This window comes from Nonomuraea longicatena, assembly GCF_039525605.1.
GTDB lineage: Bacteria > Actinomycetota > Actinomycetes > Streptosporangiales > Streptosporangiaceae > Nonomuraea > Nonomuraea longicatena.
On record NZ_BAAAHQ010000014.1, the window covers coordinates 1 to 49,627 of the forward strand.

The following is a 49,627-nucleotide window of genomic DNA, read 5'->3' on the forward strand; positions in this document are numbered from 1 at the left end:
CCCGCACCCCGCACCCCGCACCCCGCACCCCGCACCCCGCACCCACGAGGGTCGCTGGCGAGCGGGCCGTGTCAAGTCAGGTCTTCGCTCGTGGATCGGGGCACAGTTAGACCATGCCAACCGGTAAGTCCCGCCCCCGTACGCTGGCGGCACAGGCCGCCGATGCTCTGAGCCCTGACACCACTGCGGTGCTCTCCGCCTTCGAGCATCATCTGCGCTTCGAGCGAGACCTGTCCCCGCACACCATCCGCGCTTACATGTCCGACGCGATGTCGCTAATGCTGCATCTGGACCTTCACCTCAGCCCTCCGGCACCCTCCCATGGTGCCTCAGGAGCCTCTGGAGAGCCCGGGTCGACAGGTTCGGCCGGTTCCGTTGCCGACGCCGCCCTCTGTCCTCGCGTAGCCTCGGGAAACCCCCAGGACCTCGTCGGCCCCGCCGACGACGCTCGTTCTGTCACGCGCTCCGCCGATCGAACGACAGCCCTTGACCACGACCGTGGCGAGGAAGTCGTTTCCCCCGGTGATCGGTTGAACGGGTTGGATGTCGGTGGGCTCCGCTCGTGGCTGGCCGGGCAGCATGCGGAGGGGCGGTCGCGGGCCACGCTCGCGCGTCGTACGGCCTGCGCCCGCGCGTTCACCGCCTTCTGCCACCGCAACGGCTGGCTCGCACAGGATCCCGGGCTTCTCCTCGCCGGTGCCAGGTCCCCGCGCACGTTGCCCGCCGTACTAGACCATTCGCAAGCCCAGGCCGCTCTCGACGCGGGCGAGGGTTCCGACCCCAGGTCGCTCAGAGACCAGGCGATCCTTGAACTCCTGTACGCCACAGGCATCCGGGTCAGCGAACTCTGTTCCCTCGATGTCGATGACGTGGACCGGGAACGCGATGTCCTCCGGGTCCTCGGCAAGGGCCGCAAAGAACGTACGGTCCCCTTCGGCAAACCCGCGTTGCGGGCGCTGGACCGCTGGTGCATCCATGGGCGCCCGCTGTGGATCACCGGACGTTCCGGCGCAGCCCTCTTCCTGGGCACGCGCGGCGGACGTCTGGACACGGGAACCGTACGCCGCGTCGTCCACGCGCGGCTGAGCCAGCTCGAAGGCGCCCCCGACCTCGGCCCGCACGGTCTCCGTCACAGCGCCGCCACTCACCTGCTGGAAGGCGGCGCCGATCTGCGCAGTGTGCAGGAACTCCTCGGACACGCCTCCCTCAACTCCACGCAGATCTACACCCACGTCTCCATCGACCGTCTCCGCACCGCCTACCGGCAGGCCCACCCCCGAGCCTGAGCGCGGACACCGCATCACCGCGCCACCCGAAGCGGGCGCGTCCACAAGCGACTGCCCTCACCGCAGCTCACCAGGCAATCCTCACCAGGTCACCCACCGATCCTCAGCAGCGCCGAGGATCCGCAGGACACCCCAGCGACCCCAGCGACCCCAGCGACCCCAGCGACCCCAGCGACCCCAGCGACCCCAGCGACCCCAGCGACCCCAGCGACCCCAGCGACCCCAGCGACCCCAGCGACGGGGAGGATACTCGGCCTGAGGTCGTTTGGTTGCTTTACCACGACAATGTCGCCTTTATGTAGGGAAACAGGCATCGCCGGGGTGTGCCGCCGCAGGTGTCGGCCGCCGACGCCCTGCTCGGCGTCGCCGCCGAGCCCTGGCCCTATCCGCCCGGCGACCCGCCTGTTGGCAGGAACTGGCAGGTCGCCCATCGCCACCAGAGAACGATGGGATGCCGTCGAAGTGCCCACAGCGTCGCAGCGGTCATGAACGGGACTTGGCCCATCACTAACAGCCTTCGTGCCTGTGACCTGGGTGGGCGGAGGGAAGGGCGCGGGCTGGAAGCCAGGAAACGCGTGGGCACGAGGGCGTCGGCCACGCCGCGATGTGCATCGGCCGCCGCCATGGAGATTCGAGGTCCGTCATGGTGGCGAGGGGTCGCGTCGGCCATCATCCTGGGCGACGGGTTGATGGCGGCGATCGGGACGAAGGCGCCAGCCCTTGGGGGTGCGGTCGATGAAGCCTGCCGCCGCCAGGGCGCCCAAGGCGCTCACCGCTGTGGCCAGGTCCACGCCCGCCGCCACGGCGATGGTCGCGGGACCGGCCCCCTGGCGCGAGGGAACGGCGTCGAGGACGGACCTCGCGGTCGGCGACAGCGTGTCCCTGGGAAGGACCGGGCCACGCGGAGCGGGTGCCAGGTCGTCGCCGATCAGGCCCACCAGGTCGATGAGTTCGTCCGGTGTGGTGACGCAGACGGCCTTGCGCTCACGCAGGAGCCGGTGACAGCCCGCCGAGGTCTCCGAGGTGACCGGTCCGGGTATCGCGGCCAGATGACGCCGCAGGGCCACCGCGTGGCCTGCGGTGTTCAGTGCCCCGCTGCGCAAGGCCGCCTCCACCACCAGCGTTCCGCGTGAGAGGGCGGCGATCAGACGGTTGCGGATCAGGAAGCGGGCCCGCGTCGGGTGAACGCCGGGCGGACACTCGCTGATCAGGACGCCCTGTGAGCGGATGAGGGCGAAAAGGTCCTCGTGGGCGCTCGGATAACAGACATCGACTCCACAGGCCAGTACGGCCACCGTCGGGGAGTCGGCCGCCAGGGCGCCTCTGTGGGCGGCCGCGTCGATGCCGTAGGCGCCGCCGGACACGACGGTCCAGCCCGCTTCGCTGAGTCCTGCGCCGAACTCGCCCGCCACGTGAGTTCCGTAGGCCGTCGCGGCCCTGGAGCCCACCACACCGACCGAGCGCAGGCAGGCGTTGCGGAGGTCGGCGTCGCCGCAGGCCCAGAGGCCGATCGGGGCGCTGTAGCCGAGTTGGTCGAGCTGGGTCGGCCATTCGGTGACGCCCGGGACGAGCAGGCGGACGCCGAGCCTTGCCGCCGCCTCCAGATCGGCCTCCGGCCGGACTGCCCCGATGCGCGCCTGCCAGGCGGCCAGACGCTTGCCCACCTTGGCCAGAGCCTGTTCGTAACCGGCAGACCACGCTCGTGAAGAACCGCCGACGCCCATGTCGACAGCCCTCGGATCACCCGACCCCGCCCCGGCAACGCTCAGATCCGCGCCCCGCCGACCGGCAGCCCTCGAATCAGCCGAACCGGTGGCGTCGGAGTCGGCAACCGGACCAGCGACCACGCTCGAACCGGCGGCCACCTCAGCGCCCGTACTGCGCGACCCGCCTGAACCACGATCTCCGGAACTCAACCCGTCGGATCCCCGCCGATCAGGTCCAGAGCAGCCAGGAGCAGCGGCATCGCAGGCACAACCCGCGCCGTCGCGACAGCCTGCGCCACCACCCCCATGACCGGCACCGGCGCGGCGGGCACCGCCGGGCCGAGCCTCACCGACGCCGTCATTCCCCTCACAACCCTCAGCACCCTCACAGTGGACACCGCCAAGCGCAGACCGGGCGCTCTCCCGGCCGCCACCGGTGAGCGCGACGGCCGAAGAGACCACAGCACCCGTTACGACACCCGCGTTCGGGCGCCCGACGGTCTCGGCCAGGGCGGCGGCCACCGGATGCGGGGTCGTGGAGCCGACGATCAGCCGTAGCGCCTCCAGCGGGCCGTAATGCGCCACCAACCGGCCCAGCAGCCGATCGCCCGCCGCGAACGCGGCGCGCATCAGCAGTGTGCGGGCCACCAACTCCTCGGCGGACGGCATCAGCCCACCCCCAGCCACAGGGCGAGCGCGGTGCTGGTGTCGTCCTGGTCGGGGCGCGGCTTGTCGGCCAGATCGGCGAGGGTCCAGGCGACCCGGACGATGCGATCGAGCCCCCGGGCGCTGAGCGTGCCGGTGTCGAGCCCGGTCGAGACCGGTTTCATGGCCTCCGCCGACGGCCGGAACTCCGCGTGCAGCGCGGGCGGGGGCACCTCGGCGTTGGTGCGCCACGGTGTGTGGGCCAGGCGCCTGGCCGCGCGCTGCCGGGCGGCCAGCACCCGGGCGGCGACCGTCTTGCTGCTCTCGACGAACCGGCGGTCGGCCATGAGTTCGCGCCTGCTGGAGCGGGCCACGGTCACCTTCATGTCGATGCGGTCGAGCAGCGGCCCGGACAGCTTGCCGATGTAGCGCCGTTTGACCACGGAGGTGCACTGGCACGCCTCCTTGTCCGTCGGCCGGGCGCACGGGCACGGGTTGGCCGCGAGCACCAGCATGAAGCGGGCCGGGAAGGTCACCGACCCCGCCGCCCTGGAGACCGTGACGATGCCGGATTCGAGCGGCTGGCGCAGCGAGTCGAGGACGGGGCGCTGGAACTCGGGCGCCTCGTCGAGGAACAGCACCCCTCGGTGGGCGAGCGACACCGCGCCGGGGCGCACGACCGTGCCGCCGCCGACGATCGCGGCGGCCGTCGCGGTGTGGTGGGGGCTCACGAACGGCGGCCGGCTCATCATGGGGCTGTCGGGTGGCAGCACGCCGGCGACCGAGTGTATGGCGGTCACCTCAAGGGCGTGGTCCTGCTCCAGGTCGGGCAGGAGCGTGGGCAGGCGTTCGGCCAGCAGAGTCTTGCCGGTGCCCGGCGGGCCGATCAGCCACAGGTTGTGGCCGCCCGCCGCGCACACTTCGAGAGCGCGTCTGCCCAGCGGCTGGCCCACGACGTCGGCGAGATCGACCATGGGGCGCAGGGGCGACACCTCGGGCTGCTCCGGGGTCTCGTGGACGAGCGGTTCAGGGGGCTCGCCGCCGACGCGCAGCCATTCGACGAGCTGGCGCAGGTCACGGACGGGCACGACCCGCACGCCCGGCACGAGCGCGGCCTCCGCCGCGTTGGCGGCGGGGACCACGACGGTGATCTCGCCGTCCTTGGCCGCGCCCAGCACGGACGGCAGCACGCCGCGCACCGGCCGCAGCCGCCCGTCGAGGCCGAGTTCACCGAGGAAGTAGAGCGCGGACAGCCGCTCGGCGGGGACGGTGCCCGCCGCGCCGAGGATCGCCACCGCGATGGCCAGGTCGAACTGGCTGCCCCTTTTGGGGAGGCTCGCCGGGAAGAGACTGACGGTGATGCGGGCGTCCGGCCAGCCGTAGCGGCTGTTGACCATGGCGGATCTGACCCGCTCACGGGCCTCGCTCAGCGCGGTGTCCGGCAGGCCGATCAGGCTGATGGCCGCCAGACCGGCGCCGACGTCGGCCTCGACCTCGACGCACCGGCCGGTGACCCCGACGAGCGCGACGCTTCTCGTGCTGGCGACGGTCATTCAGCTCGCCCCCCTCACGTGCTGGAGGGAGAAGTCGCCCGCGAAGCGCTCGATGGCGACGACGTCGACGCGGACGGTCGCGAACGAGGACTGCTGGGCCGACAGCCAGGCGGCCGCCAGCATGCGCAGCCGCCTGAGCTTGGCGGGCCGTACGGACTCGAGGGCGGTGCCGTGGGAGCGGCCGGATCGGGTCTTGACCTCGACGATCACCAGGCCGGGCCCGTCGCGCGCGACGATGTCGAGTTCGCCGTGGCGGCACCGCCAGTTGCGCGCGAGGATCTCCATGCCCTCGGCCTCAAGATAGGCCGCCGCCAGTTGCTCGCCGTGTCTGCCAAGGTTGTTCATGGGACGACCTTGGCGGAGGGGCGGGAGGCGGATGGAAGCCGAACGACGTTCTGTGGATAACGGGAGGCGCGGCGAGGAGCCTGTGGAAAGGGCTAGCCGGAGAAGCCTTCCTTGGGCATTTCGAGGTCGGCCTTGGCGAGCTCTTCGACGTTCACATCCTTGAACGTCACAACTCGGACATTCTTAACAAAACGGGCGGGGCGATACATGTCCCAAACCCAGGCGTCCTGCATCTTCACATCGAAGAACACATCACCGTTGCCAGCCGTCTTCACGTCGAGATCGACCGAATTGGTGAGGTAGAAGCGCCGCTCGGTCTCGACGACGTAGGTGAACAGGCCGACGACATCCCGGTACTCGCGGTAAAGCTGCAGCTCCATCTCGGTTTCGTACTTTTCGAGATCCTCTGCGCTCATCGCGTCCCTCCTGTCGTTCCGAGGTCAGGCAACCCCGGCCCCCATCTCATTGTCGCCCATCTCCCTGGCCACCGTGACGAAGGAGAAGCGATGATGCGGGCAGGGCCCGTGCGTCTCCAGCGCCAGCCGATGTCCTGGAGTGACATACCCCTTGTGTACGGCGAAGCCATACGCCGGAAACTCCGCGTCCAGCGAAACCATCATCCGGTCACGCGTCACCTTGGCCACGATCGACGCCGCCGCCATACAGGCCGCCACCTGGTCCCCCTTCCAGACGGCCAGCGACGGCGCCGGCAACCCCGGCACCGGGAACCCATCGGTCAGGATGTATTCCGGGACCACCGTCAACCGCGCCACCGCCCGCCGCATTCCCAGAACGTTGCACCGGTGCAGCCCCACCTCGTCGATCTCGCCGGGCGGGATCACGACCACGCCCACGTCGGCGCTCGCCATGATCTGCTCGTACAGCTTCTCCCTGGTGGAGGCCGTCAGCAGCTTGGAATCGCCGAGCCCCGGGATCGCTTTGCCGAGTACGACGGCCGCCACCACGAGCGGACCGGCGCAGGCCCCCCGGCCGGCCTCGTCGACACCGGCGATCGGCGTGAGGCCCCGGCGGGCCAGCGCCCGCTCATAGGCGTAAAGCCCCGAATCTCGCCGGACGACACTCGGTCGGGGGCGGAACGCAACTGTCATGACACAGGCAGAGTACGCCCCAATAGCGGCAAACCGCGACCGATAGCAGGACTGGCCTACTTGACCTTCGCGAACGTCTCGGGCTTCTGGAAGATCTCGGCCCGCGACAGCGGCCAGAACCGCACGAACGCCTTGCCGATGACGTCCTTCTCGTCGATCCAACCGGCGTCGCCCTTGTTGGCCACGTGGTCGCGGGAGTCCTGCGACATCGTCCGGTGGTCGCCCATCAGCCACAGTTTGCCCGGCGGCACCGTGTGGTCGAACTGGTTACCCGAGGGGAAGTCGTCGGGGTGCAGGTAGGAGCGCTCGTCGAGCGGCACCCCGTTGACGGTGATGCGGCGCTTGCTGTCGCAGCAGACCACCTTGTCGCCGGCGACCCCGATGACCCGTTTGATGGTGTCCTGCCCCTCCCACCCCTTGAAGACCACGACGTCGCCCCGCTCAGGCTTGCCCGCGAGCTTGTTGACGAACACCCGGTCGTTGATCTGCAGGGTGTTCTGCATCGACTCGGAGGGGATGTAGAACGATCCCACCACGAACGCCTGCAGCAGCAGCGCGATGCCCACACCGAGCATCAGCAGAAGGACGGTCTCCCGGACCCCGCCCTTCTTCTTCGCCGTGCCGGCCTCCGCCTTCTTGGTGTCGGCCATCAGCGCTTCCTCCTCAGCACCCAGCGCCGGCGCACGAGAACCAGCGGCACGGCGAACGCGAACCCCGCCACCAGCGGCACCGCTCCGCCGAGCGCGTTGAGCGCCGGCTGGGCGAAGGTGTCGGGAATGGGCATGGTGGCCGCCCTGGAGAACGGCCAGACGATCACGAACGCCCGCCCGATGACCTGGCCCTCGGGAATCGAACCGCCACCGGGGTCACCCTGGTGCGCGCGCGAGTCGAGCGAGACCCCCCGGTGGTCGCCCATCACCCACAGGCGCCCCTCCGGCACTTTCACGTCGAAGCCGTCTTTCGAGGGCTTGTCGCCGGGATACAGGTAGCTCTCCTCGTCGATCCCCACCCCGTTGACCGTCACACGGCCTTTGGCGTCACAACATTTGACGTGGTCGCCGCCGACGCCGATGACCCGCTTGATGTAGTCCTTCTCGCCGGGGACGACGCCGAAGGCCGTACCGACCCAGCGGAAGAAGCCCGCGACCGGGTTGGACGGTTCCTCAAGCTGGAACTCACCGTCCCAGGAGTCGACACCGGAGAAGACCACGACGTCGCCGCGCTCGATGTCGCGCGTGTGGTAGACGAGCTTGTTGACCAGGACCCGGTCATTGGTGAGCAGGGTGTTCTCCATCGACTCCGAGGGGATGTAGAACGCCTGGATCACAAAAGTCTTGATGATGAGGGCAAGCACCAGTGCCACGACGACCAGGACGGGAAGCTCTTTCCAGAACGAACCCTTTTTGCCCTTTTTCGCGTCTTTGGCCTTCTGGGTCTCTTCAGCGACCACGTCCACCTCGTCCTCGACCGGGCGGCGCGTGGCGCCGTGCTCCTGGCTCTCGCTAGTCATCGTTGACGAGCCTAGATGATGGCAGGGCTCGACAAGCCTCGACCGAGGGTACAACCATCCGCGAGTCGCTCCGTATAAAGAAAAAGCCCGGTACGTCGAAGAAGTACCGGGCTTTTCGGATGTCCTTACTTGGCGGGCGTGTTCTCGCGCTTCTCGCGGATGCGAGCGGCCTTGCCGCGCAGGTCGCGCATGTAGTAGAGCTTGGCGCGGCGGACGTCGCCTCGGGTGACGACCACGATCTTCTCGATGATCGGGCTGTGCACCGGGAACGTGCGCTCGACGCCGACGCTGTAGCTCACCTTGCGGACGGTGAAGGTCTCGCGCGAGCCCGCACCCTGGCGGCGCAGCACGAAGCCCTTGAAGACCTGGACACGCGACCGGTTTCCTTCGATGACCCGGACGTGCACCTCAAGCGTGTCGCCGGGACGGAAGCTCGGCACGTCGCCGCGCAGAGACGCCTTCTCGAGCTCCTGGATCTTCGTGTGCATAGTGAGTTCCTCAAAGTCTTGTGAACACGCGGAGGTCCCGCCCGGCCGCCGATGCGGCATCTGAGGGGACACGCCTGTTCTTTCCTGGCGCCCGGTTCCGGGCGCGCGAAACCAATCCGAGAGCAGATTGGTAGCGCTTCAGTGTGCCACATCTTCCGGCCCGAAGCGAAACGGGCTCCGCAGCGACTCCAGCAGCGCCCTGTCGTGCTTGTCCAGCGTCTCGGGGTCGAGCGCCGCCGCGAGGTCGGGGCGGTTGGCCACCGTACGGCGCAGCGCCTCGTCCCGCCGCCATCGCGCGATCTTCCCGTGATGGCCGGACAGCAGCACCTCGGGCACCTTGTGCCCCCGCCACTCCGGCGGCTTGGTGAAGACCGGCCCTTCCAGCAGGTTGCGCATGCTGCCCGGCGCGAAGGAGTCGTCGGCGACCGAGCACGCGTTGCCGAGCACCCCGGGCAGCAGCCGCCCGACGGCCTCGGCCATGACGAGCACCGCCACCTCTCCCCCGGCCAGCACGTAGTCGCCGATGCTGACCTCGTCCACCCGCAGCCGCGTGGAGTACTCGGCCATGACGCGCGAGTCGATCCCCTCGTAGCGTCCGCAGCAGAACAGCAGCCATGGCTCACGGGCGAGTTCCTGGGCGAGTTCCTGTGTGAACGGCCGCCCGCTGGGCGTGGGCACCACCATGCGCGGCACCTGGTCGGCGGAGCCGACGACCGCGTCGACGGCCGCCCCCCACACCTCGGGTTTCATGACCATTCCGGGCCCGCCGCCGTAGGGCGTGTCGTCGACGGTCTTGTGCACGTCGTGCGCCCAGTCGCGAAGCTGGTGGATCCGTACGTCCAGAGTGCCGCGCTCGCGCGCCTTGCCGATGAGGGAGACGTCGAGCGGCGAGAAGTACTCGGGGAAGATCGAGATGATGTCGAGCCGCATCTAGAGCAACCCCTCGGGCGGATCGACGACCAGCCGCCCGGCGTCGAGATCGACCTCGGGCACCAGCGCCTTCACGAACGGGATCAGCGCGTCGTCCTGCCCTGCCCGCCGGACGACGAGGAGGTCCTGGCCGTGGTGGAGCACGTCGGTGACCTCGCCGACGGCCTCGCCGGAGACGGTGACGACCGAGAGCCCGATGAGCTGGTGGTCGTGGAACTCGTCCGGATCGTCCGACGGGGACACCTCGGAGGAGTCGATGACGATCATGGTGCCGCGCAGTTCCTCGGCGGCGTCGCGGCCGGACACCCCGGCGAGGCGCAGCAGGAGCACGCCCTTGTGCCAGCGGACGCCCTCGACGGTCAGCGGGCCCCGGGAGGCCGGGTCGGTGACCAGGGAGTTGCCCGGCGCGAAGCGCAGCGCGGGCTCGTCGGTGCGCACCTCGACGGTGACCTCGCCCCTGACTCCGTGCGGTCGGCCGATGCGGCCCACGACCAGCTGCACGTGAAACCTACCTTCTGCGAAACGCGAGCGCCCCCACCGGACGGACCGATGAGGGCGCTCGGGACAATCGGACTAGCGGACGGCCTCGTGCAGGTCGACCAGGTCGACCCGGACGAACTTGCCGTCAGCCAGAGCGTTGACGACGGTGCGCAGCGCCTTCGCGGTGCGCCCGCCGCGACCGATGACCTTGCCGAGGTCGTCGGGGTGCACCCGGACCTCGAGAACGCGCCCGCTGCGAATGCGGCGTGCGCGGACACGGACGTCGTCGGGATGTTCGACGATGCCCTTCACGAGGTGCTCGAGAGCCTCCTCGAGCACCTCAGCCCTCGCCCTCGGTGGGGGTCTCGGCTGCGGCCTCGGCCGGAGCCTCGTCCTTCTTCTTGGCCTTCTTGGGCGTGGTGGCGGCCGTGCCGGTGTCGCCACCGGACAGCGCCTCCTTGGCGGCGGCCTCGTAGATCACGTGCCGGTCGGCGGCGACCTCGGCGACCTGGAGCGGGGCCGGAGCCGGCTCGCCCTTGAACTTCTGCCAGTCACCGGTGAGCTTGAGCAGCTTGAGAACCGGCTCGGTCGGCTGTGCGCCGACACCCAGCCAGTACGCCGCACGCTCGGCGTCGATCCGGATGAGCGAAGGGTTTTCCTTCGGGTGGTACAGACCGATCTCCTCGATCGCCCGGCCGTCACGCTTGGTGCGGCTGTCGGCGACGACGACGCGGTACTGCGGGTTGCGGATCATGCCGAGCCGCTTGAGCTTGATCTTGACTGCCACGGGTGTGGTCTCTCCTGCATTCGAGCGTGGGTGAGCGGTTTGCCATCGAGTGGGGCACGACGGCGGGCCGCTCGAGGGACAGGCATGACCGGCGGGAGGTGAGAGGGCACCCACCTGGTCACGGTGTTCCAACATGCCATTGTGCCAGACCGCCGCCACTGCCAACGACAGGCGCGCGTGCTACTTGTCGTCTGGCAGGTTGAGCTTGGAGGGGTCGAAGCCCGGGGGCAACTGCAGGCCGGGCGGCAGCTTGGGGCCGCCGCCAAGGTTGCCGAGCAGACCGCCCTGCTTCTTGGGCGCCTGCTCGTCGGAGGGCTCGGGAGCGGGCTTGCCGAGCGCGGCCTTGCGCGGGTCGCCGCTCACGCGCCGGCCCTTCTTGGCCTTCTTCTGCTGCTTGGCCGCCTTGCCCCGGCCGCCCGGCATGCCGGGGATGCCCATGCCGCCCGCCATCCGCTTCATCATCTTCTGTGCCTCGAAGAAGCGGGTGACCAGGCCGCTGACCGCCGTGACCGTGACACCGGAACCGGCCGCGATGCGGGCACGCCGCGAGCCGTTGATGATCTTCGGGTCGGAGCGCTCGGCGGGGGTCATCGACCGGATGATCGCCGCGATGCGGTCGAGGTCGCGGTCGTCGATGGAGTTGAGCTGGTCGCGCATCTGCCCCATGCCGGGCATCATGCCGAGCAGGTTCTTGATGGGGCCCATCTTCTGGACCATCATCATCTGCTCAAGGAAGTCTTCGAGGGTGAAGCTCTCGCCCGAGGTGAGCTTGCCCGCCATCTTGGCGGCCTGCTCCTCGTCGAAGGTCTTCTGCGCCTGCTCGATCAGGGTGAGGATGTCGCCCATGTCGAGGATGCGCGAGGCCATCCGGTCGGGGTGGAAGGCGTCGAAGTCCTCAAGCTTCTCGCCCGTGGAGGCGAACATGATGGGCCGGCCGGTGATGTGCCGCACCGACAGCGCGGCACCGCCACGCGCGTCGCCGTCGAGCTTGGTGAGAACGACGCCGTCGAAGCCGACGCCCTCCATGAACGCCTGGGCCGTGGTGACGGCGTCCTGGCCGATCATGGCGTCGACGACGAACAGGATCTCGTCGGGACCGACCGCGTCGCGGATGTCGGCGGCCTGCTTCATCATCTCCTGGTCGATGCCGAGGCGGCCCGCGGTGTCGATGATGACGAGGTCGTGCTGCTTCTGCCTGGCGAAGTCGATCGACCGGCGGGCGACCTCGACCGGGTCGCCGACGCCGTTGCCCGGCTCGGGCGCGAAGACGGCGACCCCGGCGCGCTCGCCCATGACCTGGAGCTGGGTGACCGCGTTGGGCCGCTGCAGGTCGGCGGCCACGAGCAGCGGCACGTGGTTCTGGTCGCGCAGCCAGCGGGCCAGCTTGCCCGCCAGCGTGGTCTTGCCCGCGCCCTGGAGGCCCGCGAGCATGATGACCGTCGGCGGCGTCTTGGCCAGGCGCAGGCGCCGGGTCTCCCCGCCGAGGATGGCGATCAGCTCGTCGTTGACGATCTTGACGACCTGCTGGGCCGGGTTGAGCGCCTGGGAGACCTCCGAGCCCCTGGCGCGCTCCTTGACCTGGGCGACGAACGCCTTGACCACGGGCAGCGCCACATCGGCCTCAAGCAGCGCGATGCGGATCTCGCGGGTGGTCGCGTCGATGTCGGAGTCAGAGAGCCGACCCTTGGCGCGAAGGGAGGAGAAGACCGATGTCAGCCGGTCGGAAAGCGTCTCGAACACGTGGTTGGCCAGCCCTCGGTGCGGTTATGCGTGGTCTGGACCCAGCCTAGCCGCTCGTTCAGCCATTCCAGCCGGGCACGGCCATACGGACCGTGAGCGCGTGCTCGACAAGCTGGATGAGAGCGGCTTTGACCGAGTCCTTGGCCCGCGCGTCCAGGCGGACCATGGGGATGTGGGGGGCCAGCGTGAGGGCGTCGCGGACCTCCGCGTCACTGTGCTGGTACTGGCCGTCCCAGCCGTTCACCCCGACGATGAACGGCAGTTGCGCCTCCTCGAAGTAGTCGATCGCCGGGAAGCTGTCGGCCAGCCTGCGGGTGTCGACCAGCACGACGGCGCCGATGGCGCCGCGTACCAGGTCGTCCCACATGAACCAGAACCGGTGCTGCCCGGGTGTGCCGAACAGGTAAAGGATCAGGTCGCGGTCCAGCGACACGCGGCCGAAGTCCATCGCCACGGTCGTGGTGGACTTGAGCGGCGTCATGCCGAGGTCGTCGATGCCCGCCGAGGCGTCGGTCATGACGGCCTCCGTGGTGAGCGGCATGATCTCCGACACCGCCCCGACGAACGTCGTCTTGCCGACACCGAAGCCTCCGGCCACCACGATCTTGGTCGAGGTGAGGCCGGGGCTAGAGCCTGCGAAGTCCACTGAGCACCCTCTCCAGCAAGTTCACATCTGGCCTGCCCGCTTCCAGCTGCGGCTGGTGCACTCGGACCAGGCCTTCGGCCGCCATGTCGGCGATCAGCACGCGTACGACGCCGAGCGGTATCCGCAGCAGCGCCGACACCTCCGCCACCGATCTGACCTGGCGGCAGAGCTGGCTGATCGCTTGGTACTCCGGTGTGATGTGCGAGAACTCCCGGTGTTCCGCCGTCGCCGACGAGACCAGGGCCTCCATGGCCAGTTTGACCCTCGGCGCGGTGCGCCCGCCGGTGACGGCGTACGGCCGTACCGGCGAGGCGGGGTCGTTGTGGGGCGGTGGCGGCGGCTCCCACCCTCCACCGCTGTTCCATCTGGGGTCGGTCGTCACGCGATCACCTGGTCTGGCTCGCGCGCAGCTCGGCGCGGACCGCAGGGGTGAGGACCTGACCGGCCCGGTCGACCATCAGCGTCATCTGATAGGCGACCAGTCCCATGTCGCAGTCGGGCGCGGCCAGTACGGCGAGGCACGAGCCGTCGCTGATCGACATGATCAGCATGAGCCCCCGCTGCATCTCCACGATCGTCTGGTTGACCGTGCCGCCCTCGAACACCCGGGCGGCGCCCTGCGTGAGACTGATCAGTCCCGAGGCGATCGCGGCGAGCTGGTCGGCCCGATCGGTCGGGAAGCCGGCGGAGGCCGCGAGCGGTAACCCGTCGGAAGAGACCACAACCGCGTGGGCGACCCCGGGTACGGTGCTGACGAAATCGGTGATCAGCCAGTCGACCCCGCGGGCCCCGTGGCTCAGGTCGTTCATTCGCCCTCCTCCCTGCTTTCAACGTGCTTGGAGCCGGGGGGATACGCCCGGCCCTCGCTGATGTCGTCGCGAGCTGCCCGGAATCCCTGCTGGAAGCTGGACAGCCGGCTTCGGATCCGGTCCGGTGACACCGAGGGCCGCGCGGGGGCGGCGGCCTCCTTGGGCGCGGCGGACGGGGTGGCGGAGCCGGGCACCAGGTTGGCCCTGGGGACCCGCTTGGGCAGCCCGGCCGCGGTCGGCGCGTCCCGCACGGGCTCGCGCGCGGCCTCCGCGGCGGTCCATCCGGCGTCCGCCTTGGAGTTGCCCCAGTTGGCGTCGGCGCCGTTGTCGTTGTTGTCGAACCAGGCGGACTCGACGGAGGCGAAGATCGGCAGGTACTCGTCGCCCTGCGGGACCGCCGGAATGGGTCCGGTGGCGGCCGCCTCGGTCTCGGGGAAGTCGTACTTGCTCTGCGCGGGCGGGCCGGTGTCCCTGCCGGGCGGCGTCTGGTCGCGGTTGTTGAACGACCAGGTCGAGACCTCTTCCGAGGGCGGGGAGGGCTGGCGCTTGGGCAGCGGCGGCGGCTCGTTGCTCCAGGTCCCGCCGGAGTTGCGCGAGGGGACCCACACGTCGGAGGTGTCGGGGCCGGAGTCGCGCGAGTCGCCGGGCCAGCCAGCGACGTCGGACGGCCACGCGGGCATCGCCGCCGACCAGCCGGAGTCCGGGACGGGCTGCGACGGGAACGACGGGTGGCCGCTGCCGGGTGCCGCGCCCCACTGCTGCGGGGGCGGCGGGACCGGGGTGCCGTAGGAGGGGGCCTCGTCGCGCGGGATCTGCGCGCCGAACGGCTCCCGCGTCGGCGCGCCCATGGGGCCGGCGCCCGTACCGGCGCCCGCACCGGCTCCGGCGCCCGCGAACGGCGTGGCCTGGGCGCCGAGCAGCGCGTCGGGGATCAGGACCATGGCCGTCAGGCCGCCCGCGCCGTGCGTGCGGAGCTGGACGCGGATGTCGTGGCGGTGCGCGAGGCGGGCGACCACGAACAGGCCCATGCGCCGCGAGACGGAGACGTCGACGGTGGGGGCGTCGAGGAGGCGGTCGTTGGCCGAGGCCAGTTCCTCCTGGGTCATGCCGATGCCGGAGTCGGTGATCGACAGCATCACGCCGCCGCCGTCGATGCGGCTGCCGGAGACGGTGACGCGGGTCTCGCGGGGGGAGAACGACAGGGCGTTCTCGACCAGCTCGGCGATCAGGTGGATGACGTCGTTGACGGCCTGTCCGGCGACGGAGACGCCGTCCGGCACCTGGAGGACCACGCGCTCGTAGTTCTCGACCTCGGACAGCGAGGCGCGGGCCACGTCGACCAGCTTGACGGGCTGACTCCAGCGGCGCGGCGGTTCCTGACCGGCGAGGACCAGGAGGTTCTCGGAGTTGCGGCGCATGCGGGTGGCCAGGTGGTCGAGCTTGAACAGGTTGGCCAGCCGGCTCTCGTCCTGCTCGCCCTGCTCCAGGCCGTCGATGAGGGTGATCTGGCGTTCGACCAGGGTCTGCGAGCGGCGGGAGAGGTTGACGAACATGGCGTTGACGTTCGAGCGCAGCCGGGCTTCCTCACCGGCCAGCCGGATCGCCTCGCGGTGGACCTCGTCGAAGGCGCGGGCGACTTCACCGACCTCGTCGAGGGTGTCGACGCCGATCGGGTCGACGCCGATGTCCACCTTGTCGCCGGACTCGCGCATGTGCCTGACGCGTTCCGGCAGGCGCTCGCCGGCGATGTTGAGGGCCTCGCCGCGCAGCCTGCGCAGCGGCCTGACCAGCGAGCGGGCCATGAAGGTGGTGACGGCGAGCACGAGGATGAGCAGGAGCAGGATGAGCCCCGCGACGATCAGCGCGCTGCGCTGCTCCTCTTCCTGGAGGGTACGGCTGCGCAGGATGATCGAGTCGGCGACGGTGCTCTCGACCTTGCGCATGAGTTCGATGGTCTGGGAGACGGACTCGAACCAGGTGTCGCCGGTGTTGCCCTCGCCGAGTGAGCGCTGGGTGAGCAGGCGCCCCTCGCCGATGAGGACGAGCGCGCGGGCCCTGATGCTCTCCGCGCGGTCCACGTTCTGGCCGGTGACGGTGTCGCCGTACAGGGTGCGCTGGGCGAGCGTGGCGTTGGCCGAGTAGGCGGCCAGTTCGCTGTCGCGCCGGGCGCGGGAGGCGAGCAGGTCGTCGAGCTGAACCGGGCTGAGCCGTCTGGCGGCGAGGCCGGCGCTGAGCGTGGCGCGCTCGAAGGAGACGCTCTCCTTGGCGCGCGAGAGCGCGGTGAAGATGGCGACGCTGTTGTCGAGCTCCTCGTCCACGGCGCCCTGGGAGACGTCGTCGTTGAGGAACAGCATGTCGTTGATGACGTGCTGGTAGAGCAGGGCGACGCTGCGGGCGTCGAGCTGGCTCTCCGCGGCCGCCTTGCGCAACTGCGGGAGCTCGTCGAGGCGGTTGCCGATCTGCTGGGCCTCCGCGCGCTCCGGGCGTTCGGAGCGGGCGAGGGCCTCGACGTCCGAGCGCACCTCGTTCTGCAGGTTGTTGACCGCCGTGTGCTGGGCCTCCATGGCGGAGGAGTCCCTGCGGTCGTTGGCGACGAACCGGGTGGTGAGGTCGCGTTCGAGTTCCAGCTCGTGCGCCAGTTCGGCCAGCTTGCTGACGAGTACGGCGGTCGCGTTGATCTGCTGGTAGTCGGAGGCGATGCCGATCGAGGACGTGACACGCATGCCCGCGAGAAGGAGGGCCGCCAGCGTGGGGATCACGATGAGCGCGAGCAGCTTGGAGCGCACGCGCCAGTTGCGGATGGCGAAGCGGGACGGGCGCTTGGCCTTCGGTGGCTTCGCCGGGTTCCGGCCCGGCGGCGGGGTCGACGGCGCCGATGCGCCGCCGCGGTCGGTCACAGCCCCGGCGCCCGCGTCGCCGTCATCTCGGGCTGATGTAAATGCAGTCCTCACCGACGTCCGCAACCTCTCCTCGGATGACTTCCTGCGTGCGGATCACGTCATGCCTTTCGTGGCGTGCCACGCCAACACGCCCATAGGGCGAGTGCTTATTTGAGCACAACACGACTACTTCGGCCAACGCCCCAACGGTCACAATCAGCTCAGACCTCATTAAACGGCCACGAAGTGGACTTATCAATACTTCAATGTCTACCTGAGGGTGCCGTACGACCTACGCCAACCAGCTACATAACCCCCAAATCGGGCAAATCACCCACTCGCCCCACTGTGCCGCAATAGCCGTATATCTCCGAAAGAGTTTCGGTCGGCTACCCTGACCCCGAACTCCACTCAGCGCTAACATTTCGGTCCCCGGACACCCCCCACGGAGAGGCCATGTCGTTGCCCTTCGTCCTTGACAGAACCGGCCACGAGGAGTGATCGTGCGCCGTCTCTACGAGAGCAAGATTTTCTGCGGAATCACCGGCGTCGTCGGCATCCTGATCGTCGCGGAGATCGCCGGCAGAAGCGGACTCATTCCGCCCAGCGCCTTCCCCCTCGCCTCCACGGTGCTCACAGACGCCGCCGGACTGGCCGCGGACCCCGACTTCCTCCTGGACGTCGGCGTGACCTTCCTCGGCTGGGCCGCGGGACTCGTCATCACCGTGCTGGTGGCCGTGCCCCTGGGCCTCCTGCTCGGCAGCGTCCCCCCGGTCGAGCGGGCGCTGCGGCCCTTCGTCGAGTTCATGCGCCCGATCCCCTCGGTCGCGCTGATCCCGCTGGCGGCCTTCCTGTTCAGCGACTTCCTCGAACTGAAGGTCGCGATGATCGTGTACGCCAGCACGTGGCCGATCCTCATCAACACGATGTACGGGCTCAAGGAGGTGGACCCCGTCGCCAAGGAGACGCTGCGCAGCTTCGGCTTCGGCCGCATGGCCGTCCTGATGCGCGTGTCCCTGCCGAGCACGGCCCCGTTCATCGCGACCGGGATCCGCGTCGCGGCCGGGATCGCGCTCATCCTCGCGGTCAGCACGGAGTTCCTGACCGGCGGCTCCGAGGGCATCGGCACCTTCATCATCCTGGCGGGCAGCAGCCCGGACGGCACCGCCCTCACCGTGGCGGCGACCGTGTGGGCCGGACTGCTGGGCCTGGCGGTCAACGCCCTGTTCGTCAAGGCCGAGCGGCGGGCGTTCCACTGGCACGCGGCCAAGATCGGAGTGCAGACGTGAAGATCCTCTCCGCGCTGTCGAGGCTGTGGCTGGTGCCGGTCGTCCTGGTCGTCTGGGAGACGACGACCTGGCTCATGGACGACCAGTACTTTCCCCGGCCCACCGAGATCGTCGCCGCCATGTACGAAGCCTGGTTCACCGGGCCGGCCGGCAGCATGTTCCTGACCGAGCGGGCCCTGGAGAACGTCCCGGACAGCATCGTCAGACTGCTGGCCGGGTGGGCGCTGGCCTCGGTGCTGGGCGTCGCGCTCGGGGTGGCGATGGGACGCTCGCCGCTGCTGTTCCGGCTGATCGACCCGCTCATCCAGTTCGGCAGGGCGCTGCCGCCGACCGCGCTGCTCCCGCTGTTCATGGCGTTGTTCTCGACCGGGACCAGCATGCACGTCCTGCTGATCGCCTTCGGGGTCATCTGGCCGATCCTGTTCAACACCGCCGACGGGGTCCGCAGCGTCGACCCGCTGCACCTGGAGACCGGGCGGACCTTCGCCCTCACCCGGACGCAGCGGATGACCCGGATCATCCTGCCCTCGGCCATGCCGAGGATCTTCGCCGGGCTGCGGCTGAGCCTGTCGCTGGCGCTGATCCTCATGGTCATCTCGGAGATCTTCAGCGTGAACGGCATCGGCTTCCTGCTGCGCGACGCGCAGCAGTCGTTCGAGCTGCCGACGGTGTGGGGCGCGATCGTCCTGCTCGGCCTGCTGGGCTTCATTCTCAACTGGCTGTTTCTTCTGGTCGAGCGCCGGGCACTGTCCTGGCACCGGGCAGCCACCCGAACTGCGTAGCTTCACAGCCCGTCAAACAGCAGAAAATCACCACAATTCACCCAGCGTGAATGCATGAAATGGAACGATCCATTGTCAAAACCTGACATATCGCCACATGTGATGATATGTCAGGTCACGCCTTCCCTGCTGAGGCTCTGGTCCCTATTGTGGCTTGCGCTAGGCTCTTCCCCTCAAGATCACGCCCGGGCGTGCATCGATACTCTTCCCCCCATGGAGTGTTCATGTTCGGACACTGGCGCCGCTTGCGCACCGGCGCTGTCACGATTGCCGCCACAGCATTGCTCGCCGCAGGATGCGGCAGCGGAGGAAACGACTCGGGGGGCAACGCCGCCGGTGGCGTAGAGAAGTCCGAAATCACCATCGGTATGCTCCCGCTGCCCGAGGTCGCCCCCATCCAGATCGCCATCGACAAGGGCTTTTTCAAGGCCGAGGGCCTCAATGTCAAGGCCGAGGCCGTCCAGGGTGGCGCCGCCGCCATGCCCCTGCTGATGAACGGCAAGTACGACATCCTTCACAGCAACTACGTGTCGGCCATCATCAACGCGTCCAAGGACGGGAAGATCAAGGTCGTCGGCGAAGCCTATGTGGCCAAGCCGGACAACTTCCTGCTCATGGCGAAGAAGGGCTCGCCGATCACCAAGGTCGCCGATCTCAAGGGCAAGAAGATCGGGGTCAACACCAGGAACAACGTCGCCACGCTCACCACGGACGCCCTGCTCAAGACCAACGGGCTGACCAAGGACGACGTGACCTACCTTGAGAAGCCCTTCCCCGACATGGTCAACGCACTGGAGACCGGCCAGGTCGACGCCGCGTTCCTGCCCGAGCCGTTCCACCAGGCCGCGGCGGCCGCGGGCAACACCAGGATCGCCGACATCATGAGCGGCCCCACCGCCGACTTCCCGATCGCCGGCTACCTCACGACGGACGAGTTCTCCGCGAAGAACCCCAAGACGGTCGGCGCCTTCCAGCGCGCACTCGCCAAGGCGGCCGAACTCGCGATCACCAACTCCGACGAGGTGGACGCAGCGCTCGGCAAGTACACCAAGATCGACAAGGCCACGGCCGACCTGATGAAGCTCGGCGGATTCTCCACCACCGTCAACGCGACGCGTCTGCAGCGGGTGGCCGACCTGATGCTTGAGCACCAGCTCCTCACGGCGAAGTTCGACGTGAACGGAATGATCTACAGCGGAGGCGCGAAGTGATCGAACCGTACCAGGCGGTCGGCCTGGTCCCCACCATGCGTGGGATCCGCCACCGCGACGACATCCGGGTCAACATCGATCACATCGGCCATCTGATCAAGGCGGCGTCCTGGCTGACCAGCCTCGACCTGCCCGTACGGCTGATCGCCATCCCCGAAGGCGCGCTCCAGGGCTTCAACGACGAGGTGCTCGATCTCGACCACGAGGACTTCGCCGCCAACTGCGCGATCGACGTGCCGGGCCCCGAGACCGACAAGCTCGCCGAACTGGCCGTCAAGTGGAACACCTTCCTCATCGGCCAGGCCAAGGCCAGGCACCCGGAGTTCCCCGGCCGCTTCTTCAACATCGGGTTCGTGATCGACCCGCAGGGCGAGATCATCCTCAAGCACTACAAGACCGTCACGCTGCTGCCGGTCGAGCACTCGGTCACCCCGCACGACGTGTGGGACCGCTGGGTGGAGCTCTACGGCGAGACCCTCGACGCGTTCTACCCGGTCGCCGACACCGAGATCGGCCGCATCGGCATCCTGATGGCCAACGAGGCGTCCTACCCGGAGAACGCGCGCGGCCTGGCGATGAACGGCGCGGAGATCATCTACCGGGGACCGTACCCCCACCCGCACGTCGGCAACGGGCTGTACGAGGTGCAGAACCGGGCCAGGGCGCTCGACAACAACGCGTACCTGATCGCCTGCAACGTCGGCACCTACTTCCTCGACCAGGAGTCCGACATCCCGATCGACACCTTCGGCGGGCAGTCCATGGTCGTCGACTACAAGGGGCAGATCGTCGGCAGGCACGACTACAGCGGCGGCTCGTCGTGGGTGGCGGGCACCATCGACATCGGCGCGCTGCGGCACTTCCGGGCCAACGCCCAGTGGGACAACTGGATGAAGGACCTGAAGACCGAGCAGTACCAGCTCATCTACAACAAGCCGGTCTACCCGAAGAACCTCTACATGGACCGCAAGCCGTACAACCACGCGGACTACCGGACCGAGGTCATCGACAAGCAGATCGAGCTCATGCACGAGCGCGACATCTGGGTGCGGCCGGAGAAGGGCTGAGCACCGGTGCCGTGCTCCCCGCCGGGAGCACGGCACTCTCAGCGAGTGACGCTCCACGAGGCGCGGCGGTTGAGGTGCTCGACGTCCTGGTCGGTGAGACCGTGCTGGGCCGCGCGTGAGCGCCTGATCTCCTCCTCGGTCAGTACCTCGGTGATGTCGGAGAACCCGCCGGGGGCGCGCTCGGTGACCAGGTTGACGGTGGCGTCCATCGGCAGGTCACGGTGCAGGAGCACCAGCGCGTTCGCCGGTTCGCGCCGCTCGGCCTCGTACGCCAGCAGGGCCGCCTCCGGCGTCGGCTCGGTGGCGAGGCACCTGGCCAGGACCCTCGCGTCGAGTACGGCCTGCGACCCCCCGTTGGAGCCGATCGGGTAAAGCGGGTGGGCGGCGTCTCCGATCAGGGTGACCCGGCCCCGTCCCCAGTGGGAGAGTGGGTCCCTGTCCACCATCGGGTAGGAGAGGATGTGCTCGGTCGCCGAGATCAGAGCGGGAACGTCGAGGTCGGCGTGCTTCCAGTCGGCGAAATGCGGAAGAACATCCTCTTTGCGGCCCGGGGCCGACCAGTCGGCCGCCGGAACGGCGCCGGAGTCGCCCAGCCGTACCTCGGTGACCCAGTTGAGCAGCGCGCGGCCTCGCGAGCGCGCCTCGGCCGAGACGGGGTACACCACGATCTTGGCCACCGCGTTGGAGCCCGCGACCAGGACGGTGGAGTCGTCGAGGATGGGGTCGCTCTCCACGATCCCCCGCCACATGTGGATGCCCGACCACCTGAGGTCGTCGCCCTCGGGGTGGAGCCCGGCGCGCACGGCCGAGTTGATGCCGTCGGCGCCGACCACGACGTCGTACCTCTCCTTCTTCACCTCGCCGGAGCGCACGTCGCGCAGGCTCGCGGTGACGCCGTCGGCGTCCTGCTCGAAGGAGACGAAGGCGGTTCCGGTGCGCACGGCGTCCTCGCCGAGGCGGTCGCGGACGGCGGCGAGCAGCAGCATCTGGAGCTGCCCCCGGTGGATGGAGTACTGCGGCCAGTTGTACCCGGCGGCGCGCCCGCGCGGCATGGTCACGATCAGGCCGCCGAAGCGGTCGGTGAAGCGGAAGAAGCTGGTGGGAATGCCCGTGGCGGCCAGCCGGTCGGCCAGCCCGAGTTCGGTGAGCTCCCGCACCGCGTGCGCCTGGAGGTTGATGCCGACGCCGATGGGACGTAACTCCGCGGCCGACTCCACGAGGGTGCAGTCGATTCCGGCGGCGTGGAGGCTGAGCGCGCCGGTCAGCCCTCCGATGCCGGCGCCGACGATCAGAACGCGCACAAGTACTCCCTCCGCCGCATGGATGGACCCGATCATACGGGGCGGAGGCCAATCGGGAAGGACTTATTGCGGAATATGTGACATCACGTCAATGGCGAGTTTGATCAGCTTCTGAGAACTTCTGAGACACCAAACGTTGCGCTCTGCAACACTTTTCCGGATTTGTCGTGTCGGGGTAGGCGAGGGAGAGACACAGATGAGGCGAGTATTGGCCACAAGCGTCGCGCTCGTGATGGCGCTGACCGCATGTGGCAGCGGCGACGGAGACGGCCAGAAGGCGTCGTCCGCGTCCGCGGCGGGCGGCGGCCTGGAGAAGACCACGCTCACGATCGGCATCGCACCGGTCCCCTCCGCGGCCCCGCTGTACATCGCCGAGAAGCGCGGATTCTTCAAGGCCGAGGGCCTGACGGTGAAGACCGAGATCATCCAGGCTCCCCAGGCTGTCATGCCGAAGATCATCAACGGCAGCATGGACGCCTTCCTCACCAGCTACGTCACCCTGTTGTCCATCCAGGACTCGGGCGCGGTCAAGCTGAAGCTGTTCCAGCACGTGCAGAGCGCGGCGCCCGGCGTCGCCGGGGTCGTCGTGCCGAAGGACTCGCCGGTCAAGACCCCGGCCGACCTCAAGGGCAAGACGATCGCCGTCAACTCGCTGAAGGCCATGGGGCAGACCATCACCAACGCCCACCTCCAGGCGGCGGGGCTCGCGCCGGAGGACGTCAAGTACGTGCCCGTCCAGTTCGCCGACCAACTCGGCGCGCTCGCCTCCAAGAAGGTCGACGCGGCCTGGCTGGTCGAGCCGTTCCTGTCGGCGGCCAAGAAGACCGGGGCCACCGAGATCCTCGACACGATGAGCGGGCCGACCAACGGCATGCCGATCGACGGCTGGGCCGCCTCCGAGAAGTGGATGGCCGACAACCCCAAGACCGCCGCCGCGCTCCGGCGGGCGCTCACCAAGGCGCAGGAGGCCATGACCGACCGCAAGGCGATCAACGAGGTCGTGCCGACGTACACGCAGATCCCGGCGCCCGCCGTCGAGGCGATGAAGCTCGGCACCTTCGCGATGGAGCCGGACGTCCCCGCCTTCCAGAAGCTCGCCGACCTGATGCACGGCTACGGCTACCTCAAGGCCAAGACCGACGTCGCCCAGCTCATCGCTCCCAAGACCGGATGAGGGTGCTCCTCGGGGTCGCGGGGGTGCTCGGTTTCCTCGCGCTGGCCGAGACGGCGGGCCGGGTCGGCCTCATCGACCCGGCCGCCGTCCCGCTCGCCTCGACGGTCCTCGCCTCGGCGCTCGCCCTCGCCACCGACGCCGATTTCCTGGCCGGGGTGGGGGCCACGCTGCTGCCGTGCGTCACGGGACTGGCCATCGCGGTGGGCGTCGCCGTGCCCCTGGGGCTGCTGCTCGGATCGGTGCCGCCGGTCGAGAGGTCGGTGCGGCCGCTGGTGGAGTTCCTGCGGCCGATCCCCTCGGTGTCGCTCATCCCGCTGGCGATGTTCCTGTTCACCGACAGCCAGGACGCCAAGACCGCGCTCATCGTCTACACCTGCTCATGGCCGATCCTCATCAACACGCTGTACGGCCTCGCCGATGTCGACCCGCTCGCCAAGCAGACCCTGCGGGCCTTCGGCTTCGGCCCGCTGTCGGTCGCGCTGCGGGTGAGCCTGCCGAGCGCGGCGCCGTTCATCGCGACCGGGATCCGCATCGCGGTGTCGGTCACGCTCATCGTGGCGGTCAGCGTGGAACTGGTCGCGGGCGGCGAGGGCGGGATCGGCCAGTTCCAGTCGGTGGCCGCGACCGGCAACCGGGTGGACCGGGTGCTGGCCGCCTCGATCTGGGCCGGGCTCATCGGGCTGGGCGCCAACCTGCTGCTGCTCGCGCTCGAACGCCGGGTCTTCCGCTGGCGTCAGGAGGTGGCCGCGTGATCCTGCGCAGGCTGGCGTGGTGCTGGCTGCTGCCCGTCGCGGCCGTGCTGTGGGAGGTCGCGACGCGGCAGGCGCAGGCGGTCTACTTCCCGCCGCCGAGCGCGGTCGTGGCCAGGTTGCACGAGATGTGGTTCTCCGGCCCGCCGTGGCGGGGCTTCCTCACCGACGAGGCGTTCGCCGACCTGCTGCCGAGCCTCGGCAGACTGGCGGCCGGGTGGGCGGTGGCGGCCGCCGTCGGCGTCGTCGCGGGGCTCGCGATCGGACGGCTGCCCTGGCTGTCGGCCCTGGTGGAGCCGCTGCTGCACTTCGGCCGTTCGGTGCCGCCCCCGACGCTGCTGGGGGTCTTCCTCGTCTTCTTCAAGATCGGTACGCCGCTGCAGCTCGCGGCGATCGTCTACGGGGTGATCTGGCCGGTGCTGATCAACTCGACCGACGGCGCCCGGCACGTCGACCGTCAGTACATCGAGACCGGCCAGGTCTACCGGCTCGGCCGCCGCGACCGGCTGCTGCGGGTGATCCTGCCCGCCGCCGCCCCGAAGATCTTCGCGGGGCTGCGGCTGAGCGTGTCGCTCGCGCTCATCATGATGGTGATCTCCGAGCTGGTGGCGAGCACCGAGGGCATCGGGCACCGCATGCTGGAGGCGCAGAGCGAGTTCGACATTCCCGCCATGTGGGCCGGGATCGTGCTGCTCGGTCTGCTCGGCATCCTGCTCAACGCCGCGTTCATCGGCGTCGAGCGGGCGCTGCTGGGCTGGCACCGGGCTAGCCGTACATCCTCTCGATGACCGCGCGCTGGCGCTCGACGAACCAGGACCGTTCGGGCGCGGCGCCGTCGAGTTCGTCGGGCCGTTCGACGTCGTGGTTGGCGTACTCTGCCGCCCACAGGCCCGGCTTGACCCGCGCGAGCAGGTTGCCCATGCCGGGCCGCAGGCGGCTGCGGCGCAGGGCCGAGACGTCCAGTTCCGCGGCGGCGATGATGGACTCCCCCGGCCCGGCCTGCGCGAGCAGGCGCCCGGAGAAGTCGATCACCTCGGAGCCGCCGTTGGTCGAGTCGGCCGGGATCGCGATCCCGGTCAGCCCGCCGCTGTTGGCGGAGACCACGTAGGCGAGGTTCTCGACCGAGCGGGCCCGCCGCGCGATGGCCTTGCCGGTGAGCTGCGGCGAGGACGCCTCGGAGGTGGGATGGCAGAAGACCTCCGCCCCGCGCAGCGCGAGCGCCCGCGCCAGTTCGGGGTAGAGGATCTCCTCCGAGGCCAGGGCCGCCAGGTTGCCGATCTCGGTCCGCGCCACGGGCAGCACGGCGTCCATGCCGTACACGTCGAGATAGCGCTCCCAGACGTCGTACGGCGACGGCGAGTACATGGAGTGCAGCCGCCGGTAGCGCAGCACCGCCTCGCCGTCCGGGCTCAGGATGACGCACGCCTGGAAGTACAGCTCGGGGAAGTGCTCGTCGCTCTCGTAGGCGTTGACGCACAGGTAGACGCCGTGGCGCCCGGCGATGTCACCGAGCGCCTTGTACTCTTCCCCGTCCGGGGCGAGCGCGGCCTTGTCCCGCCATTCGGCGATGCTCTCGCGAAGCGGGAAGCCGGTGAGCACGTACTCGGGCAGGACGATCAGGCGCAGGTCGGGGCCGACCCAGGAGCAGGCGCCGCCGACCTTGGTGCCGATCCGCTCGATGCCGGCCCGCATCTCGGAGCGCGGGTCGGCGGACCCGGTGATCGAGTGGGTCGTGAGCTGGAGTGCCAGCGCGTGGTACGCGATCACCGGTGCCACCACGGATCGGGTTCGGAGGAGCGGTTGATCAGGTGGGCGCGGCGGCGGACGAACCGCTGGATCGAGGCCTTGCCCATGCGCGAGCCGCCGAGCCCGGACAGCTTGAAGGAGTGCTTCTCCCCCTCGTGGACCAGCGCGGTGAGCGAGGCGTCGTTGATGCTCACGGCGCCCACCTCCAACCGGCCGGCCACCGCTCTGGCGGCGCGCTCGTCGGGGCCGAAGACGGCGGCCGACAGGCCGTAGCCGGAGTCGTTGGCCAGGCGCACGGCCTCCTCGACGTCGGCGACCGCCATGACGGGCAGGACCGGGCCGAAGGTCTCCTCGGTCATGACCTTCATGGTGTGGTCGACGCCGGACAGCACCGTGGGGCGGCACCACAGGCCGCCGCCGTGGTGCTCGATGCGCCCGCCGGTGTGGACCCTCGCGCCGAGCCGCCGCGCGTCGGCGAGGTGCTCGGCGACCACGTCGGCCTGGCCGGCCGCGATGAACGGCCCGACCGGGCCGCCCTCGACGGTCAGGCCCACCTTGCCCGCCCGGTCGGCGAGCAGTTCGACGAACTCGTCGTGGACGGCGCTCTCGACGTACACGCGCTCGATCGACTGGCAGGACTGGCCCGCGTTGGCGGTGCCGCCCCACAGGATCGCGTGGGCGGCCCGGTCGAGGTCGCTGCCGGCCAGGACGATCGCCGGGTCCTTGCCGCCGAGTTCGAAGAAGGCCGGGATGAACGCGCGGGCGGCCGCCTCGGCGACGGCGCGGCCCGAGGGCACTCCCCCGGTGAAGACCAGGGCGTCGACCTTGGGCACGAGGGCGGCGCCGGTCTCGGCTCCGCCCGGGATGATCGTCAGCGGCAGCCCGGCGGGGATCAGGCGCGAGAGCGGTTCGATGAAGCGGGGGGCGACCTCGCTGGGCTTGACCACCACGGTGCACCCGGCCGCGAGCGCGGGGATGGCGTCGATGAGGCTGAGCAGGAGCGGGAAGTTCCACGGGCTGATGACGCCGACGACGTCGTACGGGACGGCCTCGCCCGCGATGACGATGCCGGGCTGGGCCGCGCCCATCTCCTCCGGAGGCCGCAGGGCGTCCGGAGCGTCCCTGATCCAGCGGTCGATCAGGCCGCGCACGATCTGCTGCTCCAGCCGGGACTCGACGGTCCGGCCGGTGTCGGCGATCAGCGCGGCCAGGAGTTCCTCGTCCGCGGCGACGGCCGCGCCGAACTCGGCGAGCGGCTTGCGGCGGTCGGAGCGGCGCCACCCGGGCGCCGCGCCGCGCAGTCTGTCGACGGTGGCCGTCACCTCCGCCTCGGTCAGCGGCCGGAGGTGGTGGTCGATCTGTCCGGTGAGCGGGTTCCTCACCTCGATGCTGGTCATACGCGCCTCTCGTCGATGATGGTCCGCTTGACGCACACTCCGCTCTGGATCCACTGCCAGACCCGGCTCCTGTGCTCGCCGTCGTCGCTCAGCACGATGAGCTCGAACAGCCGCAGGTCGGCGGCGGCCGCCTTGTAGAGCCAGGTCAGGTAGATCGTGGACGCGTCGAGTTCCCAGAACTCACCCGTGATCCGCTCGGTGTCGAATCCGCAGCGTCCGCCGCCCAGGTAGGTTCCGGGGAAGGCGATCTCCTCGGTGCGCCCGTCGTCCCAGGTGTAGCGATTGACCTGGTGGTAGGTGCGCTCGTCGACGATCGTGCAGGTCAGGTGGGAGCTGTGTCGGTCGAGCAGGGTGCCCTGGGGGTCGAGGTGGGTGTAGGTGCCCGTCCATCGCCCCTCGTGACGGGCCAGTAACGGCATGTCTTCGCGAAGCCCCATACGCCCACCTCTTGCTGGATGAATGTTGCCGTTGATGCGGTGTGTCAGGGTTTGAAGCCGACGCCGGCCAGCGCGAAATGAGGGATGGGAGCATCCTCGAAGACCAGATGATCGGCGTCCGGGCGCCAGTCTGGCACCGGAACGAGTCCCGGGGGGACCAAATCGAGGCCGTCGAAGAACCTGGCGATCTCCTCTTCCCTGCGGTAGCGGGTGTCGCGCACCTTCTGCAGGGCCCTGGACTGCTCGTCACCCCTGTCGAGCAGGTGGTGGACGAAGACGTAGCTGCCGGAGGGGATGATGTCGACCAGTCTGCGGGTGCGGGTCCACGGGTCCTCCAGATCCTTGAGATGGTGGAGGATGCCGCACAGCAGCAGGCCGACCGGCTGGGCCAGGTCGATGTGCGCCTTGAGCTCGGGGTCGGCCATGAGGGCGTCGGGCTCGCGCAGGTCGGCGCGGATCGCGAGGGTGTTGGGGCTGGTCACGAGCAGGGCGCGGGCGTGGACCAGCACGTGGGGGTCGTTGTCGACGTAGGCGACGCGCACCTCGGGGTCGGCGGCGTGGGCCACCTGGTGGACGTTCTCCGCCGTGGGCAGGCCGGTGCCGATGTCGATCAGCTGGCGCAGGCCGACCTCGGTGACCAGGAACCTGACGACTCGGCCGAGCAGGTCGCGCTGGGCGCGCACGCCGAGTTCGACGTCGGGCATGCGTTCGCGGATGCGCTCGCCCGCCTGCCGGTCTATCTCGAAGTTGTCCTTGCCCCCGAGCAGGTAGTCGTACACGCGGGCAGGGCTCGGCGCCGACAGGTTCAAGCCCTGCGGGACCCCGCCATCGACTTCTGCCACGACACCCCTTCACCTTCCATGTGTGATCGCTCCCACGATAGCCGGAACAGCCTCTGCACCGAGGCAGATCACACACTCACAGAGTCGGACAATCTACGCTTTTACCCATAAATCGCGAAATATCACTGCTTTTGCCGTGGAAACTCTGCGAAGCCATTTCAGCGCCCCTCTACTATGGCGTCCCAATTCTGCCCTCCGATAGAGTTCTGGCATTCAGTGCGCCCCTGGAACCCCAAGGAATGCCGCCTTGCTCGAGATCAGCAACCTCAGCCATACGTACGGCAGCGGCCCCGGCGCCCACCACGCCATCGAGGGCCTGTCACTGAGCGTCGCGGAGGGCGAACTGCTGTGCGTGGTCGGCCCCTCCGGCGCCGGCAAGTCGACGCTGCTGCGGTCCATCGCGGGGCTGATCGCCCCCACGGGCGGCGAGGTCAAGGTCGACGGCCAGCTCGTCACCTCCACGCCCGACAACCTCGCGGTCGTCTTCCAGGACTACAGCCGCTCGCTGTTCCCCTGGATGTCGGTCGCCGACAACGTGGCACTGCCGCTGCGGCGCCGGGGCATGGACAAGAGCGACCGCAAGGCGGCGGCCCAGGAGGCGCTGGAGTCGGTCGGCCTGTCCGGCGCGGGCAAGAAGTACCCGTTCCAGCTGTCCGGCGGCATGCAGCAGCGGGTGGCCATCGCCCGCGCCCTGGCCTACCGGCCCAAGCTCATGCTCATGGACGAGCCGTTCGGCTCGGTCGACGCGCAGACCAGGGAGGACCTCGAAGACCTGGTCCTGCAGGTGCGCGGCCACCACAAGATGACGATCGTGCTCATCACCCACGACATCGACGAGAGCGTGTACGTCGGCGACCGCGTCGTGGTGCTGTCGAAGGCCCCCGCCCACGTCGTCGGCGACCTGGCGGTCGAACTCCCCTTCCCTCGCGACCAGATCAGCACGCGCGAGCACGCCGACTTCGTCCACCTGCGCGCCGAGGTCGGCCGCCTGGTCCGCGGCGTGACCCCCACCGACCAGCTCCTGGCGCCCGGCGGCCCGAAGCCCGGCGGCAACCCCACCGACCAGAAGGCCAGGAAGCAGCGGCCCGGCGGGCAGGGGTCCGGCACCCGCAAGGGCGGCGCCGGGCAGCCCGCCAAGCAGAGCCCCAACGGCAACGGCCAGGCTTCGAACAGGCAGGCTTCCAACGGGCAGGCAGCCAACGGACAGAAGAACGGCGCGCAGGCTTCGAACGGGCAGAAGAACGGCGCCCAGAAGAACCGGGCGCAGCGGGTCGGCAAGAAGAAGGTTCGCAACCCGAAGCGCAAGGCCCGGACGTAGGCGCCGACATAGCCCCGGCAGAACAAGCAGACGCCGCCCGTCCGACCCAGAGGGGTAGGAGGGCGGCGTCGCGGTGGGGTGGTGCGCGCCCGGGTGGCGCCGGATGGGGGCCTCCGGCCTGTCACGGCGGAGCGGCCGTGGCGGCGGCTCCGCCGTGACGAGGATGTCCGAGCGCTGTGAAAGGGATGTCTACGCCGGGGTGGAGAGCGTCTTGGTGAGGGCGTGTTCCACGAGCGTGATCAGAGTGGACTTCACCGAGTCCCGGTGCCGGGCGTCCAGCCGCACGACCGGGGTGCCCTCGCCGATCGTCAGGGCCTCACGGAGTTCGGTCTCCTCGTGGGGGAAGGAACCGTCCCATCCGTTGATCCCGACCACGAACGGCAGCCCCGCCTCCTCGAAGTAGTCGATCGCCGGGAAGCTGTCGGCCAGCCGACGCGTGTCCACCAGGACCACCGCGCCGATCGCGCCGCGCACCAGGTCGTCCCACATGAACCAGAACCGGTGCTGGCCCGGCGTGCCGAACAAGTAAAGGATCAGGTCGCGATCCAGCGACACACGGCCGAAGTCCATCGCCACGGTGGTGGTCGTCTTGGTCGGCGTCAGCGAGACGTCGTCCACGCCCGCCGACGCGTCGGTCATGACGGCCTCCGTGGTCAGCGGCAAGATCTCCGAGACCGCACCCACGAACGTGGTCTTGCCCACGCCGAAACCTCCGGCCACGACGATCTTCGTCGAGGTGAGGCCGGCGCTAGAGCCTGCGAAGTCCACTGAGCACCCTTTCGAGCAAGTTGAGGTCCGGCTTTCCCGCGTCCAGCGCCGGCTGGTGCACGCGGATCAGGCCCTCCGACGCCATGTCGGCGATCAGCACCCGGACCACCCCGAGAGGTTGCCGTAAAAGGGCGGAGATCTCCGCAACAGACCTGACATTGCGCGTCAGCTGGATGATCGCCTGATACTCCGGACTGAGAAGTGAGATGTCTTGGTATTCCGACGTCACGGAGGACACCAGTGCCTCCATGGCGAACTTCATCCGCGGCGCGGTGCGCCCCCCGGTCACGGCATAGGGCCGTACCAGGGAACTCTGCTTCTGCGGACGGGGCGCCGACGGATGCGGCGGAGTACTATCACCAGCCCAACCCTGACCTGTCACCATGATCTCCTGTCACCGCCCGGCTAGCGGGGGCGGGCCGCCTGCAGCTCCGCGCGGACCGCGGGCGTCAGCACCTGGCCGGCCCGCTCCACGAGGAGCGTCATCTGGTACGCCACCAGGCCCATGTCGCAGTCAGGCGAAGCGAGCACCGCCAGACACGAACCGTCGCTGATCGACATGATCATAAGCAGGCCGCGCTGCATCTCGATCACGGTCTGGGCGACCTGACCGCCCTCGAACACCCGCGCGGCGCCCTGGGTCAGGCTGATCACACCCGAGGCCACCGCCGCGAGCTGGTCGGCCCGGTCCTTGGGAAAGCCCTCCGAGTAGGCAAGCGGCAGACCGTCGGACGACACGACCACGGTGTGCGCGACACCGGGGACGTTGTTGACGAAGTCCGTGATCAGCCAGCTGATGCCACGCGCACCCTGGCTCAGTTCTCTCATTCCTTCTCCTTCAGATCTTCGCGGCCCTGCCGGATGCCCTGCTGGAAGCTGGAGAGCCTGTTGCGCAGGCGCTCGGGCGAGATCGGCGGCGCCGGTGAGGTCACCTGGGGCTCGGCGAGGCTCGCCGTCCCCGGCACCAGGTTGGCCTTGGGAACCCGGCGCGGCAGGCCGGAGGCGGTCGTCCCGCCCTGGACCGGCTCCGCGGCGGCCTGCGCGGCCTGCCAGCCCTGGTCGGCGGGCGAGGACCACGAGGCTCCGGCACCCGACTCGCCCGGACTGCGCTGGGGCAGACCGGTCTGGGTGTGGGCGCCGGGGGTGAAGTCGTCGACGGGCATGGCGTCCCGCCTGGGCAGCGGCTGCGGGCGGCCGGCCGCCGGGTCGCGCTGGGGCAGCGGCTCCGGCTGCGGGTCGCGCAGGCCGAACGGCTCGCGCTGCGGCAGCGGCAGGCCGTCGCGCGACAGCGCGGGCTGCGGGCTCGTCTCCGGTCCCGGATCCCAGTCCTCGAACGGCTCGGGCTGCGGAACCGGCTCCGGTTCCATGCCCTGCAGCTGGTCGGGTTCCGGACGGCGGAACCAGTCGGAGCCCACCGACGAGAAGATCGGCAGGAAGTCCTCGCCGGCCTGCTCGATCGGGGAGTCGTCCACGACCGGCATGGGGCCGGTGAGGTCGAGCGAGCTGTACTCCGCCGAGTTGTAGTCGGTGTTGAACGGGGTGAACAGGCTGCTCGCGCCGTTGCCGGCCGAGCCGTTCGACGAGCCGGTGGCCGGGCCGCCGGAGGACACCGAGGGCCAGTTCCGCTCACTGCCGAAGGACGGCCAGTGCCCGCTCTCCTCCTCCGCCCGCCGGGGCGGGTCCTCGGCCAGTGAGGTCCACTGGGGCGCCTCCGGCTGGGACGGCACGGGCGGCTCGGCGAAGGACGGCCAGCCGTTTCCGGCGGCCGGGGCGGCGGGGGCCGGTTCCGTCCAGGGGGTGTCGGGCACCGGGATGTCGGTCGGCCACTGGGTGTCCATCGGCGAGTCGAAGCGTGCGGCGTTCGGCGCGAAGGGACTGCTGTGGAAGCCGGTGTCCGAGGACGGCGGCGCCCCCAGCATGGCCGGGTCGAAGCTGGTGAAGCTGTCGTACTGCCCGCGCGGCTGCGGCACCGCGCCCCCCGTCGACGCGATGAGCAGATCGGGCAGCACGGCGACGGCGCTGAGGCCGCCGGTCTCCCGCATGCGCAGCTGTACGCGGATGCCGTGGCGCAGGGCCAGGCGGCCGACCACGAACAGGCCCATGCGCCGGGAGACCGACACGTCCACGACGGGCGGGTTGGCCAGCCGCCAGTTGGCCTCGGCGAGCTCATCGGCCGTCATGCCGATGCCGAGGTCGTTGATCGTGACCAGGACGCCGCCGTCGGCGGGGGCGCTGGTGACCGAGACGCGGCTCTCGCGCGGCGAGAAGGAGATCGCGTTCTCGATCAGCTCGGCGAGCAGGTGGACGGCGTCGGTGACGGCGGGGCCGACGATCTGGATGTCGGACGGGATCTGGATCTGGACGCGCTCGTAGTTCTCGACCTCGGACAGCGAGGCGCGGGCGATGTCCACGAGCGGGACCGGCTCGCTCCACTTGCGCGCGGCCTCCTGGCCGGCGAGGACCAGCAGGTTCTCGCTGTTGCGCCGCATGCGGGTGGCCAGGTGGTCCAGGCGGAACAGGTTGGCCAGCCGGTCCTCGTCCTCCTCGCCCTGTTCCAGGCCCTCGATGAGCTGGAGCTGGCGCTCGACGAGCGTCTGCGAGCGGCGGGAGAGGTTGACGAACATGGCGTTGACGTTGGCCCGGAGCTGGGCCTCGTCGCCCGCCAGCCGGATCGCCTCGCGGTGGACCTCGTCGAAGGCGCGGGCGACCTCGCCGATCTCGTCGCGGGTGTTGATGCCGATCGAGGGGGTGTCCGGGAGCGCGGCGCCCTCTCCGGACTCGCGCAGGACGCGGACGGTCTCGGGCAGCCGGTTCGTGGCCACCTGAAGGGCCTCGGCGCGCAGCCGCCGCAGGGGCCGGACGAGCGAGCCCGCCACCCGGGTGGTGATCACCAGGACGAGCAGCAGCAGGACCACGATGAGCGAGCCGGAGACGATGGCGTTGCGCTGCTCGGCGTCGCTCAGTTCGCGGGTCTTGGCCACGATGGCGCCGGCGAGCTTGTCCTCGACCTCGCGGGTGCTGTTGACGGCCAAGGTGGTGCTGTCGAACCAGTGGGCCATCTCGCGGCGCGGGCCCGCGGTGATGTCGAGGTCGCGGATCTCCTTGTACTCGCGCATCTGGGCGAGTGCGCGCTGGCGCATGGCGTCGGCGCGGTCGATGGCGGGGCCTCGGACGGTCTTGCGGTACATGGCGGCGGTCGCCGCGTCCGCCTCCTGGTCGAAGACGGCCTGCTCGGCCTGCTGGGCGTTCCACGAGCCCAGGAAGTCCGACAGGTCGTCGTAGTCCAGTTTCCGCTCGATGAGCGCGACGAGGAGGATGACCTGCTGGCGCGAGATCTCCTCCTTGACGCGCTGGATGGCGCCGAGCGCGGTGACGTCGCCGAGCAGGCGGTCGTCGTCGCCCTCGGTCTGGCCCAGCTCGTCCTGCAGCTTCTCCAGGATCTCGATGAGGGTGGAGAAGGTGCGGACGGCGGCTCGGGGCGGGACGCTCTCGCCCAGGATCGAGGCGCGCAGGCCGTCGAGTCCGATGAGCCAGCGGCGCATGGTCTCGACCTCGGCGCGCACGCGGGGCGCGTGGGCGCCGTCGATGGCCGCGGTGCCGTCGAGCACCCGGGTCTTGGCGACGTTGACCTGCTGGCGCTGGGTGCGGAGCTGGCCGAGGCGCCCCCGCTGGCGGCGGTCGGCGATGTACCAGGCGGTCAGCGCGCGTTCCTCTCCCAGCTCGTGGGACAGGGCGCCGAGGCGCTGGACGAGCTCGGCGACCTGGGTGAGCCGCCGGTACTCGGCGCTGGTGCCGATCGCGTCGGCGAGCTGCACTCCGGCGAGGAGCACACCCACGATGGTGGGGATGAGGATCAGGGCGACCAGCCGCGAGCGCACGCGCCAGTTGGCCAGTCGGAACCTCCCGCCCGTGTACTCCCCAGACGTCGCGTGTTTGGGGTTCTCCGTCCTCACTGACTCTCGCCTCTCGCGCTACGTGCTCGGAAAATCTGACACGCGTGCGACGCATGGGATTCCGCTGGCGTGGGTAATTGGAACACAATCCCTACCAGATCGGCCAACCGTACAAACCGCCCAGACGCCTACGAAACGTGTCATTTCAGGTGATTTTGACGGCGGTTCTCAGGCCGGCCGGAAGGAGTCCCGCTCTGCCGGAGCGGCATGCTTGATCATCAGGTGACGGGTCACCGAGTACTCCTGCACGGCTTCCTGGCTCATGTCCTTGCCGAAGCCGCTGCCCTTCACGCCGCCGTGCGGAGCCTCGCTGGCGATGGGCAGGTGGTCGTTGATCCACGTCACGCCCACATCCAGGCGGTGGGAGACGCGCAGCGCCCGCGACACGTCGCGGGACCACACGGAGGAGGCCAGGCCGTACCTGGTGTCGTTGGCCAGCCTGACGGCCTCGTCCTCGTCGTCGAAGGGGAGCACCACGAGCACCGGGCCGAACAATTCGCCCTGGACGATCTCACTGCCCTGCTCGACGCCGGCGACCAGGGTCGGCGGGTAGAAGAAGCCGGGTCCGTCCGAGGGGGCGCCACCGCACACCACACGGCCGCCCGCGCGGGCGACGAAGCCGTGCACGCGCTCGCGGTGGGCAGCGGAGACCAGCGGGCCGATGTCGGTGGCCGGATCCCAAGGATCCCCTATGCGGATCTTGGCAATATTTGCCCGAAAAGCCTCAATAGTCGCCTCGTACGCTGAACGCGCGACGTACACGCGGGTGGCGGCCGTGCAGTCCTGACCGGTGTTGTAGGTGGCGCCCATGACCACGCCCCGCGCGGCCTCCTCCAGGTCGGCGTCCTCGAACACCAGCGCCGGGGCCTTGCCGCCGAGTTCCAGGTGCACCCGCTTGAGCGTGCGGGCGGCACCCGCCATCACGGCCCGACCGGTCTCGGTCGAGCCGGTGACGCTCACCATGTCCACGCCGGGATCGGTGACCAGCGCCTCGCCCACCGCGCCGTCGCCCAGCACCACCCGCACCAGCCCCTCGGGGGCGCCCGCCCGCTCGAACAGCTCCGCCAGGCGCAGCGTCGAGCGCGGGGTCTGCGGCGCGGGCTTGATGACGACCGCGTTGCCGGCCGCGACCGCGGGCCCCACCTTCCAGACGGCCATGACGAACGGGAAGTTCCACGGCGCGATCGAGGCGACCACGCCGACCGGGCGGCGCAGCAAAACCGAGGTGTACCCGGCGCTGAACACGCCCGCGCCGGTGCCGTCCAGCGAGCGGGCCGCCCCGGCGAAGAAGCGCAGGTTGTCGACGGCGAACGGCAGCTCGCCGTCCCTGAAGACCGCGGCGGGCTTGCCCGTCTCCTCGACCTCCAGCCGGGTCAGTTCCTCGGCGTCGGCCTCCACGAGGTCGGCCAGGCGCAGCAGCAGCCGCGCCCGTTCGGCGGGAGTGGTCTGCGACCACTCGTGGAAGGCCGCCCGAGCCTGCCGTACGGCCCCCGCCACCTCCTCGATCGGGGTGTCGGGGATCTCGGCGAAGGACTGCCCGGTGGCCGGGTTGATGAGTTGACGCATGGTTCTTTCCAGGTGGGTGGAGCGGGGATTACTGCTTGCCGAGCCGTTCGATCAGGTCGGCCGCCTTGCGCACGCCGTCGCGGCGCCGGATCTCCTCACCGGTCGCGGCGAGCTCGGCGCGCAGCTCCGCGTCGCCGAGCAGCCGCTCGACGGCGCCGAGCAGTTCCTCGTCGGTGAAGGAGTAGGTGGACAACCGCACGCCGTGGCCGAGTTCGTCGACCCGCTGGGCGTTGTCGTACTGGTCCCAGAACAGCGGCAGCAGGATCATCGGCTTGCCGAAATGCAGGGACTCCACCGTGGTGTTGTTCCCCCCGTGGGTGATCACCAGATCGCACAGTGGGATGATCTTCGTCTGCGGCAGGAACTCGGCGCCGTGCATGTTGTCGGCGAGCTTGATCTCGGCGTGCCTCGGACCCTTGGAGACGATGTACTGATGCGGAGTCCCGGCCAGCACGTCGATGACCCGCTGCATCAGCTCCACGTCGGAGGAGCCGAGCGAGCCGAGCGAGAAGTAGACCAGCGCGCCGCCGTTGCGCTCGAAGGGCAGCTCGAAGTCCTCGTCGGTCTCCCGTACGGAGGAGTCGAGGCGGTGCCAGGCCGGGCCGAGCGGGCGCGCGCCCGTGTAGTCCAGGGCCTCGGGGTAGACGTAGAGGTTCAGGTCGCCCTCGTGGAAGAAGTCGAGGTCGGGCAGCGGGGCGGTGCCCTGTTCGACGCACCAGGCGTTGAAGGCCGACCAGATCTCGCGGTGGGTGCGGTCGTACTCGGCGCGGAAGGCGGCCCACTCCGCGGGGTCGTCGGCGGGCAGGCCGGAGAAGACCGGCGCGACGTTCTCGCCGCGCACCTCCAGCGGGTTGCACGAGACGATGCGCACGAACTTCTTGCCCGAGGTGAGCAGCGCGGGGAAGGTGATGACGTTGTCCTCGACGATGACGTCGGGGTTCACCCGCTCGATAATCGCCCTGAGCTGGGGCTCGCAGTACTTCACGCCGTCGATCAGCGACTCCCAGATGGGCTTGATGACGGTGTCGAGCTGCTCCAGCGTGCTCTTGCGGTACTCCGGCGCGGCGTCGCGGATGAAGTCCTTCCAGAACTGGCCGGGGTCCTGGTCCTCGCCCTCCTCGGCGGGCGGGGCGAGATCGACGAGGTCCTCCTCGAAGCCGAGCGCTTCGAGTTTCCCCTTCCAGGAGGCCTCGGCCGCGAAGACGACCCGGTGGCCTCGGCGGCGCAGAATGTCGCCGATTCCGATGCTGTTGTTCGTCGGCCCGTAGGCACTCTCGGGCATGAACAGAATGGTGAGGGACATGGTCACTCCGGAGAACGCGTCACGTTGAACTGGAATTCAAATAGAGCTCTGGCGTGAAGGTCAACTTCACGGCACTATGGTCCAGGATTTCCTGAAATTTCGTGTATCGGGGGTGGGCGTGGCCCAACGTAAAAGCCGGACGGATCGCCGCATCGATCTCATCGAGGCGGCCCGCCGCGCGATCATCAGTCACGGCATCGACGGCGTGCAGCTCTCGCACGTCGCCGAGGAGGCGGGGTTGACCTCCGGAGCCGTTCTCTACCACTATCCCGACCTGAGCGAACTGCTCGTCGAGGCGCACCATGCGGGGATGGAGCGCTTCTACGAGCAGCGGCTGCGACAGATCGCCAGTGTCACCGACCCGGTGGCCAAGCTCGTCATGACGATCAGGTCGGGCCTGCCCACGGGGCCGCTCGACCCGGACGTGCGCCTGCTCAACGAGCTCGGCGGCGCGGCCGGGCGCAATCGGATGTACGGCGTGCTGCTCACCTCCCTGTACGACCGGCAGGTGAGTATGTACCAGTCGATCCTGGACACGGGGGCGGCGCTCGGGGTGTTCCGGCTGAACGCCGACGCGCTGACGGTATCCCGCAACCTGGTCGCCCTGGAAGACGCCTACGGCTACCGGATCACGGCGCGACACCCCGTCATCGGCCCGCAGGAGGCGGTCGAGCTGATCCTCTCCTACGCGCGCGGGGCGACGGGCAACGACCTGGTTCACTGAGCCGCCCGCAGCAGGACCGCGTCCCGCTCGTCCCAGCTCAGGGCGACCCGCGCGCCGGTGGTGACCGTGCTCGCGCCCTGGACGGCGACGAGCACGGGCTGCTCCCGCCCGGCCACCTCGACGGACAGGTGGGAGACGCCGCCGTAGAAGCTCACGTCGAGGACGGTACCGCGCAGCCCGTCCGGGACGGCCTCGCCGTCCTGGGCGGCCTCCCCGTCTACGGCGGCATCGCCGTCCGGGGCGGCGCCCGTCTCGGCCGACACACTCGTCTCGGCCGGGACACCGGCGTCCTCCGCCGGTACGGTCGCCTCGGCGTCCTGGGCGGCGCCCGTCTCGGCCGGGACGACGGCGTCCTCCGCCGGCATGGTCGCCTCGCCGGACGGCGCGGTGGCCGCTTCGCTCGGCGGGGTCTCCTCCCCCTCCGGTACGGTCGCCTCGCCGTCCGGCGTGGCGGCCGCCTCGCGGAGGGCGATCTTCTCCGGGCGGACGGCCAGCAGCGCGGCCGCGCCCTTGTCCAGTTCCTCGACGGCGGTGCCGCGCAGGGTGCCGAAGGAGCCGGTGACCAGGCCGCCGTCGGCGTCGGCCGTACCGTCGAAGAGGTTGTTGGCGCCGACGAAGTCGGCGACGAAGCGGGAGCGCGGGCGCTCGTAGAGTTCCACGGGCCGATCCACCTGGCGCACCCGGCCGCTGTCGAAGACGGCGATGCGGTCGGCCAGGGACATGGCCTCCTCCTGGTCGTGGGTGACGACCACGAAGGTGATGCCGACCTCGTTCTGCAGCCGCTTGAGCTCCAGTTGCATGTCCGCGCGGACCTTCTTGTCCAGCGCCGACAGCGGCTCGTCGAGCAGCAGCAGCCGGGGGCGCTTGACGATCGCGCGGGCCAGGGCCACCCGCTGGCGCTGGCCGCCGGACAGTTGCTGGGGGCGCCGGCTCGCGTGCGCGGTCAGTCCGACGGTCTCCAGCACCTCGCCGACGCGCTCCTTGACCTCGGCGCGCGGCAGCCGCTCGCGCTCCAGGCCGTAGGCGATGTTCTTGGCCACGCTCAGGTGGGGGAACAGCGCGTACGACTGGAACATGAGGTTGATCGGCCGCCTGTTGGGCGCCAGCGCGAGCAGGTCGGCGCCGTCGAGCGTCGCCGTGCCGCTGTCAGGGGTCTCGAAGCCCGCGAGGATGCGCAGCAGCGTCGTCTTGCCGCAGCCCGACGGGCCGAGCAGCGCGAAGAACTCGCCCTGCTCGATCTCCAGCGACACCCGGTCGAGCGCGGTGACGTCGCCGAAGCTGCGGGAGACGCCGTCAATCCTGAGCACGTGAGCCCCTCTCCCCGATCCGGGTCAGCCGCTGCCCGGCGATCACCGCGGTGAAACTCACCAGCAGCAGGATCGCGGCCAGTGCGTTGATCTTCGGGTCGACGCCGAACCTGATCATTGAGTAGATGACGATCGGCAGTGTCGGGTCCGCGGCGCCGATCGTGAAGAACGCGATGACGAACTCGTCCAGCGACAACGTGAACGCCAGCAGCGCGCCCGCGACGATGCCGGGCGTGAGCTGCGGCAGCGTGATCCGCAGGAACGTCGCCAGCGGGCCCGCGCCGAGGTCGCGGCTGGCCTCCTCCAGGGAGGTGTCGGCGCCGGTGAGCCGGGTGCGTACGACGGCGGCCACGAAGGCCATCGAGAACAGCGCGTGCGAGAGGATCACCGAGTGCAGGCCGAGCGTCTGCTTCACCATGACGAAGAACAGCAGCAGGCCGATCGCGATCACCAGGTCGGGCAGCACGGCGGGCATGAGCGCGAGCGCGTCGAGCAGCTTCGAGCGCGTGTACCTGGCCAGGCCGACGGCCAGCAGCGTGCCCAGCACGGTGGCGAGGACGGTCGAGCCCACCGCCACGATGAGGGTGTTGACCAGGCCGGTCATGACCTGCTCGTCCTCGACGAGCGCGCCGTACCACTTGAGGCTGAACCCCTCGAAGGTGTAGGCGGACTCCCCCGCGTTGAACGACATCGCGACCAGCACGACGATCGGCAGGTAGAGGAAGACGAACGTCGCCCAGAACGGGACGTAGAGCAGTCTCGGCCTACGCACGGCGGGCCGCCCAGGACTGGATCATGAGCAGCACGACCAGCACCGCGATCAGCGCGAGTGTCAGCACCGCGCCGAACGGCCAGTCGCGCGCCACGAGGAACTCGTTGCGGATCAGGTTGCCCACCATGACGGACTTGCCGCCGCCGAGGATCTCGGGGATGACGAAGTTGCCGAAGCTCGGCACGAAGACGAACAGCGACCCGGTCAGCACGCCCGGGACCGTCAGCGGCAGCGTCACCTTGCGGAAGGTCGTGAACGCCGAGGCACCCAGGTTGGCCGACGCCTCGCGCAGCTGCGGGTCGAGCCGTTCGATCGCGGCGTACAGCGGCAGCACCATGAGCGGCAGGTAGGAGTAGAGCAGGCCGACGACCACCGTGCCCTGTTTGTACAGCAGCTCCAGTTCGGTGCCGAGCAGGGAGTTGACGATGCCGGGACCGCTCAGCAGCATGATCCAGGCGTAGGCGCGGATGATGAAGTTCGTCCAGAACGGGAGCACGATCGCGACCAGCGCGATCGTCTTCCACTTCTTGGGCAGGCTCGCGATGAGGTACGCCGTCGGGTAGCCGATGAGCAGCGCGAGCACCGTGGTGATCGCCGCGATCTTCAGCGAGTCGAGCACCACGGTGAGGTAGAGCGAGTCGGCCAGCCGGGTGAAGTTCTCGGTGGTGAACTCGTAGACGACTCCGCCGAATCGCCCCCGCCGGAACACCGTGTAACCGAGCACCAGCGCCAGCGGCACCAGCAGGAGCACCAGCAGGTAGAGCAGGCCGGGCGTCAGGAAGGCGAACGCGGGGAGGAGTGCCCGCCGGCGCCCATTCACGGGGGTCGTCGGCGGGGCCCCGCTCTGTGTCTTCACGACCTGGAGACGCCTGTCCGCTACTGGGCGGCCTTGATCTCGGTCGACAGGCGCGTGTACTTCTGCGAAGCCTCGCCCAGGTCGCGGATCGACTCGCCCTGGAGCAGCTCGGCGGGCTTGATGCCGAGCAGGGAGCCCTCAGCCACCTTCACCTTGTCCATGGCGGCCTTGTTCGGCACCTTGTAGTTGATGTTCTCGGCGGCCCAGCCGTGGATCTCGGGGCTGAGGATGTAGTTGATCAGGGCGTGCGCCGCCTCCTTGTTCTTGGAGGACTTCATGATCACCATGGTGTCCACCCAAAGGTCGCTGCCCTCCTGCGGCACCACGAACTCGATGTTCTTCTCGGTGGTCGGGCACCAGCCGTCCCACGCCTCGACCATGATGGCCTCGCCGGACTTGAGCTTGTCGCCGAAGGTGGTGTCGTCGAAGCCGAGGAGCTGGGGCTTGGCCGCCATCAGCAGTTCCTTGGCCTTGGCGATCTCGTCGTCCTTGTCGGTGTTGACCGAGTAGCCGAGCGCCTTGAGCGCGGGCAGTGCGAGCCAGCGCTCCGTGGTCATCATGGTGACCTTCTTCTGCGCCCAGGAGGGCGGCTTGAGCAGGTCGTTCCAGCTCTTCGGCACGGCCTTCACCAGGTCGGAGCGGTAGCAGATGCCGGTGGTGCCCCAGGTGTAGGGCACGGAGTACTTGTTGCCCTTGTCGTAGGAGAGCTGGGTGGCCTCGGGGTAGAGGTTGCTCAGGTTGGGGATCAGCTCGGCGTGGATCGGCTCCAGCAGGCCCTGCTCGTTGAGGGCCTGGGCGTACTGTCCCGACACGAAGGCCACGTCGAAGTCCTCGCCACCGGTGGTGAGCTTGGTGATCGCGATCTCGTTGGTGTCGTGCAGCTTGATCTGGATGTCCTGGATCTTGAGCTCTTCCTTGGCCTTCGCCGGGAGCTCTTCCGGGGTGTAGCCGGGCCAGACCGTCACGGTCAGCTTCTGCTTGGACAGGTCGGCGTTGGCGTTGAGCTGCGCGGCCGAGGCGCTCGGTGCCGCGGCCGAATCCGTTCCGGTGCCGCTCGATCCGCCGCCGCATGCCGAGGCGGCGAGCGCGAGACCGGTCACGGCGACGGTGACCGGAAGACGACTGGTGAACCGGGTACGGAACACGGTCGCTACTCCTTCGGGATTTTCGATGGGAAAGGGTCTCGCGACCAGAGCGGCACGGCAGACCAGGAGAGGAGTGTTGCAGTAGAAATCAACATGAGCAAGACTTTTAGGGACATTGCCACCTGGAAGTTTGGGCGAGCTATTGAATTCGGATTCAATATGGGGCCGCTTGCTCTCCGTGGGTGAGAACCCCCTCACCGACCGAGATCACGGACTCGGCGCCGCGCTCGTCCGCGCGCTCGCGGACGAGCCGCCCGCGCCGTTCGCGGTCCGCCGCTTCCGGCGCCTGCCCGCGCTGGTGCCCACTCTGGCGGACGGCCCAGCGGACGGGCACACCGGGGTGCCCTCCGAGCGCGGATTCGGCGGCCACGTGGACATGACCAACCGTGTGGTCGTGGTCGGCGAGCGGGTGGTGGTCAAATGGCTGACACCGCCGGCGGTTCTCCCCCAGCCGGCGCCGGAGATCCTCGCGCACCTGGTTGACGCCGGGTTCAACGAGACCGCTCCGCCGTACGCGGTTCTGACGCGGCGGGACGGCGCTTCCGAGGTCCTGCTGGCGGTGGTCACCGGGTACCTTCCGGAGGCCGTGGACGGCTGGGAGTGGTGTGTGGAGGCCGCCGCCTCCGGCGACACGGAGTTCGCGCCCGCACTCGGCGGACTCGCCGCCCGCCTGCACCTCGCCCTGTCCACCCTCCCTGCCGGCCCCCTTGGCCCGCCGGACGCCCCGGTCGCCTTCGGCGAGCGCGCCGACCGGGCCCTCGCGCAGGCACTGGCCCTGATGGCACCGGACGGAGCATCGTCTCCGGCCGCCCAGGGTGGGGCACCGACCCCTGCGGCGCCGGGCCTCGCAGAGGGGCCATCCCCCGTGGGGCCGGATGTCGTGGGGCCAGACACCGGGGATCCGGGTGTCGGGGAACCCGGCGCCGGGGTTCGGGAGGACGGGGTCTGGCTGGCGTCGCGGGCCGCGCGGATGCGGGAGGAGATGGCCGTGCTGCGGCGGCCGTACACTGGGCGGCTCATTCGCGTTCACGGCGACCTGCACGTGGGGCAGGTGCTGCGGTGGCGGGAGGGGTACGCGGTCATCGACTTCGACGGCAACCCGACCGTCCAGGACGCGGCGCCGTACCAGCCCGCCGCCCGGGACGTCGCCCAGCTCACCACGAGCCTGCAGCACGTGGCCCAGGTGGCGATCAGGCGGCGCGGCACCCCGCCCGAACGCGCCCACACCTGGTCGGCCGAGGCGCGCGAACGCATGCTGACCGCCTACCGGTCCGCCTGCGACCTGCTCGACGACGACCTGCTCCGGCCCTTCGAGGTGGAGCAGGAATGCCGCGAACTCATCTACGCCGCCCGCCATCTGCCCCGCTGGCGCTACGCCCCCATGGGCGTGCTGCGCACCTGGTACCCCGACGTGAACAAGGATCCGATGTGAACCCCGAGCTGTTCCTGGCCGACCTCGAAGCCAAGCCGCGGGCGCTGACCCGCCTCGCCGAAGCCGGCGACGGCCTGCTCGCCGCCCACCTGCCCCCCGACCGCCGCTTCGGCCGGGTGCTGTTCCTCGGCATGGGCAGTTCCCGGTACGCGGCGGCGGTCGCGGCCAGGCGGCTGCGGGCGCTCGGCGTGAACGCGGTCGCGGAGTACGGCTCGGCCGCCGCCTCCTACCCGGCGAGCCCCGACCTGCTCGTCGTGCCCATCTCGGCCACGGGCGGCAGCGTGGAGACGCTGGAGGCCGTGGCCGCGTACACGGGGACGGCCGCGTACGTCGCCGCGCTCACCAACACCCCCGGCTCGAAGATCTCCGACAGGGCCGACACGGTCGTGCCGATGCTGGCGGGCGAGGAGCGCGGCGGCGTCGCCTGCCGGACCTTCCAGCACACGATCGTGCACCTGCTGTCGCTGGAGGAGCACTTCTCCGGCGCCGGGCGCGACCTGCCCGCCCTGGCCCTGCGCGCCGCCGAGGCGAGCGCCGACCTGCTCGACCGGCGCGCGGAGTGGCTGCCGACCGCGCTGGAACTGCTCGACGGCCCGCACGGCGTCTACACGATCGCCCCGGCCGAGCGGCTGTCGTCGGCGCAGCAGTCGGCGCTGATGTTCCGCGAGGGGCCGCGCCGTCCCGCCGACGCCTCCGAGAGCGGCGACTGGTCGCACGTGGACGTGTACCTCACCAAGACGCTCGACTACCGGGCGCTGCTGTTCCCCGGCTCCGCCTACGACGCCCAGGCGATGGACTGGGTACGGCAGCGCGGCTCGACGGTCCTCACGGTCGGCCCGGCGGTGGACGGCGCCAGGGCCTCGATCCGCTACCGCCACGACACGGACCCGGACGTCGCCCTGCTGACCGAGACCCTGGTGGCCGAACTGGTCGCCGCCACCTGGTGGTCGGCAGGCCAGGGAGCCTGATCCGGCCGGGGAGCCCGACGCCGTCGCCGCCGGCCGGGGAGCCCGGAACCCCGGGGCGGCCGCGCTCAGGCCGGGTCGTGCCGGTAGAAGTCGGCCTCCGCCGGGGGCAGCGGGGTGTTGCCGGCGATGAGGTCGGCGGCCTTCTCGGCGAGCATCATGACCGGCGCGTAGATGTTGCCGTTCGTCACGTACGGCATCGCCGAGGCGTCCACCACCCGCAGCCCGTCCACACCGTGCACCCGCATCGTCGCCGGGTCCAGGACCGCCATCTCGTCCACGCCCATCCGGGCCGTGCACGACGGGTGCAGCGCCGTCTCGCCGTCGCGGCGCACCCAGTCGAGCACCTCCTCCTCGGTCCGTACGGCGGGGCCGGGCGAGATCTCGCCGCCGTTGAGCCCGTCCCAGGCGGGCTGCGACAGGATCGCCCGCGCGTGGCCGATGGCCTGCACCCACTCACGCCGGTCCTGGTCGGTGGACAGGTAGTTGAAGCGCAGCGCCGGCTTGACGCGGGGGTCGGCCGAGGTGATGCGCACCGAGCCTCTGGCGTCCGAGTACATGGGCCCGATGTGCACCTGGTAGCCGTGGCCGCCCGCCGGGGCGGAGCCGTCGTAGCGGACCGCGATCGGCAGGAAGTGGAACATCAGGTTGGGGTAGGCGACCGCGTCGTCGGAACGGATGAACCCGCCCGCCTCGAACTGGTTGCTCGCGCCCGCGCCCTTGCGGCGGAACAGCCAGTTCGCGCCGATGAACGGCCGCCGCCACATCGCGAGGGACGGCTGCATGGAGACCGGCTGGGTGCAGGCGTGCTGGACGTACACCTCCAGGTGGTCCTGGAGGTTCTCCCCCACGCCGGGCAGGTCGTGGACGACGGGCACGCCGAGCTGTTCCAGCAGCGCCCTCGGCCCCACGCCGGACACCTGGAGGAGTTGCGGGGTGTTGATCGCGCCGCCGCACAGGACGACCTCGCGGGCGGCGATGCGCCGCCCGTCGCAGACGACGCCGACCGCGCGGGTGCCCTCGAAGAGGACCTTCTCCACGAACGCCCGCGTGCGCACGCGCAGGTTGGGGCGTCCGCGCACCGGGTGGAGGTAGGCTCGCGCGGCGCTGAGGCGCCGGCCCCGGTGGAGGTTGCGGTCGAAGGCGGCGAAGCCCTCCTGCCGGTAGCCGTTGACGTCGTCGGTGAGGGGATGCCCGGCCTGTTGCACGGCCGCGAAGAACGCGTCGTACAGGGGGCCCTCGGCGGCGCCGCGCTCCAGCTTGAGCGGGCCGTCGCCGCCGCGCCACGTCGAGCCGGGGTCGGCCAGGCAGTTCTCCATCTTCTTGAAGTACGGCAGGCAGTGCGCGTAGTCCCAGGCGCCCATGCCGGGGTCCGCCGCCCAGCGCTCGTAGTCGAGCGGGTTGCCGCGCTGGAAGATCATGCCGTTGATGCTGCTGGAGCCGCCGAGGACCTTGCCGCGCGCGTGGTAGACGCGGCGGCCGTTCATGTGCGGCTCCGGCTCGGACTCGTACTTCCAGTCGTAGAAGCGGCTGCCGATGGGGAACATCAGCGCGGCGGGCATGTGGATGAAGACGTCCCACGGGTAGTCGGGCCGTCCGGCCTCCAGGACCAGCACACGGGTGGCCGGGTCGGCGCTGAGCCGGGCCGCGAGGGCGCAGCCCGCGGAGCCGCCGCCCACGATGACGTAGTCCCACGGGCTCACCTGGGCATCCAGTCCTTCCAGACGATCTTGTTCTCGGCCACCCACTTCCGGGCGGCCTCCTTGGCGCTCAGGTTGCCGTTGACCATGTCGCTGGCGACCTTGTTCTGGTGGTCGTTGGTCCAGGAGAAGTTGCGGACCAGTTCGTAGGCCCGGCCGCCGGTCTTCGCGAAGTCGGAGCTGACGATCTTGTCGAGGAGGTAGGGCGGGTAGTCGCAGGCGACCGTCTGGGGGTTCCTGTCGCAGCCGATGGCGTACGGGGGCAGGTTGATCTTGACCAGCTTGACCTTGGTGAACAGCCATTGCGGCTCGTAGAAATACATGAGCAGCGGGGTCTTGTTCTTGGTGGCGCGCTGGGCCGCCTTGATCAGCGCGTCCTCGCTGCCGGAGTAGACGACCTTGTAATCGAGGCCGAGGTTCTTGACGAGCGACTCGTCATTGGTGACGAAGGACGGGTCGCCGTCGAGCACCTGTCCGCGTGTTCCGCTCTTGGCCGTACGGAAGAGCGGGGCGTACTTGTTGAGATTTCTATAATCCGTTATGTCTGGATATTTTCTGACCATCCACTCGGGGACGTACCAGCCGATCACACCTTTGTTGCCGGTCAATCCGGCCGACAGTGCGACCTTCTTTTCCTCGATGTACTCCTTCTTGAGCTCCGGGTGCCCCCAGTTCTCGATGATCACATCGACCTTGCCCGTCTCCAGGTCGGGCCAGGACTCCGCCTCCTTCCTCGTACGCGTGCGCACCTTGTAGCCGAGTTCCTCCTCCAGCAGGTGCGCCAGAACGGCCGCGGTCGCCTCGTAGCCCACCCAGCCGTGCACGTCCATGTCCACTGTGCCACCGGCAGCGCCGCTGGCGGGCGGCTTCTCCTGCGGGGTCTCGGCCGTGCATCCGGCCACCAGCAGGGCCGCCGCCAGCGGCCCCGCGAGCAGTCTCGTTCTCATCTCAAGGTCCTGACGGGGTCATCGGGGGATCGTCACTGCGGGATCCACGCCTGCCACTTGGCGGAGTTGGCCTCGATCCACTTCTTGGCCGCGTCCTCACCCGACATGCCGTTGTTGGTCATGTCGTTCGCGACGGCGTTCTGGTCCTCGTTGGTCCAGGTGAAGTTCTTGACGAGCTGGTACGCCTTGCCGCCGGACTGGGCGAACTTGGTGCTGACGATCTTGTCCAGGTCCAGTTCGGCGTAGTCGCAGGCGACCTTCTTCGGGTCGGCGTCGCAGCCCTCGGTGTGGGCGGGCAGGTTCACCCGGACCAGCTCGGTCTTGCTGAACAGCCAGTGCGGGTCCCAGAAGTAGAACAGCAGCGGCTTCTGCTGCTCCTGGGCCTGCTGCGCGCTCTTGATCAGCGCCGCCTCCGAGCCGCCGGTGACGACCTTGAGGTCGAGCTTGAGGTTCTTGATCAGCGCATCCTCGTTGCTGACGTACGACGGGTCGCCGAACAGCAGCTGCCCCTTGCCACCGGACTCGGAGGTCTTGAACAGCTCGGCGTACTTGTTCAGGTTCTTGGAGTCGGTGATGTCGGGGTGCTTGTCGGCCATCCACTTCGGGATGTACCACCCGATCACCCCCTTGTTGCCGGTGGACCCGGCGACCTGGGCGACCTTCTTCTCGTCGATGTACTGCTTCTTGAGCTCCGGGTGGCCCCAGTTCTCGATGATGACGTCGACCGCGCCGGTCTCGAAGCCCTCCCAGGAGAGCTGCTCCTTGATCTCCGGCATCTCGACGGTGTAGCCGAGCTTGGTCTTCAGCAGGTGGGCCACCACGTGGGCGCTGGCCTCATACCCCACCCACGGGTTGATCGCGATCTTCACCGTGCCTGCGCCACCGGTGGCGGCGGCGCTCGCGGCAGCCTTGGCGGCTGCGCCCGAGCTGTCATCCACCTTGGCGCCGCCGCATCCCGCGACGGCCATGCCGAGGGTCAGAAGCCCTGCGAGCAGGCGAATCCTCATCGTGTGTGTCCTTTGAAATGGGGGGAAGGGCGGCGGTTCGCGCCCTGCGTGATCCGGTCGAGCATGATCCCCAGCAGCACGATGGCCACACCGGCGGCGAAACCCATGCCGAAGTCGGTGCGCTGGGAGAATCCGGACACGACGTCGTAGCCGAGGGCGCCGCCCCCGACCATCGCGCCGAGCACGACCATGGCGAGCGTCATGACGATGCCCTGGTTGACGGCGAGCAGGATCGCCCCGCGTGCCAAGGGGAGCTGCACCTTGCGCAGCAACTGGCCGGGGGTGGACCCGGCGGAGGCGGCGGCCTCGACGACTGTGGGCGGCACCGCGCGCAGCCCCTCCTCGACCAGCCGCACCACCGGCGGCACCGCGTAGATCACAGAGGCGAAGATCGCGGTGAACCGCGTGGCGCCGAACAGCGCCAGGGCGGGCAGCAGGTAGACGAAGGAGGGCAGTGTCTGGGCGGCGTCGAGCAACGGGCGCTGCACCGCCGCGAAGCGCGGCGAACGGGCGGCGGCGATGCCCAGCGGCAGCCCGGCGGCCAGGGTGGCGAGCACCGCGACGCACACCATGCTCAGCGTCTGCATGCTGTGCTCCCACAGCCCGAGCAGCACGATCGCGAGCAGGCAGGCCAGCGCGGTGAGCGCCGGGCGCGGCCCGGCCAGGCGCCAGCCGACGGCGAGGACGGCCGCCGCCACCAGCCACCACGGCGCGGTGGTGAGCACCTGCTCCAGCGGGTTGAGCACGGCCCAGGTGGTGAGCTCCTTGACCGCGTCCGTGACCGGGTACCAGGTGCGCTCCGCCCAGTCCACGGCCGCGTTGACGGGCGCCGCGAGCGGTAGTTCGAGCGCGCTCGGGAACACCGGCGGCAGCGCGAACGTCAGGGCCAGGCCCGCGACCGCGAGCGCGGCGGCCACCGCGAGCCGCAGCCGGTCGAGCCCCGCGCGCGCCCGCCG

At 69.7% G+C, this 49,627-nt stretch carries 48 protein-coding genes and 1 pseudogene; 13 read left to right on the forward strand and 36 right to left on the reverse strand.

Going from position 1 to position 49,627, the window contains the following annotated elements; translation table 11 throughout:
- Positions 1-278: 278 nt before the first annotated feature.
- A complete protein-coding gene (locus tag ABD120_RS15220) occupies positions 279-1,286 on the forward strand; it encodes a tyrosine recombinase XerC (RefSeq protein WP_425563976.1) in 1,008 nt (335 codons plus the stop codon).
- A 641-nt stretch (positions 1,287-1,927) separates the two neighbouring features.
- Here the strand turns inward: ABD120_RS15220 and dprA are convergent.
- Positions 1,928-2,950 (reverse strand): DNA-processing protein DprA, encoded by a 1,023-nt coding sequence (gene dprA, locus ABD120_RS15225; RefSeq protein ID WP_343950517.1) that lies wholly within the window; start codon positions 2,948-2,950, stop codon positions 1,928-1,930.
- Positions 2,951-3,298: 348 nt separating this feature from the next.
- Here dprA and ABD120_RS15230 point away from each other — a divergent pair, with 348 nt between their 5' ends.
- Entirely contained in the window at positions 3,299-3,550 is a 252-nt protein-coding gene (locus tag ABD120_RS15230; protein ID WP_343950518.1) for a hypothetical protein, read from the forward strand.
- Positions 3,551-3,660: 110 nt separating this feature from the next.
- Here ABD120_RS15230 and ABD120_RS15235 read toward each other — a convergent pair whose 3' ends face one another.
- From ABD120_RS15235 to ABD120_RS15310, 16 genes are all read right to left on the reverse strand, one after another.
- On the reverse strand, positions 3,661-5,190 hold the full coding sequence (locus tag ABD120_RS15235; RefSeq protein WP_343950519.1) for a YifB family Mg chelatase-like AAA ATPase: 1,530 nt from the start codon (positions 5,188-5,190) through the stop codon (positions 3,661-3,663).
- A complete protein-coding gene (locus tag ABD120_RS15240) occupies positions 5,191-5,535 on the reverse strand; it encodes a YraN family protein (RefSeq protein ID WP_343950520.1) in 345 nt (114 codons plus the stop codon).
- Positions 5,536-5,627: 92 nt separating this feature from the next.
- On the reverse strand, positions 5,628-5,951 hold the full coding sequence (locus ABD120_RS15245; protein ID WP_343950521.1) for a DUF2469 domain-containing protein: 324 nt from the start codon (positions 5,949-5,951) through the stop codon (positions 5,628-5,630).
- A gap of 24 nt (positions 5,952-5,975) precedes the next feature.
- Positions 5,976-6,644 carry a ribonuclease HII gene (locus tag ABD120_RS15250; protein WP_343950522.1) on the reverse strand — a complete coding sequence of 223 codons (669 nt, stop codon included), beginning with the start codon at positions 6,642-6,644 and terminating at the stop codon, positions 5,976-5,978.
- A 56-nt stretch (positions 6,645-6,700) separates the two neighbouring features.
- Positions 6,701-7,294 (reverse strand): signal peptidase I, encoded by a 594-nt coding sequence (gene lepB / locus ABD120_RS15255; protein WP_343950523.1) that lies wholly within the window; start codon positions 7,292-7,294, stop codon positions 6,701-6,703.
- Positions 7,294-8,154: a signal peptidase I gene (lepB, locus tag ABD120_RS15260; protein ID WP_343950524.1), complete on the reverse strand. Its 861-nt coding sequence runs from the start codon at positions 8,152-8,154 to the stop codon at positions 7,294-7,296. Before lepB (ABD120_RS15260) ends, lepB (ABD120_RS15255) begins: the two co-directional genes overlap by 1 nt.
- Before the next feature lie 125 nt (positions 8,155-8,279).
- Positions 8,280-8,642 carry a 50S ribosomal protein L19 gene (rplS, locus tag ABD120_RS15265; RefSeq protein ID WP_343950525.1) on the reverse strand — a complete coding sequence of 121 codons (363 nt, stop codon included), beginning with the start codon at positions 8,640-8,642 and terminating at the stop codon, positions 8,280-8,282.
- Positions 8,643-8,780: 138 nt separating this feature from the next.
- Positions 8,781-9,572 carry a tRNA (guanosine(37)-N1)-methyltransferase TrmD gene (trmD, locus tag ABD120_RS15270; protein ID WP_343950526.1) on the reverse strand — a complete coding sequence of 264 codons (792 nt, stop codon included), beginning with the start codon at positions 9,570-9,572 and terminating at the stop codon, positions 8,781-8,783.
- Positions 9,573-10,073, reverse strand: coding sequence for a ribosome maturation factor RimM (gene rimM, locus ABD120_RS15275; protein ID WP_343950527.1), 501 nt, complete (start codon positions 10,071-10,073; stop codon positions 9,573-9,575).
- Positions 10,074-10,145: 72 nt separating this feature from the next.
- Complete coding sequence (locus ABD120_RS15280) at positions 10,146-10,391, reverse strand: RNA-binding protein (RefSeq protein ID WP_343950528.1); 246 nt, start codon at positions 10,389-10,391, stop codon at positions 10,146-10,148.
- A gap of 1 nt (position 10,392) precedes the next feature.
- A complete protein-coding gene (gene rpsP, locus ABD120_RS15285) occupies positions 10,393-10,839 on the reverse strand; it encodes a 30S ribosomal protein S16 (protein WP_343950529.1) in 447 nt (148 codons plus the stop codon).
- Positions 10,840-11,019: 180 nt separating this feature from the next.
- Positions 11,020-12,579 (reverse strand): signal recognition particle protein, encoded by a 1,560-nt coding sequence (gene ffh, locus ABD120_RS15290; protein ID WP_343950530.1) that lies wholly within the window; start codon positions 12,577-12,579, stop codon positions 11,020-11,022.
- Positions 12,580-12,637: 58 nt separating this feature from the next.
- Positions 12,638-13,225 carry a GTP-binding protein gene (locus tag ABD120_RS15295; RefSeq protein ID WP_343950531.1) on the reverse strand — a complete coding sequence of 196 codons (588 nt, stop codon included), beginning with the start codon at positions 13,223-13,225 and terminating at the stop codon, positions 12,638-12,640.
- A complete protein-coding gene (locus ABD120_RS15300) occupies positions 13,206-13,607 on the reverse strand; it encodes a DUF742 domain-containing protein (protein ID WP_343950532.1) in 402 nt (133 codons plus the stop codon). Before ABD120_RS15300 ends, ABD120_RS15295 begins: the two co-directional genes overlap by 20 nt.
- A gap of 4 nt (positions 13,608-13,611) precedes the next feature.
- Positions 13,612-14,034 (reverse strand): roadblock/LC7 domain-containing protein, encoded by a 423-nt coding sequence (locus ABD120_RS15305; protein WP_343950533.1) that lies wholly within the window; start codon positions 14,032-14,034, stop codon positions 13,612-13,614.
- Complete coding sequence (locus ABD120_RS15310) at positions 14,031-16,931, reverse strand: sensor histidine kinase (protein ID WP_343950534.1); 2,901 nt, start codon at positions 16,929-16,931, stop codon at positions 14,031-14,033. The genes ABD120_RS15305 and ABD120_RS15310 overlap by 4 nt, the downstream gene beginning before the upstream one ends.
- 485 nt (positions 16,932-17,416) lie before the next feature.
- On the opposite strand from ABD120_RS15310, the gene ABD120_RS15315 reads away from it, so the two are divergent.
- From ABD120_RS15315 to ABD120_RS15330, 4 genes are all read left to right on the forward strand, one after another.
- Positions 17,417-18,202 (forward strand): ABC transporter permease, encoded by a 786-nt coding sequence (locus tag ABD120_RS15315; protein WP_343950535.1) that lies wholly within the window; start codon positions 17,417-17,419, stop codon positions 18,200-18,202.
- On the forward strand, positions 18,199-18,984 hold the full coding sequence (locus ABD120_RS15320) for an ABC transporter permease (RefSeq protein WP_343950536.1): 786 nt from the start codon (positions 18,199-18,201) through the stop codon (positions 18,982-18,984). The genes ABD120_RS15315 and ABD120_RS15320 overlap by 4 nt, the downstream gene beginning before the upstream one ends.
- Positions 18,985-19,208: 224 nt before the next feature.
- The gene (locus tag ABD120_RS15325) at positions 19,209-20,195 is read left to right on the forward strand and encodes an ABC transporter substrate-binding protein (protein WP_343950537.1); all 987 of its coding nucleotides are present in this window, start codon (positions 19,209-19,211) and stop codon (positions 20,193-20,195) included.
- Positions 20,192-21,262 carry a nitrilase-related carbon-nitrogen hydrolase gene (locus ABD120_RS15330; RefSeq protein ID WP_343950538.1) on the forward strand — a complete coding sequence of 357 codons (1,071 nt, stop codon included), beginning with the start codon at positions 20,192-20,194 and terminating at the stop codon, positions 21,260-21,262. Before ABD120_RS15325 ends, ABD120_RS15330 begins: the two co-directional genes overlap by 4 nt.
- 38 nt (positions 21,263-21,300) lie before the next feature.
- Here ABD120_RS15330 and ABD120_RS15335 read toward each other — a convergent pair whose 3' ends face one another.
- Positions 21,301-22,563: a flavin-dependent oxidoreductase gene (locus tag ABD120_RS15335; protein ID WP_343950539.1), complete on the reverse strand. Its 1,263-nt coding sequence runs from the start codon at positions 22,561-22,563 to the stop codon at positions 21,301-21,303.
- Between the two features lie 196 nt (positions 22,564-22,759).
- Here ABD120_RS15335 and ABD120_RS15340 point away from each other — a divergent pair, with 196 nt between their 5' ends.
- From ABD120_RS15340 to ABD120_RS15350, 3 genes are read left to right on the forward strand one after another with little or no spacing between them, the layout of a single operon-like run.
- Positions 22,760-23,737 carry an ABC transporter substrate-binding protein gene (locus tag ABD120_RS15340; protein ID WP_343950540.1) on the forward strand — a complete coding sequence of 326 codons (978 nt, stop codon included), beginning with the start codon at positions 22,760-22,762 and terminating at the stop codon, positions 23,735-23,737.
- Positions 23,734-24,489, forward strand: coding sequence for an ABC transporter permease (locus tag ABD120_RS15345; protein WP_343950541.1), 756 nt, complete (start codon positions 23,734-23,736; stop codon positions 24,487-24,489). The genes ABD120_RS15340 and ABD120_RS15345 overlap by 4 nt, the downstream gene beginning before the upstream one ends.
- The gene (locus ABD120_RS15350) at positions 24,486-25,274 is read left to right on the forward strand and encodes an ABC transporter permease (protein ID WP_343950542.1); all 789 of its coding nucleotides are present in this window, start codon (positions 24,486-24,488) and stop codon (positions 25,272-25,274) included. The genes ABD120_RS15345 and ABD120_RS15350 overlap by 4 nt, the downstream gene beginning before the upstream one ends.
- On the opposite strand, the gene ABD120_RS15355 is transcribed toward ABD120_RS15350, so the two are convergent.
- Genes ABD120_RS15355 through ABD120_RS15370 form a run of 4 tightly spaced genes read right to left on the reverse strand, consistent with a single transcriptional unit; the run spans position 25,252 to position 28,908 of the window.
- Entirely contained in the window at positions 25,252-26,253 is a 1,002-nt protein-coding gene (locus ABD120_RS15355; protein ID WP_343950543.1) for a nitrilase-related carbon-nitrogen hydrolase, read from the reverse strand. The two genes, ABD120_RS15350 and ABD120_RS15355, sit on opposite strands and share 23 nt — an antisense overlap.
- Positions 26,250-27,629, reverse strand: coding sequence for an aldehyde dehydrogenase family protein (locus tag ABD120_RS15360; RefSeq protein ID WP_343950544.1), 1,380 nt, complete (start codon positions 27,627-27,629; stop codon positions 26,250-26,252). Before ABD120_RS15360 ends, ABD120_RS15355 begins: the two co-directional genes overlap by 4 nt.
- On the reverse strand, positions 27,626-28,066 hold the full coding sequence (locus ABD120_RS15365; protein WP_343950545.1) for a DUF3598 family protein: 441 nt from the start codon (positions 28,064-28,066) through the stop codon (positions 27,626-27,628). The genes ABD120_RS15360 and ABD120_RS15365 overlap by 4 nt, the downstream gene beginning before the upstream one ends.
- A 44-nt stretch (positions 28,067-28,110) precedes the next feature.
- On the reverse strand, positions 28,111-28,908 hold the full coding sequence (locus ABD120_RS15370; protein WP_343950546.1) for an SAM-dependent methyltransferase: 798 nt from the start codon (positions 28,906-28,908) through the stop codon (positions 28,111-28,113).
- Positions 28,909-29,155: 247 nt separating this feature from the next.
- Here ABD120_RS15370 and ABD120_RS15375 point away from each other — a divergent pair.
- Positions 29,156-29,908: pseudogene (locus tag ABD120_RS15375) on the forward strand (ABC transporter ATP-binding protein); the annotation flags it as partial.
- A 507-nt stretch (positions 29,909-30,415) separates the two neighbouring features.
- On the opposite strand, the gene ABD120_RS15380 reads toward ABD120_RS15375, so the two are convergent.
- The 6 genes from ABD120_RS15380 to ABD120_RS15405 all read right to left on the reverse strand — a co-directional run bounded on the left by ABD120_RS15380 (position 30,416) and on the right by ABD120_RS15405 (position 37,816).
- On the reverse strand, positions 30,416-30,994 hold the full coding sequence (locus ABD120_RS15380) for a GTP-binding protein (RefSeq protein WP_343950548.1): 579 nt from the start codon (positions 30,992-30,994) through the stop codon (positions 30,416-30,418).
- On the reverse strand, positions 30,975-31,379 hold the full coding sequence (locus ABD120_RS15385; RefSeq protein ID WP_343950549.1) for a DUF742 domain-containing protein: 405 nt from the start codon (positions 31,377-31,379) through the stop codon (positions 30,975-30,977). Before ABD120_RS15385 ends, ABD120_RS15380 begins: the two co-directional genes overlap by 20 nt.
- Before the next feature lie 20 nt (positions 31,380-31,399).
- Positions 31,400-31,822, reverse strand: coding sequence for a roadblock/LC7 domain-containing protein (locus ABD120_RS15390; protein ID WP_425563974.1), 423 nt, complete (start codon positions 31,820-31,822; stop codon positions 31,400-31,402).
- On the reverse strand, positions 31,819-34,947 hold the full coding sequence (locus ABD120_RS15395; protein ID WP_343950550.1) for a sensor histidine kinase: 3,129 nt from the start codon (positions 34,945-34,947) through the stop codon (positions 31,819-31,821). The genes ABD120_RS15390 and ABD120_RS15395 overlap by 4 nt, the downstream gene beginning before the upstream one ends.
- Positions 34,948-35,115: 168 nt before the next feature.
- Positions 35,116-36,513, reverse strand: coding sequence for an aminobutyraldehyde dehydrogenase (locus ABD120_RS15400; RefSeq protein ID WP_343950551.1), 1,398 nt, complete (start codon positions 36,511-36,513; stop codon positions 35,116-35,118).
- Between the two features lie 28 nt (positions 36,514-36,541).
- On the reverse strand, positions 36,542-37,816 hold the full coding sequence (locus tag ABD120_RS15405) for a glycosyltransferase (protein WP_343950552.1): 1,275 nt from the start codon (positions 37,814-37,816) through the stop codon (positions 36,542-36,544).
- Between the two features lie 118 nt (positions 37,817-37,934).
- Between ABD120_RS15405 and ABD120_RS15410 the strand changes: the two genes are divergently transcribed.
- Entirely contained in the window at positions 37,935-38,540 is a 606-nt protein-coding gene (locus ABD120_RS15410) for a TetR/AcrR family transcriptional regulator (RefSeq protein WP_343950553.1), read from the forward strand.
- Here ABD120_RS15410 and ABD120_RS15415 read toward each other — a convergent pair.
- From ABD120_RS15415 to ABD120_RS15430, 4 genes are read right to left on the reverse strand one after another with little or no spacing between them, the layout of a single operon-like run.
- Positions 38,534-39,847 carry an ATP-binding cassette domain-containing protein gene (locus ABD120_RS15415; RefSeq protein WP_343950554.1) on the reverse strand — a complete coding sequence of 438 codons (1,314 nt, stop codon included), beginning with the start codon at positions 39,845-39,847 and terminating at the stop codon, positions 38,534-38,536. The two genes, ABD120_RS15410 and ABD120_RS15415, sit on opposite strands and share 7 nt — an antisense overlap.
- Positions 39,834-40,619 (reverse strand): ABC transporter permease, encoded by a 786-nt coding sequence (locus ABD120_RS15420; RefSeq protein WP_343950555.1) that lies wholly within the window; start codon positions 40,617-40,619, stop codon positions 39,834-39,836. Before ABD120_RS15420 ends, ABD120_RS15415 begins: the two co-directional genes overlap by 14 nt.
- Positions 40,612-41,439: an ABC transporter permease gene (locus tag ABD120_RS15425; RefSeq protein WP_343950556.1), complete on the reverse strand. Its 828-nt coding sequence runs from the start codon at positions 41,437-41,439 to the stop codon at positions 40,612-40,614. The genes ABD120_RS15420 and ABD120_RS15425 overlap by 8 nt, the downstream gene beginning before the upstream one ends.
- A 56-nt stretch (positions 41,440-41,495) precedes the next feature.
- Entirely contained in the window at positions 41,496-42,620 is a 1,125-nt protein-coding gene (locus ABD120_RS15430) for a polyamine ABC transporter substrate-binding protein (RefSeq protein WP_343950557.1), read from the reverse strand.
- A gap of 178 nt (positions 42,621-42,798) precedes the next feature.
- Here ABD120_RS15430 and ABD120_RS15435 point away from each other — a divergent pair, with 178 nt between their 5' ends.
- Both ABD120_RS15435 and ABD120_RS15440 read left to right on the forward strand, forming a co-directional pair.
- A complete protein-coding gene (locus ABD120_RS15435) occupies positions 42,799-44,052 on the forward strand; it encodes a hypothetical protein (RefSeq protein WP_343950558.1) in 1,254 nt (417 codons plus the stop codon).
- Positions 44,049-45,020 carry an SIS domain-containing protein gene (locus ABD120_RS15440; RefSeq protein ID WP_343950559.1) on the forward strand — a complete coding sequence of 324 codons (972 nt, stop codon included), beginning with the start codon at positions 44,049-44,051 and terminating at the stop codon, positions 45,018-45,020. Before ABD120_RS15435 ends, ABD120_RS15440 begins: the two co-directional genes overlap by 4 nt.
- 65 nt (positions 45,021-45,085) lie before the next feature.
- On the opposite strand, the gene betA is transcribed toward ABD120_RS15440, so the two are convergent.
- The 4 genes from betA to ABD120_RS15460 all read right to left on the reverse strand — a co-directional run.
- A complete protein-coding gene (gene betA / locus ABD120_RS15445) occupies positions 45,086-46,720 on the reverse strand; it encodes a choline dehydrogenase (RefSeq protein WP_343950560.1) in 1,635 nt (544 codons plus the stop codon).
- A complete protein-coding gene (locus ABD120_RS15450; RefSeq protein ID WP_343950561.1) occupies positions 46,717-47,664 on the reverse strand; it encodes an ABC transporter substrate-binding protein in 948 nt (315 codons plus the stop codon). Before ABD120_RS15450 ends, betA begins: the two co-directional genes overlap by 4 nt.
- A gap of 32 nt (positions 47,665-47,696) precedes the next feature.
- Positions 47,697-48,671 carry an ABC transporter substrate-binding protein gene (locus ABD120_RS15455; protein WP_343950562.1) on the reverse strand — a complete coding sequence of 325 codons (975 nt, stop codon included), beginning with the start codon at positions 48,669-48,671 and terminating at the stop codon, positions 47,697-47,699.
- On the reverse strand, positions 48,668-49,627 hold a 960-nt coding region (locus tag ABD120_RS15460; RefSeq protein ID WP_343950563.1), incomplete at its 5' end, for an ABC transporter permease. The genes ABD120_RS15460 and ABD120_RS15455, both read right to left, overlap by 4 nt.

Bases quoted from the DNA above. Each gene is read 5' to 3' on its own strand.
- trmD (WP_343950526.1), bottom strand. From the start codon at position 9,572: ATGCGGCTCGACATCATCTCGATCTTCCCCGAGTACTTCTCGCCGCTC.
- ABD120_RS15390 (WP_425563974.1), bottom strand. From the start codon at position 31,822: ATGAGAGAACTGAGCCAGGGTGCGCGTGGCATCAGCTGGCTGATCACG.
- ABD120_RS15405 (WP_343950552.1), bottom strand. From the start codon at position 37,816: ATGTCCCTCACCATTCTGTTCATGCCCGAGAGTGCCTACGGGCCGACG.
- ABD120_RS15360 (WP_343950544.1), bottom strand. From the start codon at position 27,629: ATGACCAGCATCGAGGTGAGGAACCCGCTCACCGGACAGATCGACCAC.
- ABD120_RS15325 (WP_343950537.1), top strand. From the start codon at position 19,209: ATGTTCGGACACTGGCGCCGCTTGCGCACCGGCGCTGTCACGATTGCC.
- ABD120_RS15240 (WP_343950520.1), bottom strand. From the start codon at position 5,535: ATGAACAACCTTGGCAGACACGGCGAGCAACTGGCGGCGGCCTATCTT.
- ABD120_RS15455 (WP_343950562.1), bottom strand. From the start codon at position 48,671: ATGAGGATTCGCCTGCTCGCAGGGCTTCTGACCCTCGGCATGGCCGTC.
- ABD120_RS15235 (WP_343950519.1), bottom strand. From the start codon at position 5,190: ATGACCGTCGCCAGCACGAGAAGCGTCGCGCTCGTCGGGGTCACCGGC.
- ABD120_RS15400 (WP_343950551.1), bottom strand. From the start codon at position 36,513: ATGCGTCAACTCATCAACCCGGCCACCGGGCAGTCCTTCGCCGAGATC.
- ABD120_RS15345 (WP_343950541.1), top strand. From the start codon at position 23,734: ATGAGGGTGCTCCTCGGGGTCGCGGGGGTGCTCGGTTTCCTCGCGCTG.
- ABD120_RS15340 (WP_343950540.1), top strand. From the start codon at position 22,760: ATGAGGCGAGTATTGGCCACAAGCGTCGCGCTCGTGATGGCGCTGACC.
- lepB (WP_343950524.1), bottom strand. From the start codon at position 8,154: ATGACTAGCGAGAGCCAGGAGCACGGCGCCACGCGCCGCCCGGTCGAG.
- ABD120_RS15250 (WP_343950522.1), bottom strand. From the start codon at position 6,644: ATGACAGTTGCGTTCCGCCCCCGACCGAGTGTCGTCCGGCGAGATTCG.
- ABD120_RS15305 (WP_343950533.1), bottom strand. From the start codon at position 14,034: ATGAACGACCTGAGCCACGGGGCCCGCGGGGTCGACTGGCTGATCACC.
- ABD120_RS15230 (WP_343950518.1), top strand. From the start codon at position 3,299: ATGACCGGCACCGGCGCGGCGGGCACCGCCGGGCCGAGCCTCACCGAC.
- ABD120_RS15450 (WP_343950561.1), bottom strand. From the start codon at position 47,664: ATGAGAACGAGACTGCTCGCGGGGCCGCTGGCGGCGGCCCTGCTGGTG.
- lepB (WP_343950523.1), bottom strand. From the start codon at position 7,294: ATGGCCGACACCAAGAAGGCGGAGGCCGGCACGGCGAAGAAGAAGGGC.
- ABD120_RS15220 (WP_425563976.1), top strand. From the start codon at position 279: ATGCTGCATCTGGACCTTCACCTCAGCCCTCCGGCACCCTCCCATGGT.
- ABD120_RS15385 (WP_343950549.1), bottom strand. From the start codon at position 31,379: ATGGTGACAGGTCAGGGTTGGGCTGGTGATAGTACTCCGCCGCATCCG.
- ABD120_RS15245 (WP_343950521.1), bottom strand. From the start codon at position 5,951: ATGAGCGCAGAGGATCTCGAAAAGTACGAAACCGAGATGGAGCTGCAG.
- ABD120_RS15365 (WP_343950545.1), bottom strand. From the start codon at position 28,066: ATGGGGCTTCGCGAAGACATGCCGTTACTGGCCCGTCACGAGGGGCGA.
- rplS (WP_343950525.1), bottom strand. From the start codon at position 8,642: ATGCACACGAAGATCCAGGAGCTCGAGAAGGCGTCTCTGCGCGGCGAC.